59 protein-coding genes and 5 pseudogenes (1 of these 64 running past the window's edge) are annotated in these 57,333 nt (G+C 47.0%); 39 read left to right on the forward strand and 25 right to left on the reverse strand.

Features of this window, described 5'->3' with window-relative positions; all coding sequences use genetic code 11:
* The 21 genes from BN3003_RS13805 to BN3003_RS13900 form a co-directional block, all read left to right on the forward strand.
* Positions 1-495: YdhT family protein (locus tag BN3003_RS13805; RefSeq protein ID WP_199822595.1), on the forward strand; the 495-nt coding region annotated here is incomplete at its 5' end.
* Positions 496-506: 11 nt separating this feature from the next.
* A complete protein-coding gene (locus tag BN3003_RS18900) occupies positions 507-662 on the forward strand; it encodes a hypothetical protein (protein ID WP_159061458.1) in 156 nt (51 codons plus the stop codon).
* Positions 663-729: 67 nt separating this feature from the next.
* Positions 730-879: a hypothetical protein gene (locus BN3003_RS18905; protein ID WP_159061460.1), complete on the forward strand. Its 150-nt coding sequence runs from the start codon at positions 730-732 to the stop codon at positions 877-879.
* Between the two features lie 24 nt (positions 880-903).
* Complete coding sequence (locus tag BN3003_RS13810; RefSeq protein ID WP_058357235.1) at positions 904-1,440, forward strand: hypothetical protein; 537 nt, start codon at positions 904-906, stop codon at positions 1,438-1,440.
* Positions 1,427-2,062: a lambda exonuclease family protein gene (locus BN3003_RS13815; RefSeq protein WP_058357236.1), complete on the forward strand. Its 636-nt coding sequence runs from the start codon at positions 1,427-1,429 to the stop codon at positions 2,060-2,062. Before BN3003_RS13810 ends, BN3003_RS13815 begins: the two co-directional genes overlap by 14 nt.
* 30 nt (positions 2,063-2,092) lie before the next feature.
* Complete coding sequence (locus tag BN3003_RS13820; protein WP_058357237.1) at positions 2,093-2,527, forward strand: single-stranded DNA-binding protein; 435 nt, start codon at positions 2,093-2,095, stop codon at positions 2,525-2,527.
* 43 nt (positions 2,528-2,570) lie between these two features.
* Positions 2,571-2,852, forward strand: coding sequence for a hypothetical protein (locus BN3003_RS13825; protein WP_058357238.1), 282 nt, complete (start codon positions 2,571-2,573; stop codon positions 2,850-2,852).
* Between the two features lie 56 nt (positions 2,853-2,908).
* The gene (locus BN3003_RS13830; protein WP_058357239.1) at positions 2,909-3,187 is read left to right on the forward strand and encodes a hypothetical protein; all 279 of its coding nucleotides are present in this window, start codon (positions 2,909-2,911) and stop codon (positions 3,185-3,187) included.
* A gap of 2 nt (positions 3,188-3,189) precedes the next feature.
* A complete protein-coding gene (locus BN3003_RS13835; RefSeq protein ID WP_058357240.1) occupies positions 3,190-3,507 on the forward strand; it encodes a hypothetical protein in 318 nt (105 codons plus the stop codon).
* A gap of 2 nt (positions 3,508-3,509) precedes the next feature.
* Positions 3,510-4,046 (forward strand): hypothetical protein, encoded by a 537-nt coding sequence (locus BN3003_RS13840; RefSeq protein WP_058357241.1) that lies wholly within the window; start codon positions 3,510-3,512, stop codon positions 4,044-4,046.
* Positions 4,043-4,699 carry an HNH endonuclease signature motif containing protein gene (locus BN3003_RS13845; RefSeq protein WP_058357242.1) on the forward strand — a complete coding sequence of 219 codons (657 nt, stop codon included), beginning with the start codon at positions 4,043-4,045 and terminating at the stop codon, positions 4,697-4,699. Before BN3003_RS13840 ends, BN3003_RS13845 begins: the two co-directional genes overlap by 4 nt.
* Before the next feature lie 26 nt (positions 4,700-4,725).
* The gene (locus BN3003_RS13850; RefSeq protein ID WP_058357243.1) at positions 4,726-5,295 is read left to right on the forward strand and encodes a hypothetical protein; all 570 of its coding nucleotides are present in this window, start codon (positions 4,726-4,728) and stop codon (positions 5,293-5,295) included.
* A gap of 96 nt (positions 5,296-5,391) precedes the next feature.
* Positions 5,392-5,724: a hypothetical protein gene (locus BN3003_RS13855; protein ID WP_058357244.1), complete on the forward strand. Its 333-nt coding sequence runs from the start codon at positions 5,392-5,394 to the stop codon at positions 5,722-5,724.
* A 101-nt stretch (positions 5,725-5,825) separates the two neighbouring features.
* On the forward strand, positions 5,826-6,332 hold the full coding sequence (locus BN3003_RS13860) for a dihydrofolate reductase (RefSeq protein ID WP_058357245.1): 507 nt from the start codon (positions 5,826-5,828) through the stop codon (positions 6,330-6,332).
* Positions 6,329-6,709 carry a hypothetical protein gene (locus BN3003_RS13865; RefSeq protein ID WP_058357246.1) on the forward strand — a complete coding sequence of 127 codons (381 nt, stop codon included), beginning with the start codon at positions 6,329-6,331 and terminating at the stop codon, positions 6,707-6,709. Before BN3003_RS13860 ends, BN3003_RS13865 begins: the two co-directional genes overlap by 4 nt.
* Before the next feature lie 393 nt (positions 6,710-7,102).
* Positions 7,103-7,288: a hypothetical protein gene (locus BN3003_RS13875; RefSeq protein WP_058357248.1), complete on the forward strand. Its 186-nt coding sequence runs from the start codon at positions 7,103-7,105 to the stop codon at positions 7,286-7,288.
* A 127-nt stretch (positions 7,289-7,415) separates the two neighbouring features.
* Positions 7,416-8,096, forward strand: coding sequence for a DUF262 domain-containing protein (locus BN3003_RS13880; RefSeq protein WP_058357249.1), 681 nt, complete (start codon positions 7,416-7,418; stop codon positions 8,094-8,096).
* Between the two features lie 182 nt (positions 8,097-8,278).
* A complete protein-coding gene (locus BN3003_RS13885; RefSeq protein WP_058357250.1) occupies positions 8,279-8,629 on the forward strand; it encodes a hypothetical protein in 351 nt (116 codons plus the stop codon).
* Positions 8,626-9,033 carry a hypothetical protein gene (locus tag BN3003_RS13890; RefSeq protein WP_058357251.1) on the forward strand — a complete coding sequence of 136 codons (408 nt, stop codon included), beginning with the start codon at positions 8,626-8,628 and terminating at the stop codon, positions 9,031-9,033. The genes BN3003_RS13885 and BN3003_RS13890 overlap by 4 nt, the downstream gene beginning before the upstream one ends.
* Positions 9,034-9,070: 37 nt before the next feature.
* A complete protein-coding gene (locus BN3003_RS13895; RefSeq protein WP_058357252.1) occupies positions 9,071-9,364 on the forward strand; it encodes a hypothetical protein in 294 nt (97 codons plus the stop codon).
* A 44-nt stretch (positions 9,365-9,408) separates the two neighbouring features.
* Positions 9,409-9,693 carry a hypothetical protein gene (locus tag BN3003_RS13900; RefSeq protein ID WP_058357253.1) on the forward strand — a complete coding sequence of 95 codons (285 nt, stop codon included), beginning with the start codon at positions 9,409-9,411 and terminating at the stop codon, positions 9,691-9,693.
* On the opposite strand, the gene BN3003_RS13905 is transcribed toward BN3003_RS13900, so the two are convergent.
* The 5 genes and pseudogenes from BN3003_RS13905 to BN3003_RS13920 form a co-directional block, all read right to left on the reverse strand.
* Complete coding sequence (locus BN3003_RS13905) at positions 9,665-10,666, reverse strand: tyrosine-type recombinase/integrase (protein WP_058357254.1); 1,002 nt, start codon at positions 10,664-10,666, stop codon at positions 9,665-9,667. The genes BN3003_RS13900 and BN3003_RS13905 overlap by 29 nt on opposite strands.
* 353 nt (positions 10,667-11,019) lie before the next feature.
* Positions 11,020-11,538 carry an NlpC/P60 family protein gene (locus BN3003_RS13910; RefSeq protein ID WP_058357255.1) on the reverse strand — a complete coding sequence of 173 codons (519 nt, stop codon included), beginning with the start codon at positions 11,536-11,538 and terminating at the stop codon, positions 11,020-11,022.
* Complete coding sequence (locus BN3003_RS13915) at positions 11,535-11,882, reverse strand: phage holin family protein (protein WP_058357256.1); 348 nt, start codon at positions 11,880-11,882, stop codon at positions 11,535-11,537. Before BN3003_RS13915 ends, BN3003_RS13910 begins: the two co-directional genes overlap by 4 nt.
* 75 nt (positions 11,883-11,957) lie before the next feature.
* On the reverse strand, positions 11,958-12,692 hold the full coding sequence (locus BN3003_RS18910; protein WP_147645446.1) for a hypothetical protein: 735 nt from the start codon (positions 12,690-12,692) through the stop codon (positions 11,958-11,960).
* Positions 12,693-12,718: 26 nt separating this feature from the next.
* Positions 12,719-13,370 (reverse strand): annotated as a pseudogene (locus BN3003_RS13920) (IS1595 family transposase).
* 118 nt (positions 13,371-13,488) lie between these two features.
* Here BN3003_RS13920 and BN3003_RS13930 point away from each other — a divergent pair.
* Positions 13,489-14,627 (forward strand): IS3 family transposase gene (locus BN3003_RS13930; protein ID WP_407701090.1). Its coding sequence is split into 2 segments (ribosomal slippage): positions 13,489-13,726 and positions 13,726-14,627, totalling 1,140 coding nucleotides; the frame shifts between segments, so codons are not numbered across the junction.
* A gap of 50 nt (positions 14,628-14,677) precedes the next feature.
* Here BN3003_RS13930 and BN3003_RS13935 read toward each other — a convergent pair.
* A complete protein-coding gene (locus tag BN3003_RS13935) occupies positions 14,678-14,974 on the reverse strand; it encodes a hypothetical protein (protein WP_147645447.1) in 297 nt (98 codons plus the stop codon).
* 266 nt (positions 14,975-15,240) lie between these two features.
* On the opposite strand from BN3003_RS13935, the pseudogene BN3003_RS13945 reads away from it, so the two are divergent.
* A pseudogene (locus BN3003_RS13945) lies at positions 15,241-16,336 on the forward strand (IS3 family transposase).
* 388 nt (positions 16,337-16,724) lie between these two features.
* On the opposite strand, the gene BN3003_RS13955 reads toward BN3003_RS13945, so the two are convergent.
* On the reverse strand, positions 16,725-17,795 hold the full coding sequence (locus tag BN3003_RS13955; RefSeq protein ID WP_234333085.1) for an SEL1-like repeat protein: 1,071 nt from the start codon (positions 17,793-17,795) through the stop codon (positions 16,725-16,727).
* Positions 17,796-17,873: 78 nt separating this feature from the next.
* Positions 17,874-18,431 (reverse strand): annotated as a pseudogene (locus BN3003_RS19350) (tetratricopeptide repeat protein); the annotation flags it as partial.
* A 215-nt stretch (positions 18,432-18,646) separates the two neighbouring features.
* On the opposite strand from BN3003_RS19350, the gene BN3003_RS13960 reads away from it, so the two are divergent.
* Positions 18,647-19,261, forward strand: coding sequence for a helix-turn-helix domain-containing protein (locus tag BN3003_RS13960; protein WP_082625674.1), 615 nt, complete (start codon positions 18,647-18,649; stop codon positions 19,259-19,261).
* A 113-nt stretch (positions 19,262-19,374) separates the two neighbouring features.
* Here the strand turns inward: BN3003_RS13960 and BN3003_RS13965 are convergent, their stop codons facing one another.
* The 6 genes and pseudogenes from BN3003_RS13965 to BN3003_RS13990 all read right to left on the reverse strand — a co-directional run bounded on the left by BN3003_RS13965 (position 19,375) and on the right by BN3003_RS13990 (position 33,880).
* Positions 19,375-19,815, reverse strand: coding sequence for a type II toxin-antitoxin system VapC family toxin (locus tag BN3003_RS13965; protein WP_058357261.1), 441 nt, complete (start codon positions 19,813-19,815; stop codon positions 19,375-19,377).
* The gene (locus BN3003_RS13970; RefSeq protein WP_058357262.1) at positions 19,815-20,054 is read right to left on the reverse strand and encodes a type II toxin-antitoxin system Phd/YefM family antitoxin; all 240 of its coding nucleotides are present in this window, start codon (positions 20,052-20,054) and stop codon (positions 19,815-19,817) included. Before BN3003_RS13970 ends, BN3003_RS13965 begins: the two co-directional genes overlap by 1 nt.
* 82 nt (positions 20,055-20,136) lie before the next feature.
* Positions 20,137-20,502, reverse strand: a pseudogene (locus tag BN3003_RS18480) (type II toxin-antitoxin system VapC family toxin); the annotation flags it as partial.
* 511 nt (positions 20,503-21,013) lie between these two features.
* The gene (locus BN3003_RS13980; protein ID WP_058357263.1) at positions 21,014-21,301 is read right to left on the reverse strand and encodes a helix-turn-helix domain-containing protein; all 288 of its coding nucleotides are present in this window, start codon (positions 21,299-21,301) and stop codon (positions 21,014-21,016) included.
* Between the two features lie 214 nt (positions 21,302-21,515).
* Positions 21,516-23,192, reverse strand: a complete 1,677-nt coding sequence (locus BN3003_RS13985; protein WP_058357264.1) for a ShlB/FhaC/HecB family hemolysin secretion/activation protein — start codon at positions 23,190-23,192, stop codon at positions 21,516-21,518.
* Complete coding sequence (locus BN3003_RS13990; RefSeq protein WP_058357265.1) at positions 23,192-33,880, reverse strand: GLUG motif-containing protein; 10,689 nt, start codon at positions 33,878-33,880, stop codon at positions 23,192-23,194. Before BN3003_RS13990 ends, BN3003_RS13985 begins: the two co-directional genes overlap by 1 nt.
* A gap of 781 nt (positions 33,881-34,661) precedes the next feature.
* Between BN3003_RS13990 and BN3003_RS13995 the strand changes: the two genes are divergently transcribed.
* Positions 34,662-35,255, forward strand: coding sequence for a LysE family translocator (locus tag BN3003_RS13995; RefSeq protein WP_234333087.1), 594 nt, complete (start codon positions 34,662-34,664; stop codon positions 35,253-35,255).
* Positions 35,256-35,709: 454 nt separating this feature from the next.
* Here the strand turns inward: BN3003_RS13995 and BN3003_RS14000 are convergent, their stop codons facing one another.
* The 4 genes and pseudogenes from BN3003_RS14000 to BN3003_RS19145 all read right to left on the reverse strand — a co-directional run.
* Positions 35,710-37,077 (reverse strand): fimbrial protein, encoded by a 1,368-nt coding sequence (locus BN3003_RS14000; protein ID WP_199822596.1) that lies wholly within the window; start codon positions 37,075-37,077, stop codon positions 35,710-35,712.
* Positions 37,078-37,150: 73 nt separating this feature from the next.
* Positions 37,151-37,873: a fimbrial biogenesis chaperone gene (locus BN3003_RS14005; RefSeq protein ID WP_058357268.1), complete on the reverse strand. Its 723-nt coding sequence runs from the start codon at positions 37,871-37,873 to the stop codon at positions 37,151-37,153.
* A gap of 28 nt (positions 37,874-37,901) precedes the next feature.
* Positions 37,902-38,201: a FimD/PapC C-terminal domain-containing protein gene (locus tag BN3003_RS19225; RefSeq protein ID WP_267886157.1), complete on the reverse strand. Its 300-nt coding sequence runs from the start codon at positions 38,199-38,201 to the stop codon at positions 37,902-37,904.
* Positions 38,175-40,523, reverse strand: a pseudogene (locus BN3003_RS19145) (fimbria/pilus outer membrane usher protein); the annotation flags it as partial. The gene BN3003_RS19225 and the pseudogene BN3003_RS19145, both read right to left, overlap by 27 nt.
* On the opposite strand from BN3003_RS19145, the gene BN3003_RS14020 reads away from it, so the two are divergent.
* The 8 genes from BN3003_RS14020 to BN3003_RS14045 all read left to right on the forward strand — a co-directional run bounded on the left by BN3003_RS14020 (position 40,416) and on the right by BN3003_RS14045 (position 45,523).
* Positions 40,416-41,687 (forward strand): NAD(P)-binding domain-containing protein, encoded by a 1,272-nt coding sequence (locus BN3003_RS14020; RefSeq protein ID WP_199822597.1) that lies wholly within the window; start codon positions 40,416-40,418, stop codon positions 41,685-41,687. The pseudogene BN3003_RS19145 and the gene BN3003_RS14020 sit on opposite strands and share 108 nt — an antisense overlap.
* A complete protein-coding gene (locus tag BN3003_RS14025; protein WP_058357271.1) occupies positions 41,684-42,160 on the forward strand; it encodes a CMD domain-containing protein in 477 nt (158 codons plus the stop codon). The genes BN3003_RS14020 and BN3003_RS14025 overlap by 4 nt, the downstream gene beginning before the upstream one ends.
* A 2-nt stretch (positions 42,161-42,162) precedes the next feature.
* Positions 42,163-42,294, forward strand: a complete 132-nt coding sequence (locus tag BN3003_RS19230; RefSeq protein WP_267886145.1) for a hypothetical protein — start codon at positions 42,163-42,165, stop codon at positions 42,292-42,294.
* Between the two features lie 145 nt (positions 42,295-42,439).
* Positions 42,440-43,177 carry an amino acid ABC transporter ATP-binding protein gene (locus BN3003_RS14030; protein ID WP_058357272.1) on the forward strand — a complete coding sequence of 246 codons (738 nt, stop codon included), beginning with the start codon at positions 42,440-42,442 and terminating at the stop codon, positions 43,175-43,177.
* Positions 43,178-43,195: 18 nt separating this feature from the next.
* Positions 43,196-44,047: a transporter substrate-binding domain-containing protein gene (locus BN3003_RS14035; protein WP_058357273.1), complete on the forward strand. Its 852-nt coding sequence runs from the start codon at positions 43,196-43,198 to the stop codon at positions 44,045-44,047.
* 55 nt (positions 44,048-44,102) lie between these two features.
* The gene (locus BN3003_RS14040; protein WP_058357274.1) at positions 44,103-44,807 is read left to right on the forward strand and encodes an amino acid ABC transporter permease; all 705 of its coding nucleotides are present in this window, start codon (positions 44,103-44,105) and stop codon (positions 44,805-44,807) included.
* Between the two features lie 23 nt (positions 44,808-44,830).
* Positions 44,831-44,989 carry a hypothetical protein gene (locus tag BN3003_RS19005; RefSeq protein WP_199822598.1) on the forward strand — a complete coding sequence of 53 codons (159 nt, stop codon included), beginning with the start codon at positions 44,831-44,833 and terminating at the stop codon, positions 44,987-44,989.
* A 6-nt stretch (positions 44,990-44,995) separates the two neighbouring features.
* A complete protein-coding gene (locus BN3003_RS14045) occupies positions 44,996-45,523 on the forward strand; it encodes an ABC transporter permease subunit (protein ID WP_199822599.1) in 528 nt (175 codons plus the stop codon).
* 68 nt (positions 45,524-45,591) lie between these two features.
* Here BN3003_RS14045 and BN3003_RS14050 read toward each other — a convergent pair whose 3' ends face one another.
* Positions 45,592-46,791: a type IV pili methyl-accepting chemotaxis transducer N-terminal domain-containing protein gene (locus tag BN3003_RS14050; RefSeq protein ID WP_058357275.1), complete on the reverse strand. Its 1,200-nt coding sequence runs from the start codon at positions 46,789-46,791 to the stop codon at positions 45,592-45,594.
* Positions 46,792-47,342: 551 nt separating this feature from the next.
* Here BN3003_RS14050 and BN3003_RS14055 point away from each other — a divergent pair.
* Complete coding sequence (locus BN3003_RS14055) at positions 47,343-48,467, forward strand: ABC transporter substrate-binding protein (protein WP_058357276.1); 1,125 nt, start codon at positions 47,343-47,345, stop codon at positions 48,465-48,467.
* A 69-nt stretch (positions 48,468-48,536) separates the two neighbouring features.
* Here the strand turns inward: BN3003_RS14055 and BN3003_RS14060 are convergent, their stop codons facing one another.
* Together BN3003_RS14060 and BN3003_RS14065 are read right to left on the reverse strand one after the other, a co-directional pair.
* The gene (locus BN3003_RS14060) at positions 48,537-48,806 is read right to left on the reverse strand and encodes a hypothetical protein (RefSeq protein WP_058357277.1); all 270 of its coding nucleotides are present in this window, start codon (positions 48,804-48,806) and stop codon (positions 48,537-48,539) included.
* 703 nt (positions 48,807-49,509) lie between these two features.
* Entirely contained in the window at positions 49,510-49,854 is a 345-nt protein-coding gene (locus BN3003_RS14065; protein WP_058357278.1) for a hypothetical protein, read from the reverse strand.
* Between the two features lie 305 nt (positions 49,855-50,159).
* Between BN3003_RS14065 and BN3003_RS14070 the strand changes: the two genes are divergently transcribed.
* Both BN3003_RS14070 and BN3003_RS14075 read left to right on the forward strand, forming a co-directional pair.
* Positions 50,160-51,041, forward strand: coding sequence for a MetQ/NlpA family ABC transporter substrate-binding protein (locus BN3003_RS14070; protein ID WP_058357279.1), 882 nt, complete (start codon positions 50,160-50,162; stop codon positions 51,039-51,041).
* Positions 51,038-52,186: a methionine aminotransferase gene (locus BN3003_RS14075; RefSeq protein ID WP_058357280.1), complete on the forward strand. Its 1,149-nt coding sequence runs from the start codon at positions 51,038-51,040 to the stop codon at positions 52,184-52,186. Before BN3003_RS14070 ends, BN3003_RS14075 begins: the two co-directional genes overlap by 4 nt.
* Before the next feature lie 78 nt (positions 52,187-52,264).
* On the opposite strand, the gene BN3003_RS14080 is transcribed toward BN3003_RS14075, so the two are convergent.
* Entirely contained in the window at positions 52,265-53,011 is a 747-nt protein-coding gene (locus BN3003_RS14080; RefSeq protein WP_058357281.1) for an SDR family oxidoreductase, read from the reverse strand.
* Positions 53,012-53,051: 40 nt separating this feature from the next.
* On the opposite strand from BN3003_RS14080, the gene BN3003_RS14085 reads away from it, so the two are divergent.
* Entirely contained in the window at positions 53,052-53,504 is a 453-nt protein-coding gene (locus BN3003_RS14085; RefSeq protein ID WP_058358062.1) for a GNAT family N-acetyltransferase, read from the forward strand.
* 123 nt (positions 53,505-53,627) lie between these two features.
* Here the strand turns inward: BN3003_RS14085 and BN3003_RS14090 are convergent, their stop codons facing one another.
* Together BN3003_RS14090 and glpK are read right to left on the reverse strand one after the other, a co-directional pair.
* Complete coding sequence (locus tag BN3003_RS14090; protein WP_058357282.1) at positions 53,628-53,957, reverse strand: VOC family protein; 330 nt, start codon at positions 53,955-53,957, stop codon at positions 53,628-53,630.
* Between the two features lie 11 nt (positions 53,958-53,968).
* Positions 53,969-55,444: a glycerol kinase GlpK gene (glpK, locus tag BN3003_RS14095; RefSeq protein WP_058357283.1), complete on the reverse strand. Its 1,476-nt coding sequence runs from the start codon at positions 55,442-55,444 to the stop codon at positions 53,969-53,971.
* 109 nt (positions 55,445-55,553) lie between these two features.
* Here glpK and BN3003_RS14100 point away from each other — a divergent pair, with 109 nt between their 5' ends.
* Positions 55,554-56,666, forward strand: a complete 1,113-nt coding sequence (locus tag BN3003_RS14100) for a glycerophosphodiester phosphodiesterase (RefSeq protein WP_082625678.1) — start codon at positions 55,554-55,556, stop codon at positions 56,664-56,666.
* Between the two features lie 37 nt (positions 56,667-56,703).
* Here BN3003_RS14100 and BN3003_RS14105 read toward each other — a convergent pair whose 3' ends face one another.
* Positions 56,704-56,949, reverse strand: a complete 246-nt coding sequence (locus tag BN3003_RS14105; protein WP_058357285.1) for a hypothetical protein — start codon at positions 56,947-56,949, stop codon at positions 56,704-56,706.
* Between the two features lie 216 nt (positions 56,950-57,165).
* Here BN3003_RS14105 and BN3003_RS14110 point away from each other — a divergent pair, with 216 nt between their 5' ends.
* Positions 57,166-57,333, forward strand: partial view of a YjiH family protein gene (locus BN3003_RS14110; protein ID WP_058357286.1) — the 5' end (the start) only. It continues 1,182 nt past the right edge of the window; 168 of the gene's 1,350 nt are visible here — the first part of the coding sequence; its start codon is at positions 57,166-57,168; its stop codon lies off the right edge, out of view.

Below are 57,333 nucleotides of genomic sequence, written 5' to 3' on the forward strand. Positions count from 1 at the left end.
GGCTTCCAGTCAGCAGCAACAAACACTGGCTTCCAGTCAGCAGCAACAAACACAGGCTCCTACTCAGCAGCAACAAACACTGGCGACTACTCAGCAGCAACCAACACGGGCGACCGCTCAGCAGCAACAAACACTGGCTTCCAGTCAGCAGCAACCAACACGGGCTACCAGTCAGCAGCAACCAACACGGGCGACCGCTCAGCAGCAACCAACACGGGCTACCAGTCAGCAGCAACAAACACTGGCGACTACTCAGCAGCAACAAACACTGGCTTCCAGTCAGCAGCAGAAGTTACAGGAAGCCACTCCGTTGCAGCCGCTTTCGGATATGAATCAAAATCCAAAGCTGGAGAAAGTGGCGCAATTGTATGCGTGTATCGCAATGATGATAACGAGCTGATACACATCCGCGCCTCTAAAGTTGGCGATAACGGCATTGAGGCTGGCAAATGGTACACGCTCGATGAAAGTGGCGAGTTTGTGGAGGCTGAATAAGGATAATCGCCATGAATTACATCGAAGAATTAGAACGCATCGTCGCAGCGTTAAAAGAAGAAGCGGCGAAATCAAGTAGCGAGCGTGAAAGTTTTGAATTTGCAGCAAGAATGGTTAATGCAGCAAAGACAACGCTCAAATCAATTGAATTTAGACAAGCCGCCTAGCGGCATTTTTTATGCCCCGCTTGAACCACCTCTAAGAAGTAAAAACGGGGCAAAGGAGTTTAAACCTATGGCGTACCACGATTGGAATGTTACCACGCAGCACGGCTATGGCGATGCTTATGATGATTCATGGGATGAAAAACCTACTCCCGAATATTTGCGAAGCAAGCGCGAATATGAAGATGAGGCGCGTCAATGGGCGTGTGATTATGAATAAATTTACAGATAAGGATTAAGTACCATGACTGATGAAAACAAAACGCATTTTCGCAAAGCATTCAAAAGCTGCTACTTGGCGGCTGTGGATATAACCGAAGAATTAGAAGTGACAATTCATCGTGTCGTGCAAGAGCGAGATGCATCAAAAAAGACCAGCGACCAATTGCTTGTTGCTTATTTTAAAGAGCCTGAAATACGCAAAGGCGAAAAGCTCAAGCCAATGGTGATTAATGCAACCAATGCAAAAATGATTAATTCACTTGCAGGAAGCCCATTTATTGAGGATTGGGTTGGGGTTTCAGTGCTGATTTATGTTGATGAAAATGTGCGATTTGGATGTGAAACAGTTGAAGGCTTGCGATTACGTAAGCCATCAGCCAAACCAAAAGGAAAGCCATTTTTAACTCCTGAAAACGAAAAGATGTGGGCAAATGCAATTGCAGCATACAAGCGTGATGGCAATTTAGACAAAGTGCTAGAGCGTGTACAAATCAGTGATGAGCATGTGGCACTGATTCAATCACAGGCAGCGCAAGGTGATGAAAATGCTGTGGCATGATGTAGAGCAAAACGGCGCTGAATGGGCTGAATTACGCACAGGACGGCTTACTGGCTCAAACTTAGCTACCATTATGGCGCATTACGGTAAAGGCTTTGGCGACCCTGCTATGCGCCTTGCTAAGAACATTGCGTACGAACGTTTAACAGGTCAATCCATGTCAGACCATTACGGTGATTCATTCAGCAATTCCGACACGGAGCGAGGTCACATGCAAGAGCCAACTGCAAGACGGCTGTATGAGGACGAAACATTCTGCGATGTGACCAATGGTGGATTTTACTGCAATGACTGGCTCGGCTTTTCGCCAGATGGCCTTGTTGGGTTCGATGGTCAAATTGAAGTAAAGAGCGTTAAGCCACCAACGCATCATGACAACTTGAAACGCGGCTCATACGACCCTGCATATAAATGGCAGATTATCGGCAATATATGGGCTTCGCGCCGTGAATGGCTCGACTTCATATCCTATTGCAGCGCAGCGCCTGAGGCATTCCAGCTCATTGTATATCGCATTGAAGCAGCTCAATTGCAAGATGAGTTTGCGATGATTGATGAGCGAACAACAAAATTCATTGAGCTAGTACAGTCAATAATGAGTCACTACAGAACAGCCGCCTAACAAGCGGCTTTATTTATTAAAGGACACGAAATGTCAGTAAACAAAGTGATATTAGTCGGGCGATTGGGGCGCGACCCTGAAGTGCGCTATTTACCCAATGGCGAAGCGGTTGCAAACTTTGGTGTCGCCACCGGCGAGCAATGGAAAGACCGAAACGGAGAACGCCAAGAGCGCACCGAATGGCACAACATCACCATGTACCGCCGTTTGGCCGAAATTGCTGGCCAATATTTGAAAAAAGGCAGCGAAGTCTACATTGAAGGCAAGATTCAAAGCCGAAAGTACACAGGCAAAGATGGCGTGGAACGCACAGCCTACGACATTATCGCCAGTGAAATGAAAATGATAGGCGGAAAAGGTGATTCAAGCAGTGCCGTACAAGACGAGCCAAAACCGCAGCCAGTGCAGCGAGAACAGGCCAGTGCACCTATTGTCGATGACCTTTCGGATGACGTGCAGTTTTAACTAACCCACCCTGCCAAGCGCAGGGTATTTTGGAGTGATGAAGATGAAAGTAATTGTAGTGGCACTTTCACGACGACTGAGGGTTGAGCAAATAGCTGTACAAAGCGAAACTCTTGCTAATGCGCTGAGTGAAATAAAGGAGGAAGTTGCAAACTATATTTTTGATGATTGCGAAGTAACGGATTTCGATGCGTTCTACGATAAAGTATGGTCTGAACTTACTCCACTTGAAAATGCGCTTGATTTTCGGTCTTTTCTCTCATCTTACAATATTGGATTTGATTATAAAATTATTGAAATAAATCAGACAATTGACTGGGATTGATTAAGTCATTTAACCCACACCCACCCTCCCGCGGTGGGTTTTATTTTGGAGCAAACATGATTACAGGATTCAACAAGAAAGAGCTGCGACAGTTTGAGCACTACCGCAAGCAATGGGTTAAAGAAACATGCTGTGAGTGCGATGCAGTTACGTTTTTACACGAGATAGATAGCATTCCAAGCTTTGTCTATTTGCGTCCAAACCAAGCGCTAATCAAGAAAAATTACAAATTGATGTACAAACGAGCAAAGAAATCAATGACAAAACTACCTACATCTTGGCGTGATTCATACGTTGATTTAATTAATAACTTGGAAAAATCGCAAATGGAGTAAATATGGAAAAGGTAAATGCAAACGAGCTGCGTACAGTCCTAGATTGCGACCGAGTGCTTGAGTATTGTGATTCAGAGCGCCGAAGCATCAATGAGCGTATGGAACAATTAGAAGCTGTCAAATGCCGTGGCAGAGCTGAGAAAGCCGCGAACAAGGAAGCGTTAAAAAAGGCATATGGTGCGCGATATGGTGTTGATGCGTATCGAGTAGAGGTTATTCAGCGCAAGTGTGAACTACAGAGATTGCCGCAAAATAGTAAAGCAAAGACTGCGCCTATGTTGCCGCATCATTACTCAGCATTAGCGATGTGTGGAGAGTGAAGATGGAATTAAAGAATAAAGTATTAAGCATAATCAATGGCGGCTCAGTCACTCGCATGGATGTTGTGATGCGCTCAGGCAGTAATAGCGCAAAGGTTGGAGATATTATTGATTCAATGCTAAAGAACGGAGATTTGGAAGAGGATATTGAAAATGGCCGCTCAATTTTAAAGATTGCAGCACATGTCAATTTAGCTCCAATTGTTATTGAGCATAAACCCAATGAGGTTAGTGAAATCAAGCCACAAAACGAGATAAAGCAGCAAAAAGCAAAGGTAATGAGTATGGACAAGCCAGTCAAATCAGAAAATAAACTAGCACCGCAAGGCTCAGTAAGTCAGCTTAATCAAATCTTAATGCAGCAGCTTGAGCGTTTGGTAAAGGCTGATGAATCAAGTATCGGACAAGAAATAGAACGTAGCCGCGCAGTTAGTCAGGTTGCCAGCGAAGTGACAAAAAACCATGCCGTTGCAGTTGATATGATTAAAATCAAAGTCGAACAAGGCTACATGATTGAGCCATCAGGCTTGCTGTCATGAAGTTTACTGACGAACAGATAGCATGGCTTAAACAGCACAAAGAAACACCGCCAATGCTTCTTACGCCTCTTTTCAATCAAGTATTCAATGATAGCCGCAGCAAATCATCGATTGTGTCTTTTCGTAAGCGGCATGGATTGGTGATGGACTGCGGTCATCGAGGCGAGTTTAAAAAAGGACAAGTGCCGTGGAATAAAGGTAAGTCATACCGATTGATCCCTGCCAGTGAGTTTAAAAAAGGGTCAGTACCAAAGAATCACAGGCCGCTTGGCAGTGAGCAGGTGGACAAAGATGGATACATTATGCTCAAGGTTGCTGAGCCGAATAAATGGATGAGAAAGCACCGCCACATTTACCAAAGCGCACATGGCGAAGTGCCCAAAGGCCATGTGATTGTGTTTGTTGACGGCAATAAGCGCAATTTTGAATTAAGCAATTTGATGATGATTAGTTGCGCTGAAAATGCCACTTTCAACATTCGCGGCTATTCAAAGCTGCCAAGTGAGCTGCAAATCACAGCAAGACTTAAAACAAAGCTCGATTATGAGCTAAGTAAGATTACAGGCGTTATTGAGGGCTATTTTGACCACGCTTGCAAGCACAATGCAGGGAAACCAAGTAGAAACAAAATCACAAACAAACAGGCCGCTTAATGCGGTCTTAATTTTTGGAGCATTGAATGACATTTGAAGAATTAGACAAGAAAGCGCTTCTTTGGAATGAGATTGCAAATTGGCATCGTGATATTAAAGAGCGCATAGCAACTCAGATTATGCTGTGCAATGAGGAGATGGTTAATGAGTTTACATTAAACTACTTTAGTGTTTCAGGTACATACTATGCTAACGGACATAAACTAACTACTGATTGGGAAATTAAATTTCTTGATGATTATGCTGATAGCCGCTTTGTTTTTATTGAGTATCAAGAATTATGCAAGCCTTTATCATTTGTTGTTAATTTATTTCGCAGTATTCATGAAGATGCATTAAATTCTTTTGATAAGGCTGTTTTAATAGAAGCCTACCGCCGCGTGATTGAGAGTAATTTTAGCAAGTTTGTTGAATTGTCAGAAAAGCACGATTTAATGTGGGCGCAAGGTGAGGCTCACAAGATGAGCACGCTACTTGGTAGTGAGCAATTAATCACAGTAGAACTCACACAAGGCTATTGGGTATTCCGCGACCAAAACGGCAAGATACGCAAGCCAAGCACATTTAAACCCGTAGATTTAAGCGATTTGGTGTAATGCAACACAGACGTAGATTAAACAACTGGCGCATGATTAAGCGCCAACATGAACAAGCCACTGATAACAAGGTGGCTTTAATTTTTGGGGCATCGCATGAATAACAAGCCAATTCAGTGGGTATTACCACAGCAGCTTACTGGCGACCATATAGCGTCTTTGGAAGTTTTGATGGGCATGGTTGAGGAATCAGCAGAATGTGGCCTGTATGAGCAGTATTTGAGGCTGTACGGCGAAGAATTACCAACCATGAAAGCAAATAGCGGCATTGAGGTGCTGGTCAACAACGCAATCATCAAAGCCATTGCAGAAAAGTACATGAGCGGATTTGTGAAGTTTGTCTATCACAGCGTATATCTGCCAATGCCTGATAGCGCGTTTAAGTTTAAGCGACAACGGTTAATTGTTGATGATTGGTCAGCCACTTAGGTGGCTTTAATTTTGGGTGAATGAGATGAGTGCTAACTTAGATTTTATCGCGTATTTATGTTTTTCGGCATTTGCGTTATGGCTTATTTGGAGGTGAGGCAATGAAAATCACACTAATCGCAACAATGGATGGCAAAGATGGCATAGGCAAAAACGGAACACTGCCTTGGCACATTCCAGCAGATTTAAAGCACTTCAAAGATTACACAGATGGAAAGGTGTGCGTGATGGGGCGCAAGACTTGGGATTCACTGCCAGTTAAACCGCTGCCGAATCGGGAAAACATTGTCGTTTCAGGCGATATTGATTTCATTGAGCAATTGAACGAGATTGATATAGACCACTGCCCTGACACTGTTGTGAAGTCAATTGATTCTGCAATTGGAGAGGGATTCAATCTAAATGCTGATGAACTGGTCATCATCGGCGGCGCAAGCATTTATGAGCAATTCCTGCCTCATGCCACGCATGTGGTTTTGACTCACATTGACCGTGAATATGACTGCGACACTTTCTTCCCTGAGTTTGATAAGAATGAGTGGACACTGACAAGCGGCAAGCAGCTTAAAACCGATGTATTGGTGCGATATTGGGAGCGCAAGCAATGAAAACAGTATGGGTAAATCGTCATAACGCTGATGGGACGCTTAAGCCGATAAGTGAGTGGGTGCAAGCCTGTGTGCGCAGTGAAACAACGCATGTCATGTTTGAAGATGGCAGGATATTTCAAGGTACTCGCAGTGATACATTCACATCAAATGGGCGAAGTGGCGTACATGAGCACATCGGCGACCAGCGTGGCGATGGCTGGTTTTATGTTGCTGATGGTGATTTACCACCGATTGAGGATAACACTGTCTTATGCCATGACGGATATGGCTTATTGCTTATGATGCCTGCTGATTTACACAGAAAAAACGCTTGGAATCATCGCAACAAAGCAAAGTGCTGGATGCCAGTTACTGACCCAAGGCACTTAGATTAACAACGACAATGGAGCCTTGCACTCACAACCCTGTTTATGACTCGCGTCCTCAGTTAATTGCAGTGCTTGGCTCCTGTGTGCATTTTACTTATTTGGTATATTTAATAAATACTTATAAACGTAATAAACTTTTAACTATTATTTAACAACAGCCTCTGCCCTGCACTGGCGGTTTTTTATTGGAGAATGTGATGTGTGAGTATTGTGATAACGGCTTGCTACCAACTTCAATTATTTTATCTGGCGAGGATGCAGAATACACAGGGATTTATAACTCAGTTTACATTGAGTATGGTGTCTTATTCTCTAGTATTTATGCATTTGGCGATGATATTGATAACTCTGTAAAAATAAACTTCTGCCCCATGTGCGGCCGAAAACTGGAGGTGCAGAATGATACCGAGTGAGGTTAAAGAAACATTGCTGTGCGCATTACAGACAGAGCTAAATTTAATTGAAGAATCAAAGAAAGTGTTTGAATTGGATGAGTTTGATTTACAAACTCTAGCCGATGTCAAAAGGGCGCGTGAATGGCTGGAACAGCAGGAGGTTGAGCCATGCCAAACACAGCCCGAATAGCTCAGATACAAGCCGACAAGCTCAAGCTGCAAGAGCTTCTCGAGTCTGGCAATGTCGACCCACAGCAGTGCAAGGGCATGATTAAGATGCTGGATTACAAGATACGGAAATTGAAAGAGGTGAAGTGATGAGTGACGGCCAAAAATGTGCTGAATGCGGAAAACCTTATTGGAACATAAAAAATGGCTTATGTCGCGACTGTGGCGAGATACGTAGCGAGCGCATACATGCAGCTTATAAAGCCAAAACGCACGAACTGTCTAAATTCATACCATATCACAATGAATGCGACTATGTTGTTGATGTTGATTTGAGACGTTTAAAGTGCCAGTTTAACCAATACTCCGAAGATTATGGCGGCTTTGAATATAATCCTGATTTTCAGCGCGGATACGTTTGGAGCCAAGAGCAAAAGATAGGTTACATGGAATCTTTTGTGTCTAACATCCTATCGCCACAACAACGAACCATCACTCTTAATTGCCCAGACTTCACTCGAATCAATAAAGCAGTAGACAGTGATCTGAACGGATTTGTTGTTGTTGATGGCTTGCAACGGACATCTGCAATTAATGATTTTATTGATGACAAATTTAAGATATTTGGCAAGTTCGGATTTGAGGATTTGGAAAACTCCAAGTTTTCACTGGGTAGAAAGACAGTAAAGGTTCAGGTTTTTTCGTGGCAGTACAAGCGCGAGATACTTGAATACTATTTGATGTTTAATGCTGGAGGAACGATTCACAGTGAGCAGGAGTTGAAGCGCGTTCAGGACTTGCTAAATAAATGCAAGAAGGAGGCGAAATGACACACATCCCCACTGGCCGCCACTGCGCCACATGCAAACACAAAGCCCGCGATTGTAGCGGGTTAAATTTTGCGCAGATGAAAGTGATTAAGCGGTATGACACGCACCAAGGTGTGAAGTGTACCGAATACGAACAAACAGCCACCCGCCAAGGTGGCTAAATTTTTACCCGAGGAGGCGTGATGATTAACCCAAAATTCGGCGACCACGTTATTTGTTCAGGGTGGCTTGTGAAAAACAGCTTGGAGTATTTTGAAAAGCCAGATGATTTACTAAAGAAGCTTGATGAAACTGCTGACTGCGTTTATGTGCAAGAGACCTATAGCCTTATTGACGCGCCATGCGGCGGCATCGTCATAGGCAAAGTCACTATTAATAAAGAGTTGCATCTCTTTTACGAAGAGGATGACCAGCACCGTGCGCCCTATGTTTATGGGCGGCGTGATAAGCCAATTAAGGTCGCAAAGGTTGCCTATGGCATCAACAAAGTATTTCTAGTGCCGATTGATTTGATTGAGGAAATTGTGAAATGAACAAGTTTAAGTTTGGCGACAAGGTGTGGCACGAAAAGTACGGATTGTGCGTGATAACTAGGTCTGAGCCATTGCGACTCTATAGCATTGCGCACAACCACCCTGCAATAGCACAAATTCCGTGGCTTATTAGTGAGAGTGAGCTTGCCCCCGCCAGCGATTGGGTGAAGTGCAGTGAGCGGATGCCTGATTGTGACGACTTACGAGAACGGCCACATAAAGCGCTGTTTTGGATTTACTGCCAACTTGATGGTAGAAATTTTGTTACCAGAGCATACCGCAGATTCCAGCTTGGCAAATGGTCGTGGGTCAATCAACTATCCTTTAAGCATCAAATGATATTCCAGGATGCTGCAATAACGCATTACATGCCGATTATTGAACCCACCCCGCCGCAAGACTAACACAGCGCCTTAGGGCGCTTTTTATTGGAGTAAGAGCATGAGTACGAGAGCAGTAGCAATTCAATGCTGGCAAATTATTAATGATGAGACTATTGCATATGAAACAATAGCTTTCAAAAATGGATACAAAGGCTGCGAGCGAACATTGCGGATAATGAACATCCTGGGTCAAATCTTATTAACAGAAAAGCAGCAATCAGATGACTTGTGGCTCGATGTACTTGCCGAAGATGGTGAAATATTGCATGAGTACCCGCTTACAAAAAGTGGGCTTGAATATTTACATGAGACTTACAAAATCAAACGATTGAAGTTTGCTAGAGAAGAATAAAGAACACACAGCCCCGATGGGGCTTTTTATTGGAGTGAAGAAAGATGATGACACGATATTACACACCCGACCAATGCGCCAGCCAAATCAAATGCGGTTACAAAGGCGGCGCAATTACACGGCAAACATTCTTGCGCAACTACGCAACCAAAGCCGACTTTAAAGCCGCAGTGCGCCGTCACCAAACATCAAGAAAAGACATCCGTTTTAATGCGGATGACTTCGATAAATGGCTAGGCACTGAAGTGGGTTCAAGCAGTCAAATGAATGAATCACTCACCAAAATGCGTCAAGATTCAATCAGTCTAGCAAGTCAGCAACGGAGCTGATGTCAGGATTGTAGTAAGTATTCAGTAAGATTCTGACATCCTTGTGACCTGAAATCTTAGCCAATGTCATAACATCAACCTTTTTGGCCATGCGCGTTAAGGCTTCGCGCCGTAGGTCATGAAAGTGCAAGTCTTTAATTTCTTGACTTGTCAGCGCCCGTCTAAACAGCGCATCACGCGTACCATCATCAACATCAAAAACCCGCTCAGGGTGGATGTTTCTCAGCTTCTCAAGCAATTCCACTGCTCGCTTGGATAAAGGCACTGTGCGGCTGCTGCCGTTCTTTGTAATGTCCAAGTGAGCGGTGCGCCTCACTAAATCAACATCTTTCCATTCAAGACCAAGTATTTCACCGCTACGCATTGCAGTTTCAATAGCAAACAGAACCGCTACGCCAATGCGCTGGCTCGTCATTTCAACCGTATCATCTTCATTGTAATGAAGTGCGTACAGAATTTTTTCGATTTCGTCTTGAGTTGGTCTGCGGCTGCGTGGGCGTTCCTGTTTTGGCCGTGTAATTTTTAATACGGGATTTTCCCGCATTAAGCTCCAATCCTTGGTTGCCACATTGCAAATACTCGAAATGGTTTCAAGCTCACGGCGCACGCTCGCACCTGATACTTCTTTTAACCGTTCATCGCGCCAGTTTGCAAAGTCAACAGGCCGAAGTTCATCAATGACCAGCTTTGCAAGCGAGGACTGTTTCAAGCGATTAAGCCTATAAATCTCTTTCTTAGCGCCGCGCTTGGTCGGTGCAACCTCTTGTATGTATTTTTCAATCAAATCTGCGAAGATGACATTACGACCAGCATTACCCTGTACGCCATCGTTTATGAGTGATTCCATCTTGGTTGCCCATGCTTTGGCATCAGCATGACGTTCAAAGGTCTTTGTGCGCACTACATCTTTAAGCCGAACTCGCGCCCTGTACTTTGTACCTTTTTTTGTTTCGACAGAATCTATCGTTGCCATGCTTCCGCACCATGTACCAATTTAGTACCAAGCATCATAACCGAACAAGCCGCAACATACATCAAAATACACTAATACAAACCAACAAAGCCTTGATATATCAAGCAACATAACCCAACGTACATTTATGTACTTCAATATGGTTTAATATCAAGTCGCCCTCCATCCGCACCAAACCAGCCATAAAATTCAATGACTTACATCTATTTGGGTCAATTTTGGGTCTTTGGCTTGGGTTATCCACAGAAATTAGTGCGATAACTACTAGAAGTAATAAAGAAAATAGCGCAAACTTTTGTAAAGGTTTTGCGCTATTTTCTCATTTAAAGCCTGCAATATCAATCTATCGGAAATCAAGCCTCGTTTGTGCTCACATTGCCATTGCTACTCAATATTGGCAAATCATAACGCTTCGGGTCCGGTATTGATGGCACGCCATTTCCAAACGATGGCCATACATACGCAACCACCCGATCAGTAGAAAACGGCGCAATCGATACTTTATTGCTCTGATTGCCGCCCAATACCATCAAATTGCCCCGAGCATCTTTACCTACAACAAATCCCACATGGCCACCACCAGAACGGTTAAAAATCACCAAGCAGCCATATGCTGGCTTACTCAATTTCGTGCCAGCATTTGCCCAGTCCTTTGCGCGATACCAATGTTTTACAACAAAGCGGCCTGTAAACTGCAGACAGTAGCCCACAAACGTGCCACACCAAGGCGTTTCATCCTCTGCCCACCATGCCCCTAGTTTTTTTAGCCAGCCCAGAATGGTTGTGTTGTGCCCCTTGGTACCAACGATTTCTGATAAACCTATGTGTTTACGTGCTTCGGCAATCCATGCCAGTTCAGTTTGCTTACTCATTGCATGCCCCCAGTTTTGGTTTTAATAGCAGCTTCCCAAATGGAAGCAAAAATGTTGATTGCGTTACCGCCCAAATAGCCTGATAACGAGATGGCGATACATGCGCCAGCGGTTAACTCATAACTATTTGTGAAGTGCCACACACCGAAAAACGCCAACACTCCGGCGAAAGCCGCAATAAACAAATCACAAAAAATCTTCAACAAAAAATACTGTAATGGCATACGCACCCCCTCTCGGCGATAGCGCATAATTGCATCAGCCAAGCCGCCAAATACAGACAGCGCAATGACCATTGCCCATGTTGCTATTAACTGCTTGTATTCTTGTAAGCCATCAAACATAAAGCCCCCTTAAAAAAACAAATCCCCACGATTTCTCATGAGGACAGTTTCTTTTAAAACAAAGGAGTTACTAAGTTATTTATTCATAATACCAGTCACCCAAATATTGCCACTTGGAACTTTAACCAATGAGTCGACCGGCAAATAACAAAGCCCGATGTACACTGAGAATTCGTCTGTATTTTGTATTTCTGCATACTTAGAATCTGTTGATGATAAAGGTGTTATTGCAAAGAAGAAGCTAAATTCAGATGTTAAAGCTTTAACAATCGAGCCGTTATTATCACGCATGACAATATCTGTGTATGTGGCGCCAATTGCATCAATTGAAAAACGCCCGCTTGATTTATATGGCGTGATTCTCGGAGCTACATACTTACTTGACGTAGGAATTTCTGGATGAGTGATTCGCAACACGCCAGTTGTTGTGTTGAAACTGAAACTGTATTGAGCAGAAAGCGCAGATTGAGATGCAATAAGTTTGCTGTTTGTTGCATCATAGGTAATTAATGGGCAATCACTTCCTGCCGAGCCTTTGCTTTCATAGCATCGCATCTGCGTAAGCGTTCCTTGAGTATTATTTGTTGAAGTTATATGCATAGGCTTCGCAAATACACCTGCAGTGGTGGGCACTTGTGCAGTAACAATTGAGCGAGCATTTGCGTCAGATTTAACGGGATGATTAAAGCGCATCAAACCCGTTGCTGGATTACTGTTTGCTGCATCATATGTTACTAATCCCTCGAATAACTTTGAAACTGATGTAATTGTGCCATCACCTTTAAACGTAAAAGTTAATGGTGCAAACATATTAATAATGGGGCTGTCCTAGATAACTAGGTTAAATTTACTCTTACTAATTGTTTTAAAATGAAAATTTGCACTTTAATTTCACTGTGGTTAAAGCGCCATTCGCATTCCTTCAAATACAGCTCAAAATGCTCTTTTGGGATGCCATTGAACTTACGTAAATGCCGTTTTGCTTGGTTCCAAAAATTTTCAATTCCGTTAATGTGGTTATGCTTTTCTGCAAAATGTGTGCTGTGATTGATGCGAAAATGGCTGAATTCACTCACATCCAATACATCGTAGCTTCTGTAACTGTCTGTATAAACGATGCTGTCTGGTTTAACCTGCTCACGGATTATGGGCAATAAAGTGGTGGTTTGAGTATTAGGTACAGCGACGGTATAAACTTGGCCATTGCGCTTTAAAAGCCCGAATACAGCTACTTTCCCAGCAGCACCGCGTCCACGCTTACCTTTTCGATGCCCACCAAAATAACTTTCATCTACTTCAATTTCACCATCAAACATTTCCAAATGAGGGCTGTTTTGAAAAATGAGTAGCCGTAAACGGTGGAAATAATACGCAGCCGTACTTTATATTTACGCCAACCAATTCTGCTGCCGTTCGGGCAGTAACTCCCGCAACAAACAGCTCAATCAATTTATATTGTTTGTACTGACTAAGACGGCTTTTTCTCATAGGACTATTCTAACCTGAAGTTGAATATTCCTAGTTATCTAGGACAGCCCCTGTAGTGGTCTAATACAACAGGACACATTTCTGAGAGAATATTAATTCCCTTTGAAAGGTCAAAATCATGGCAAAAAAGAGCCCACGCCGTCATTCAGATGAATTCAAACAAGAAACGGTTGATTTGGTGTTGAAACAAGGTTATTCAGTGGCTGATGCTGCTAGAGCAGTCGGTATCACTCCAGCTTTGCTCTATAAATGGAAAGCCAAACTGACTGAACAGCCAATATTGAATGATGATGAGAAGGCCGAATTATTGCGATTGCGCAAAGAAATAAAACAGCTTCGAATGGAGCAAGAAATATTAAAAAAGGCCAGCGCTTACTTTGCGAAGCACGTGAAGTAAGATACAATTTTATTCAACAAAATCAACGCCATTACCCAATTAAGACTCTGTGCAAAGTAATGAAAGTAAGTGTTTCAGCCTACTATGCCTTGGAACCTAAACGGACAAATCTGGTTGAAGTTGGTTTACAAATCCAAATCAGAGCTCTGTTTAACCAACACAAACAACGTATAGGTTCTCGCACAATTAAAGCGTTATTACAACAAATTGGATTCCAAGTCGGAAGGTACAAAGTTCGCAGTGTGATGAGAAAGTTGGGTTTGGTATGTCAGCAGCGTCAAGCATTTAAGGTGACAACCAAACGCAATGAGAGGCACCAAGTTCAATTCAACTTATTGAATCAAAACTTCCAACCGTTGTTTGCCAATGAAGTTTGGGCCGGCGACATTACTTACATCAAAACCAGCCAAGGTTGGCGCTACCTGGCTGTGGTGATGGACTTGTTCTCTCGCCGCATTGTGGGTTGGAGTATGGCTGAACGCATGAAAGCTGACTTGGTGATTCAAGCGTTACAACAGGCACATGTCTTACGCCAACCGCAGTATGGCTGTGTATTTCACAGCGACCGAGGTTCACAGTACACCAGTCGAGCCTTCGCTAAGAAAGCCAGTCAATTAAAGATGCGTTTGAGTATGTCTGATATGGGATGTTGCTACGATAATGCGGTAGTAGAGCGATTCTTTGGCAGTTTGAAATATGAAGGTTTAGGCCATACCACGAGCATGAATGAAAGTGTAGTCAAACAAGAAATCACGCAATTTATTCATTATTACAATTTTAAACGGCCACATACAGCCAACAATGGAATGAGCCCATTGGAGTATGAAAATTCTCAGATAAAAGTGTCCTGCGCGGCTTGACCACTACACCCAAAATCATTTATTTAATTACTGCACATTTACAGATATTGTCATTTATCACCATGTACTACTTTTGCACCACGTTTCACTTTATGATGTTTTACATGGTGTTTTGCAGTTTTATTTGAATGGTTCGCTGCATGTTTTTTTGAAATTTTATGTTTTTTCGCATGTACCTTTTTGCCATTTACTTTATGGTGTTTCACCATTTGGTGTTTGGCAGTAGAAACAGTTTGAACTGGGGTCATATTTTTTGCTGGAGGTGCTGTAGGTGTTGTTGCTGCCAAACTTAAAGCTGTCAATGAACCTAAAGTAGTTGCGAGCAAGGTAGCAATAATTTTTTTCATGGTACATCTCCCAAGTGAGGTTGTTCTGTTTGTGTGAGGTCATATTGCACTTCGACACTTAGGGGAAACTTAGAAAGAAATAAAGTTAAGTAATCCATGAAAAACGAAGATTTACCTGAAATTTAAGGTTAAATTAATTCTAATAAAACTCTAAAAATCACCAGTACTTGAAATTGGAATTAAAATAAAGCCATGGGGTAATCCCCCTTTAAGTAAGTGCAGCATTAAGTAGAATTTTCTCGTAACCTATACGCAGGAGATTTTGCATGAAACAGTCACGATTTACCGATACCAAATCATTGCTATCTTAAAGCAGGCAGAAGCTGGAACACCTATACCAGAAGTATGTAGAGAACATGGCATCAGTTCTGCCACTTTCTACAAATGGTGTTCCAAATACGCGGGTATGGATGCATCTCTGATGGCAAGAATGCGTGAGTTAGAAGCCGAGAATGCCCGTTTGAAGAAGATGTATGCTGAAGAGCGGCTCAAAGCGGAAATCATTCAGGAGGCCATGGCAAAAAAGTGGTGAAGCCATCTTTGCGCAAGAAGATGGCGTATGAGGCGGTCCAACATAAGGCTGTCAGCATACGTTTTGCCTGTGCCACATTCCAAATCAGCGAAACTTGCTACCGTTACCAACACCAATTATCAGATGGCAATGCCTTAATCATTCATTGGTTATTGTTGCTAACACAAGAACACCGCGATTGGGGATTCGGTTTGTGCTTTGCCTACATCCGTAACGTTCAAGGTTTGCGCTTCAATCACAAACGGGTGTATCGGATTTACTGTGAATTGGCTTTAAACCTGAGAATCAAGCCCAAACGCCGTATTAAGCGGCCTGTACCGGATGTATTGAAACAGCCCACTCACATCAATGACATTTGGTCTTTGGATTTCATGCATGATCAAATGAGCGATGGTCAAAGCTATCGTTTGTTGAACATTATTGATGATTACAGACGTGAAGGTTTGGCAATGGAGGTAGGCTTATCACTGCCAGCCAGTCGGGTGATACGCACGCTGAATCAGCTGTTGGAATACCGCACCAGACCCAAAGCCATACGTTGTGATAATGGCCCAGAATTTACCAGTCATGAATTTCAATCTTGGGCCATACAAAAAGGCATTCGAATTGAATACATCCAACCAGGCAAGCCACAGCAAAACGCTTCTATTGAGCGCTATAACCGCACCGTCAGGTATGGATTGTTAAATCAGTATTTGTTTAAGAGTTTGGAAGACATTCAGGATTGTGCCACCCGTTGGTTATGGTTTTACAATCATAAAAGACCTCATCAGGCCAATGGCTGTAGGCCACCGCTGATGGATTTTGATTCTACTGAAACCTGCCATTAAATATGGGAGGATTACTATGGGAACTTATACAAATCAGCAGTGGCACAACGGACGAAACACACCGACACCTTCAAGTATGACTTTTATCATTGCTGCAAACTCAGCTTATGCGGATATGTTCTGATCAAACCAATTTAGGGCATAAGCCACCCTGTCTTCTATGGAGCATCCTTGCGCGTAAGTGTTGTAACCTGTGCCATAATTGTAGCTGTCAAAATTGACCTTTAAATCCTTGTATAAGGCCATGTTATGCCAATAGCCGAGTGGGTAAACCCTGATGAACAAGGTATTCAAATGGCCATAGAATTGCAGTGTGACCGTAGCCTTGGCTCGGCCACAGCGACCATGTTGTGCCGCTTTTTTGAAGATTCTTTGCATGGAAGACCCTTTAAACATTGTACGATGGAATGCGCAATTGTCTTAGTTGCTCGATTGCTTCTGCGTGGCCATTCATTTCAGCACGGAATAGCCATCCGGCCCCTGAGGTCAAATCCTGCTCAACACCATATCCCTTGATGTACTTGCTGCCTAATTTGTATTGGGCCTCAGCGTGGCCATTGTCAGCTGCTTTTTGCAGCCAATCCATAGCCAGTATTTGATCGGCTACCACACCACGGCCTTGCTCATACATTTCAGCCAACTTTAATTGGGCATCAGCATGATCCTGATAAGCGGCTTTTTTGAAATTTTCAAAAGCCAGTGCATAGTCTTTGTGTATGCGCATTTCGGAACTGTATATCAAGCCAAGACGGTATTGAGCAGGGGCCTGACCCAAGGCGGCATTGTGCTCAAGCCAGCGGTAAAAAATATCCGCATATTGAGAATTTGGGGTGATGTCGCACAGCACAAACTCGAAGCCCAAATTGTATTGGGCCAATACATGACCTTGCTCAGCCGCTTTTAGGTGCAAATCAACGGCCTTGTATTTGTCTTCAGCGACCCCGTGGCCATCAAAATACAAGTTACCCAAGGCATACAGAGCTTCCGGGTGCAGCTTACTGGCAGCCATGTGATACCACTCAGCAGCATTTTCAACGTCGGCTCCAGTGGCATCATTGAAGTAAAACATTTTGGCCAAAAAATACTGGCTTTCTGTATGGCCTTGATCCGCAGCCATGTGCAGCCATTCACGGGCCGCCAGTTCATCAAGAGGCGTGCCTATGCCCTGTAAATACATTTGCGCGACCTGATGCTGCGCATCAGCGTCACCAATCTTGGCAGCGCTTAGGAACCAATGAAATGACTGTGCATAATCAGGGTTTGGCTTCAGGTTAAAGTAGTGATGGCCAAGATTGATCTGCGCTTTCAAATGATCAAGCTCCGCAATCTTGGTGTACAACTCGATGGCCAAATCTAAGTCTTTGGGCAAAACAATGCCCAATTCATGCATGGTGGCAATGTTGAATATGGCTTCTTTATCGTTAATCTTTGAAGCCATATCCAACCAATTCAAGGCCATGAACACCTTGTCTTTGCTGAAATTGCTTGAAAGATACAGCTGGCACAATTTCACCATCGCCTTAGTGCTGCCCTCAGCTGCGGCCAATGACAACCATTTTTCCGCTTCTTTTTCGTTGCGAAACAGAAAATTGTTTTCAAGGTGTAGCTCACCCAAACGTACTTGCGCATCGCTGTGATTCAGCTCAGCTGCTTGGCAATACCAATGTATTGCTAGTAACACGTCTTTGGAGACGTAAATACCGTTTTCATACATCAAACCCAAATTGTATTGTGCTGAAGCTTGCTTGTTCAATGAAGCCAGCTTCAACCAATAGAAAGCCTGTTTGTGATCGTTGGCCACGTATTGATTGAACAAAAAGATGTGGCCCAACAAAGACTGTGCAGGAGGGTGATTGCGTTTGGCCAATTTGACCAAGGTGCTGATGGCATCTAAGTGGCTGCCATCAGGTTTGTGCGTATTAAACTGTTTTTCTGCCTTTAAAAATTCTCTGTTCATAGCTTGGCCATGATTGCGTTTGCACTCGTCAGCGTTATAAACCACTTCCAAGGACTTCATTGAATACTTTAATGAAAAATTTTCATAGTGTGGACTCAGTTTGAATCCATGCAAATTGACATTTTTGGCTTGGTACATAATGAATTACTTTAATAGTTACTAAAGTCTATATTTTAAATAGAGTATCTAATGTTAAATTGATATATATCAAAAACAATTGAATATAATATCTAATAATTAGATTTTTATTAATACTCTATTGTTAGTTTTATGTTAGGTAGCAATACAAAAATGTGTGACTGCTATCAAATAATTAGCATGACACAACAATAATACAATTGACATAGCCCATTATGAACACACCGAATAAAGACAATAGTAATAACTTAGATGTTAATGAATCCAATGGATTTAGCTTGCGTTTGAGTCAATTGGTGGCGGAATTGCAAATATCTCAGAATGAATTTGCCCGCCTGATTGGATCAACGTCAGCCAATGTCAGCAACATGTTGCGCGGAAAAACAAAACCAGGTTTGGAGTTCTTGCAGAACATTGCCAACACTTTTGGTATCAGTCTTGATTGGCTGATGATGGGTAAAGGCAATATGTATGGTCATTTTTATATTGATGCAGGATGGCTGGAATCGGTGTATCTGCGCATCAGCTTGGCCCATGCAGCTGCACGCGGAGATGATGAAGCCATTACATTAATCAGCGACCTATCAAACAAGAATCACAATGTCTGCCGGATTGATACCGACAAATTGATGTCGGCGATGGAAAAAGAAATGTCAAAATGCGAGCTTTTGACACGGGTATACAACCAATATTTGGATATTGAAGATGAAGATGTGCGCAATAATTGCGCAATGGAGGCAGCCATCAACTTTTATCAGGTTAAAAGCAAAGATCCATTGCGTAACTTGATGCACACCCATATCAAATTACGGCCACCTAAACAAAGCTAAAATAACAAAAATTCTAGTGGCTAAAATTTTGATGTTCTGATGTTTTGATGGGTGGCGGCCTGTGCTTGATGCTCTATTCAAGAACTATTACTAATTGAGCACTACTGATTTTACTATTCTGATTTCGCGGGAAATTGACATAAAAATGGATTAATCAATGTAACTCCTGTTTTTTCAAAATCTTTCGTATTGCGAGTTACTATGGTTAATCCATTCACCAATGCAGTTGCTGCAATTAAAGCATCACGCTCGAAGCGTGGATTTGGAATATGTAATCTCGCACAGGCTAGAGCAACTTTTGTATCAATCGATAATATTCGGCCTGCAAAGGTAGGAATTACTTGAGTCTCAAACCAATTTCTTAAAATTGCACCTTGAATGGAATCTTTTCTTTCCTTTTGCAAAATCCCCATTTCCAACTCCATGATGCTAATTGCCGAAATATAGAGACTGTCAACATCTAAGTACTCAGCCCATTGTTTAAAATTCTCATCAGCCTTATTGGTTCTGACTTTACGTAATTCTGAAATTACATTCGTATCAAGAAGAAGCATCAGTCAAAATCCACTTGCTTTGGTGAAATACTGAGTTTTTCAGGCTCAAAATCAATATCATCATTTAAACTTAATAAATCAATTATTTTGGGCTGAAAACCTTTCAATTTCATATACTCATCATAGTTAATTAAGACGTGAGATGGCTTTCCTCGCTCAGTGATGATAACAGGACTAGCTAAACTTTCTCGTTTAGCTCGACCAACATCTTGATTGAATTCTCTACTACTCATTTTCATGTCAAATACTCCAACAAATGAATATTTGTAGATATGTAACTACATTTCAATGGTGTTAATCAATACAGAAACATATCACCATTCAAACAGCTAGAATTGTATGCCCATACTTGATTATTTTCTCATCCGTACTCAGTAAGGTAATTCCTTCAACCCTTGATTGTGCAATCAAAATTCGATCAAAAGGATTTTTGTGAATATCAGGTAGATATTGAGTTTCTGCTGCATGCTTGCCTGAAATGATTAACTCACTGTATCCGTTATCTAATAGTGAGCGTCTTAATAAGGATGAATCAATTTGAAAATTTGGACGCCCTAAGACCGACTTAATAGCAATTTCCCAAATACTGGCAGCGCTAAACAATAATTCATTATTCAAATCTTCTATTACACGTCTTGCTTTTTGACTAAGTTTTGCATCATCTGTAACAGCCCATAGTAAGATATGGGTATCTAATAACTATTTCATTCGTCAGCACCATTAAACAGTGATGCAATCTCATCCTCACCCAGCGTATCAAAATCATCAGGGACATTTAGTTGCATAAAACCAATTCTTTTGGGGGGTTTGAATTTGTTTTTGATAAGGGATAACTTGCATCAAAGGTTTTCCAGATTTGGCGATTACAAATGGTTCATTTTCATTAACCAGCTTCGATAAATTAGTTTTCACCTCATGAATATTAATAGTCCGCATAATTCAATTCTCCTATTAAATAAACTTAGTCTATCAAACTTAGTTTACTTAAAAAAAGCATTATCATACAACTCATCCAGGCAAAAGATGGCCCACATCACACTATGTGGGCCATCTTCTTTACTGCACCAACCTAAGACCACTTACTCACATTCAGGATGAAACGTGAGTATGTTTTTACCGCCCGCATAGTGGGTAAGAACACCAACGTCGATTCCATATATTGTTAAGCGTAATGCATCAACCTTTTCCAATGCTTTCATTAATCATCACCCGAATTAAACCAAAAGCTGACATTATCATCACTGTCTGATAGATTTGATTGTGGGTCTTCGCGGCTTGTTCTTTGACTCAATGGCTGCAATACCAACTCCAATTCCAAACCTTCAAGAATCCTAAGAAAAGAAGACAATCGTATATCATTACCAGCCTCTGCTCTTTGATATTGCTGTTGTTTCATTCCAATGCGCATGTACATATCACCTTGTTCTAAATCCAAAGCTTTACGCCGATCAGAAAGAAATTCTGAAATTTCAGTGAGTGTTTTCATTATTTAGCAACCATAAAATAAAACAATACATTAGTTGTTTACTAATCAGATAACAACTAAGTGTATTGTTTTATTCAGTAGCTATTCACCACTTCTGGCTTAACCTTCAATCAACGCAGTTCTATCTATTCCACAATAAGCAATATTGTAACAACGTAAAAACTAAAAATGGCCCACATCACACTATGCGGGCCATCTTCTTTACTGCACCTACCTAAAACCGTTTACTCACATTCAACCACGCCTGTACATCATTGCGGTCATCCACGGTGCTGGGTTGGTGGCCAAACGGGAAACCAATGCGGGCTTGCGCCTGCCATAGTCTGCTGTTTTGCCAATCCAAGCCTAAACCAACACTGTTAATGCGGGCTTTGTTGCTGCCGCTAAAGCCTTTCCATTTGTCGGCCACAAATTGTGCTTGGGCGGTGTCCACATACACTTTGCCCAACAATTGGTTTTTATTGGAATTGAGTAAATTTTGACGCAATTCGGTAATAGCATAATAGCCACTGCTGCCACCCAAGACGCTGGATTTGTAGCCACTGACGGTATATGGCCCACCTGCACTGAAGCCATCAGCTTCTAAATTGTCAGGGCTGTATTGACCTTGTAAGCTCGCATACAACTGCGTACCGTGTTTGCCCAAGTTCTGCAAACGGGCGATGTTGGCACTGAACAGTTTAAACGTGCCTTGATTGCGGTTGGTCAATTCGTCCAATGCTCGGGCTTTATCATTGGTGAAGTCGACACGTCCCACTGCAGCAGCGATGCCAAACTGATTCAAACCGCCCCCACCCACATCATCAAAGCGAAAGGCATCGAGACGGATGCGGCCTGTATCGACATTGCGATGGCGGTAAGTCTTGGCCAAACCCACATCGTCTTTGATGCGTTTGTGGTCATAGGAAGTGGTGGCCACCACTTCGGTTTGATTGTTCAACACCAAGGGATGGCTTAACCATACGGTGGCTTGATCGGCACTGCCTTCTGCATCCAATACTTTCAACGCCTTACCCAGTTCATATTCCAAACGTGAGTAGCTGACACCAGCTTTGGTACCGGCACCATTCAAGGTCAACTCATACGCCAATTTACCGTAGTTGAAGCGTTTACCAGCACTGGTGCCTTCAAAGCTCAGTTGGTCCCCTAAACCCAATAGATTATTGGCCATCACTCCGGCATTGAGACGCACTTCGCCAGTGTACTCATTGCCATAATTGTCTAAACCCACATAACCGCTGAGGGTTTTGGTGGGGATGACATCGATGTTCACATTGCTGCTGCCGGTGGTACTGCCAGCGCTGATGCTGCTGCGGGTGGTGACGCCATTCAAACGGTTGAGCAATTTGATCTGCCGTTCCAAATCTTGGCGTTTGATTACTTTGCCGTTTTGCAATGGCGCAACAGTGGCCTGTAACAAACTGTCTTTGGTGCGGGTTTGGTTATTGAGGATGATTTGGTCGTATTTGGCTTCCAGAATCCGTATCACCACCACACCGGTGTTGAGGTTTTGTGGAGGCAAATAGGCGCGGTGGTAAGGATAGCCTTGCTGTTGGTAATAATGGCTGACCTTATCGGCCAATTGTTGTAATTGGCCAATATTGAGGGTTTTGCCCTCGGCATCGGCCACCACAACATGTACAGCTTCGCTACTGAGGCTGCCACTGCCTTCGATGTGTATGCGCTCTACCCGCACCGTCTGTTGTCCCTCCAGCGCTTGGGCGATGGGGCTGCTGTCTTCCCAAGTTGCGGCCTGTTGCGGCTGTGTCGGCAAACGCTGTTCTTGTTGCTGTTGTAACAATTGGCTGGCATTGGGCACCATATCTGCCAGTGCTGGCAATGCCCACAATGCCAATACGGCCATACTGAGTTGGTTTAACTTGGCCTTCATTAGCGCAATCCCCCTGAAAGTGTTTGGATGCCATTGGTGTTGACACCATTGCCGATGATTTCGATGTGGACGGGATTGCCGTTCAATGGATTTTTGAGTTTGTCTTCATCATCGAAGTCTATGGCACGTCGGTAAGGATTGCCTGTTGGTGCTTGCATTTGTGGTCTGGCGGTTGGGGCCACAGTTGGTGGCACTGTCGGCACTGCCGCAATGTTCACCGTGGTGGTGGTCGGCGCACCATCCCACTCGTAATTGCTGGCATCGGCACCGGCCAAATCGATATCGGTTATGGACACCTGTTGTGTACCCACTTGGTTGTTGGCCAAACTGCCTTGGGCAGCACTGATGAATACCTGATCGCCTGCCACCACATTGCTTAAGTGTGCACCAGACACATCAATGCCGACATCGGTACTGGCATTGATTTGACGGTCTATGCCTTTCAAACCGGTGACTTTGCCTATAGAAGCCTTATCTATGTCAACGGTGGTTTGGCCACTGCTGTTGTCCAATTCATAATTACCAGCATCGGCACCACTCAAACTCAAACCACTGATGCTGACCAACTTGCTGGAACCGGCATTTTTATTCGCCATCGTGCCGGTGCCTGTTTGCGCCACCGTCACATCATCCGAGCCAAAAATGGTGCCAACAATGTGGGCCTTGCTGTAATCCAATGCCACATCGAGCAAACCGTTGTAATCGCGATTGAGCGCAGCAATGTCGGCAATTGAGCTTAATTTGGCTTTATCAATCTGCCCACTGGCATTTTGACTGACCACCACATAGTTATTGCCGCCATTGCCATCGTCGACCACATAACCAGTGTCCACCAGCAAATCACGGCTACCAGCATTACGACTGTCGAAGGATTGCGACAGACCAGTGACACTGTCACCAGCGACCAAACCAGAATACGTTACTGCACCTTTGGAATTCGTCGTGCCATCGTAAGTACGGCTGTCGGATGCGGCCTGTAACACAAGATTAGCCTTGTTAATCGTGCCGCTGGCTTTGTTTTCAATAACATTGTAATTACCGCCACCATTGCCATCGTTGACCACATAACCTGCATTTACCGATAAGTCACGGCTGCCAGCGTTGCGGCTATCGAAGGATTGCGACAGACCCGTGACACTGTCACCGGCGACCAAACCAGCATACGTCACTGCGCCTTTGGAGTTTGTTGTGCCATCATAAGTACGGCTGTCAGTAGCGGCCTGTAACACAAGATTAGCCTTGTTAATCGTGCCACTGGCTTTATTCTCCACCACATTGTAGTTGCCACCGCCATTGCCATCGTTAACCACATAGCCAGCGTCCACCAACAAATCACGACTGCCGGCATTGCGGCTGTCGAAGGATTGCGACAGACCGGTCACGCTGTCACCGGCTACTAAGCCAGCCACAGTTACAGCGACGTTGGAATTCGTCGTGCCATCATAAGTGCGGGTGTCAGTAGCGGCCTGTAAGGTTAAATTGGCTTTGTTAATGGTGCCACTGGCTTTGTTTACTACCACATTGTAATTGCCACCGGCATTGCCATCGTTAACCACATAACCTGCGTTCACCAACAAATCGCGGCTGCCGGCGTTGCGGCTGTCGAAGGATTGGCTGAGATTGGTCAGGGCATCATTGCCCATCAAACCAGTCACAATGACTTGTTTGGCAGAATTCGTGGTGCCATCGTAAGTACGGTTGTCTGTAGCGGCCTGTAAGGTCAGATTGGCTTTATTAATCGTGCCACTGGCTTTGTTCTCCACCACATTGTAGTTGCCACCGCCATTGCCATCGTTAACCACATAACCTGCATTTACCGATAGGTCACGGCTGCCAGCATTGCGGCTGTCGAAGGATTGCGATAGACCAGATACGCTGTCACCAGCTACCAAACCAGAATACGTCACTGCGCCTTTGGAATTCGTGGTGCCATCGTAAGTGCGGCTGTCTGTAGCGGCCTGTAAGGTTAAATTGGCCTTGTTAATCGTACCGCTGGCTTTGTTTTCAATAACATTGTAGTTGCCGCCGCCATTACCATCGTTAACCACATAGCCAGCGTCCACCAACAAATCACGGCTACCGGCATTGCGGTTGTCGAAGGATTGCGACAGACCGGTCACACTGTCACCGGCGACCAAACCAGCATACGTTACTGCACCTTTGGAATTCGTGGTGCCATCGTAAGTACGGTTGTCTGTAGCGGCCTGTAAGGTTAAATTGGCTTTATTAATCGTGCCACTGGCTTTGTTCTCCACTACATTGTAATTACCGCCGCCATTGCCATCGTTAACCACATAGCCAACATCCACCGACAAATCACGGCTACCGGCATTGCGGTTGTCGAAAGATTGGCTGAGATTGGTCAGGGCATCATTGCCCATTAAACCAGTCACAATGACTTGTTGGGCAGAATTCGTCGTGCCATCGTAAGTACGAGTATCTGTAGCGGCCTGTAAGGTCAGATTGGCTTTACCAATGGTCAAATCACCTTTTTGGTAGGTAATGTCGTAATTGCCTGAGCTTAAGCCACCCGCATCAATCACATATGTGCCGGCATTCTTCGCACCTTGTGAAGTACCGCTGTATGTCACCGCTCCACCCAACACACTGGCGGTTTCGCCACCGACAAAGCCTGAGTAGCTGACGCCATTGCCACCGGCATAGGCTGTGGCATCGTAAACTTTGTTGGCATTATTGGCAGTCACCGTTAAGGCGGCTTTATTGATAGTGAGGCGGGAATCACGGTCGCCGACCAAATCGTAGCCTTGTTGGTGTGAGTAATAAACCAAGTCATAGACATTGACATTGGTGCCTGTACCCGTGCCTTGTTGCAAAACATTCGCGTCCACACCTGTGGTCGCACCGAAGCTGTGTTGTTGTGCATCGTAGGTAATGGTGTTGTCTGCACCGGCATTGATGGTTTTTTGCGTTAAGAAGTTGCGCAATAAAGGCGCGGTTTGGCCGGAATAAATGCGCCATACCTTGCCTGTGCCACCGACATCGTCTATGTCCCAACCGGCGTTGATAAAGGTATTCACATCCATGATTTGCGCTGTGCTCACGCCATTGGCACCGGCGCCGCCAGCACTGCTGTTTTGAGCGCTGGATTGCGTGTCCCAGAAACTGCTGGCAACCTGTGTTGTGGCATCGGTGCTGCCGATTAAGCCACCGACATTACTCGTACCTGTCACCAAACCGCGGGCATAGGTTTGGGCAATACTGCTGCTGCCCACACTGTTACCCACCAAACCACCGACTTGGTTGCGGCCTGTCACCGCGCCCACCGCATAAGCATTGCTGATGCTGCTGTTTTCATTCAAACCCACCAAACCACCAACCGCATCACCATTGCTGCTCACCGTTCCGCTGGCATAGGCAATGTTGACACTCCCCTTTTGATGGTAACCGATTAAACCACCGACTTTGTCGCCCGTACCGGTAACCCCTCCTGTTGCATACACATTGCTGATGAAACCTCCGATGCCTTTAGCTGGATCAGTAGTGCCATTACTGCCTATCAACCCACCCACATGGTTAGCTCCAACCACTTTACCCGTGGCAAAACTGTCATCAATGCGATACATTTCACCGTAATAACCGATAAAGCTGCCCACCAAACCACCTACATGATCGCGACCTGTTACCGCACCAGTAGCCTGAACATTTTTCAATATGCTGTACTGGTTGTAGCCGATCAAACCACCAATATGATCCAGCCCAGTGACATTTCCAGTAGCGTAACTGTTGCTGATGTACCCTCCCTGAGCAAACGTCACTTCTTCATCCCCATTGAGCCCAATCAAACCACCCACATTGTTAGGGCCGGTAACATTACCAGTAGCATGGCTATTGCGTACGGGTGCTTGGCTATTTTGTCCAATCAGCCCGCCGGCAAAAGTATTGGCATTACCGGCTGTCGCCACCATACTGACATTGCCTGTAGCATGGCTGTTCGCAATGGCACTCAAATAAGAGGACGCAATCCCCACCAAACCACCCGCCGAGGCGCTATTTACAGTCGCTTCAACCGTCACATCACCGCTAGCATGGCTATTGTGAATAAAGTTTGGGGCTCCTAACATACCGGCATTAGGTGCATAGCCCGCACCCAGTAAGCCACCGGCAAACACTTTCTCAGCCAGTCCAGACGTCACCACATGAACAGCGCCCTTAGCATAACTGTCATAGACATCTCCATAGCTGGCACCTGCTAAACCTCCGGCCAAAACCCTGCCTAAATTGCTGCGAGCACTGACTGCACCCGTTGCATGGCTATTGCTGATGCTCCCCATTTTGGCTTGTCCATGCAAGCCAACCAAGCCTCCTGCCAAGGCATAAACCATAGTAGGATTGCCATTCCCAACAACATCGATGGATACATCTCCTGTCGCATGGCTATTGCTGATAAAGCTGCCTGCAGCATCATTACGTCCTAGCAAGCCACCGGCACTGACATCAATATTCTTCATTCCTGCCGCTGCAGGCGTCACTGTAAGCGCGACTTTGACATTGCCATGAGCATAACTATTGTCAATACTGCCGTAGGCGTTATAACCCACCAAACCGCCAGCATGTACAGATGCATCGGTATTCTTTGCCTCAACATCACCTTGCGCATAGGAATTTTTAACAGTCACCAATGCTGTCGCAGGGCTACCAGCATTCCGACCAATTAATCCACCCACTTCATTAGCGCCACTCACATCAGCAGTGGTGTGCGCATTGCTGACTTGACTGTTCTCATTCCAACCCACCAGACCACCGACTTGATTGCGGCCTGTAACCTTACCTGCGGCATAGACATTGCTCAGATTACCTATTTTGTTGTAACCAATCAGACCACCGACTTGGTCGTCTGTGCCGCTGACATCACCCGTAGCATAAGCGTTACTGACATTGCCACCATTGCTTTGAGCATCACCATTGGCACCGATTAAGCCGCCGACATGGTTGTTGCCACTGACATCACCGCTGGCAAAACTGTTGGTAACTTGCCCATTTCGATTCAAACCAATCAAACCACCGGCAAACGTCTTGGCAGCTTGTGCCACCACAATACCTGTGGCATGGCTGTCATCTATCTGCCCCGATTCATGCCATCCCACCAAACCACCTACATAGGCTTGGCTGGTATTGATATTGGCATGGGCACTGACATTACCTGTCGCGTGCACGCCACTCAAGGCCTGCGAATTATACGCCACGGCCCCACCGGCATAGGCATTGGACAAATTGGACTCAGCCCTCACATCGCCATCGGCTTGTGCTTGCTCAATGACTGAGCGGTTAAAACCCACCAAGCCTGCTGCATAAGCTTCACCAGTATTGGCACGGGCAGTGACACTGCCACGGACATGGGCATTATGGATGCGGCCATTTTCATGGTAAGCCACCAAGCCAGCTGCCTCAGTCCAGCCGAGATTGGAACTGGCGCTCACATCGCCGCTGCTTGTGGCATTAAGAATGTTGCCATTGGTGTTGTAAGCCACCAAGCCAGCTGCATAAGAGTACTGCTGTTCAGAATGCGCCGTCACCGTGCCCGTGGCCTGAGTGTCGGTCATATCGCCCTGAGTGTTGTAAGCCACCAAGCCACCCGCGTAGGCCACACCCCCTTCAGCATTGGCAGTGACATTACCCGAAGCATGGCTGTTGCTGATGTTGCCACTGCTTTTGCCCACCAAGCCACCAGCATAAGCATAAGCAGCGCTGGCATTGGCCGTCACCGCACCTGTGGCATGGCTGTTACTGATGGTGCTGTTGTCGTTAAAACCCACCAAACCGCCAGCATAAGCATTAGCAGAGCTGGAATTGGCCGTCACCGTACCTGTGGCATGGCTGTTGCTGATGTTGCCCCAGTTTAGCCCTACCAAACCACCCGCAATGGCTTCTCCATTGGCACTTTTGGCTTCCACTCGTCCTTGGGCATACACACCTTCAATCAGGCCAAGTGTGGCGACATTGCTGCTGTAATTGTTGCCCACCAAGCCGCCGACCCGATTCATGCCGCTAACAACAGAAGTGCTTTCCGTATGGGCCATGCTGATGTTGCCATCTTGGTTGTAACCGATTAAGCCACCGACTTGATTGCGGCCTGTAACCGCTCCTACGGCGTAGGCATTGCTGATGCCAGCGTTTTGATTGCGGCCTATGAGGCCGCCGATGTTGTCGCCTGTTCTACCGCCTTGGACTTCGCCTAAGGCATAGCTGTTGCTGACAGTGTGGCCGCCGTTGCTGTAATTGGCGCCAATTAAGCCACCAACCTCGCCCGTGCCTGTGCCTGTGCCTGTGACCACAGAAGTGTTCGCTGTACTGGCATTGCTGATGTTGGCATTTTCATTCAGGCCGAGGAGGCCACCGACTTGATTGCGGCCTGTAACGGCTCCTGCGGCGTAGACATTGCTGATGCTGGCGTTTTGATTGTGGCCGATGAAGCCGCCGATATTGTCACCCGAGCTGCCGCCTTTGACTTCGCCTAAGGCGTAGCTGTTGCTGACCGTGTGACCACCGCCGCTGTAATTGTAACCGATTAAGCCACCGACTTGATTGCGGCCTGTAACGGCTCCAGTAGCATAGACATTGCTGATGCTGGCGTTTTGATTGCGACCGATGAGGCCGCCGATGTTGTCACCCGAGCTGCCGCCTTTCACTTCGCCTAAGGCGTAGCTGTTGCTGACCGTGTGACCACCGCTGCTGTAATTATTACCGATTAAGCCGCCCACAGCACCTGTGCCTGTGACCACCGATGTGTTTGCTGTGCTCGCATTGCTGATATTGGCGTTTTCATTCAGGCCGATTAAGCCACCGACATTACTCTTGCCTGTCACCGTTCCACTGGCCGAAACTTGGCTAACGCTGCCACCTTGGTTGTAAGCAATCAAACCACCCATAGTGGATGTACCAAAAGCCGCACTGACCGACCCAGATGCAGAAGCATTGCTGATTGTGCCACTGTTGCGTCCCACTAAACCGCCAAAATAATCCTTACCCAGTAAAGCACCAGACCCCGCACTGGTATTGCTGCTGGCGCTAGAAGCCGTAATGCTGCCTTGGTTGTCGCCAACCAAGCCGCCCCCTATAGCCATCGCGTTTGAGTCAAATATAGCCAGTCTGACTTCATAATCCCCACTGGCGCGGCTGCTTGCAATTTGTCCACGGTTGACCCCAACCAAGCCGCCGACCAACGCTGTCTTAGAAGCCGTCGCATTCGTCCGCGTGATGCCTGTCGCCACACTGTTGGCGATGCTGCCCAAATTCTCACCGACCAAACCACCGAGTCTGATTTCATTGCTGGCCTCACTGGTGGTCACCAAGCCTTCAGCGCGGCTATTGGCAATCATGCTGTGATTAATGCCGACCAAGCCACCCGCAATGGCGTTGGCAGTATTTGCACCGGTAACACCCCACAATGCGCCACGAGCGGTGGCTTGCTTAATCAAACCCGTGCTGCTGCCATTGCCCATGTTTTCACCCACCAAGCCACCGGCAATGCTGTGCGCACGCACTTCCGTATCAGCCTTGGTTTCGGCATTGCTGATGTTGCCATTTTCATTCAACCCGACCAAACCACCGACTTGATAGCGGCCTGTAACATTGCCTGCGGCGTAGACATTGCTCAGATTGCCTGTCTTGTTGTAACCAATCAGGCCACCGACTTGGTCGCCTTTACCTGTGACATTACCAGTGGCATATGCGTTGCTGATGCTCCCTCCGATATAGCCAGCTCCCCCATTGCTGCCAATCAGACCACCCACATGGTTGTTGCCACTCACATCGCCTGTAGCATGACTGCCATTGACTTGAGCTTGCCCATTCAGTCCTATCAAGCCTCCCGCAGACGTATCATTTGCTTGTGCGGTGACCTTTCCTGAGGCATGGCTGTTGCTGATACTCCCATAATAACTAAAGCCCACCAAGCCACCTGCATAAGCAATATCATTAGTAGCATTGGACGTCACCGCACCTGTAGCATGGCTATTATTGATGCTGCCTTGGTCATTAGTTCCCACTAAACCACCAGCAATAGCAAGAAGATTGCTAGAGTTTGCCGTCACCGCACCTGTAGCATAGCTGTTGCTGATGCTACCTCTATTCACGCCTACCAATCCACCGGCAAGAGCAGAGTGAGAAGTGCCGATAGCGCTCACAACTCCAGAGGCATGGCTGTTACTGATACTGCCCTTGTTCTCTCCTACCAAGCCGCCTGCATTAGCAAAATAAGAAAAAGAATCAGCACTTACATCCCCAGAGGCATGGCTGTTGCTGATACTGCCATAATAATTAAAGCCCACAAAGCCGCCTACACGAACTTCACCAGAGGCAGCTTTGGCCGTCACCGCACCTGTAGCATAGCTATTACTGATATTGGCTTCATTTCGCCCTACCAAGCCGCCTGCATTGGCATTGAATGCAGCAGAATTGGCCGTTACTGTTCCAGTGGCATGGCTGTTGCTGATGTTACCGCTGCTGTGCCCTACTAAACCGCCGACATAAATACTATCTCGAATACTGCCATTGTAGGTATGGTTAATCACCATATCGCCAGTGGCTTGGCTGTCGCTGATGTTGCCGCTGCTGTATCCTACTAAGCCACCTAAATAGACACTTTTATTGGTCGCCATGTTTACAACAGCCTGTAGCTGTCCAGACGCATCTGAAATCGTCCCAGTGTTATACCCAACCACCCCGCCCACATAAGCCTCAACATTATTAACAGAAAGCATAGATTGCCAACTGACATTAGCATGGGCGGCGCTGATACTCCCCTTGTAATTACTACCGACCACACCTCCTGATCTGATAAATCCATTATTACCTAATAAATACAAATTGCCACTGGTGTTGACATTGCTGATGCTGCCACCATCATTAACGCCGGCCACAATACCGATATCATTTCTTGCGCCTATACTGGCATCGTACACATTCACATTGCGAATGCTGCCGTTTTTCACATAGCGGAACAAACCCACCTCATTGTACAGAGGCAGATTGATATACAACTTGTTAATGTCATGGCCCAAACCATCAAAGCGGCCTGTAAACACCGAACCACTTAAGGTATTGCCTAAAGGATCAAACCCACTTCCGCCAAAAGCAGCTTGCCATGTTGTTGTGCTGCTGGCATCAATGTCAGTACCCAATACATAGTTGCCATCCAGTTTGCCATTGATGCCTTGCAAATCCGTGGCTGTGAGCGAATTCTGCGCGCCCAAAGCGGTAATCACAGTGTAACTCACCGTGTTGCCGTTGCTGCCTTGTTTGGTGCTGAAGTTTTGACCGGCCTGTAAATTGACTTTGGCACCATTATTCAGATAATAATCTGAGGTATTGCCTGCCTCGACATTGGCCAGCCCGTATTCCAAGTTCAGGCCGGCATTGGCACCGGAGGCGGTAATGGATTTGTTGATGTTGATGTTGTTTTGTGCCGACAAGGTCAAGTCGTTGTCACTGCTCCAAGTAATGGTGTCATTAACATGGATGTCACCTGCGCCTGTTGTGGTGCCAGTGATGCTTTCAATTTTGAAATTGGTGGTGGCCAAATTGGTGGCCACAGTCGCACCCGTTATGTCGCCACCACTGGCAGCGATGGTGAAATCGGTCGGGTCTATCAACCACAAACCGGTTTTGCCGCCTTGCTCGGCACTGGTATTGACCCGTGTCGCATCACCAATTTTCACCGCGGCGGCACTGGTTTCAATAAAGCCGCCATCTTGCCCATTCATGCCTTGTACCGATAAGCGGCCTGTAACGTTGGTAATGCCTGTGCCCATATCTGCCAATAAGATGATTTCACCTTTGGCGTTTTGAGTCAGGCGGTTGGCTTCAATGATGCCACTGTGGTTCACCACGGCACGGCTCAGCGCATCTTTGCCTTTGGCAGTCAAATACACCGCGCCATTGTCGGCAATAATCGCGCCTTGGTTGTCGACCAAACCTTGCACCACGCCTTGGTCTACTTGGTATTGGGTGAGCGAGCCGTCTTGTAAAGCCAGTGTGACCTGATTGGCGGCAGTCAAGTGGGTGATGCCATTGGGGGTTTTAATCGTACCGGTATTGACAATATTCGGGGCAATCAAAGCCACAGTGCCGCCGTTGGCGATGATGCTGCCGTGATTCTCCACTCTGCCTGTGCCATTGGCATCGCCTGAGAGTTTAAAGCGGCCTGTAAGCGCATCTTGCTCAGACAGTTTCAAGGTAGATGCGACCAAACCGCCGACATTCACTTGTGCAGTTTTGGAGAAAATCACCCCATTGGGATTGAGCAAGAATACCTGCCCATTGGCATTGAGCCTGCCCATGATTTGGCTGGCATTGTTGTCCAACACTTGGTTGACGGCGATGGCAGATGAATTCGGTTGATTGAAGTTAACCGTGGCATCTTTGCCGATGTTAAAGCTGTTCCACTGGGTATTAAGATGTTGGCTGTGTTGGTTCACATTGAGCACATTGCCTTGCTGCTGAATCTGCCCTTGCCCTTGGGTGATGTTGCCGCCTTGCGGCAAGGCATTCGGGTCTATCGCCGCCAACACTACAATTGGCAACAAGGCCAGATTGAACACGGCAAAACGCTGTAATAAACCACTTAAACCCACACTGCTGCCACCACCGCCATGTGCACTGGCCAATTCCGACACCACTTGCACACAGGCCAAGCTGGCATTCCAAACGGTTTTGTAAATCTTATTCATGGACATTTCCCCTAAGTGCCAATGATCAATTCGGTGCGCCATTGGTTTGATTGCAGACAAACCAAACCCAAAATCCCACTCTTAAGATTGTAAGAATGGGCAAAGACAACGAATCACTTCTACGGCATTATTCTTGTGATGCAGCAAGCAATGAGAGTTTGAAAGTATTTAAATTTGCATTTTGACCCAGAGAAATCATTACTACTTTCCCAACAATAAAACTGCAAATATTTCAGTAAACTCTCTATAAATCAGATGTTTCATCAATCTATTAGAACACTATTTATCCATATTTCATATACCAAAAATTGAGTATATAAAATACAAATCACTCTAAAATAGTGCATTGGGTGGAGGCGAGATGTGAATTCAATGTTGATGTTTATTCGTTAAATTAAGTTAGCAGAAAGAAAGTAGCGTACTGAAGAAAATGACTGTTTTTGTTGGTAAACATCTATCTGTCATTTTGAGGTCTTACCTGATGAATGCATCGGTATCACTCTTACCTGCGACCATTTTTAAAGAACAACACAGTCTCTTGATAAGTTTGGTACACAGTTAAAACCAATGTCGACAACCTATGGATGCAGTATCTGGGTTCAAGCTGCTCCAGTCGCATCACCACATACAGAAACACACCCACTTTGATGGCTGTATTTTTCATTCTTTGCGCTAAATCAGACCTCAAACAAACTGGCGTTGCCAATCGAGTCAAAACTCTGTACACATGCTTAAGCTGTTTATTTCACTGGAGCTTAGCATGGTCAGTCTGCAATTTCTTATGACGTCCCTCATCGTGGTTTTAATCCCTGGTACGGGGGTGATTTACACGGTTTCTACCGGTTTAAGCCAAGGCAAAAAAGCCAGTTTGTATGTGGCTTTAGGCTGTACTTTGGGTATCGTGCCACATTTAATGGCCACCATTTTGGGCTTGGCAGCCATTTTGCACACCAGTGCGATGGCATTCCAACTGCTCAAATGGGCGGGCGTGATTTATTTGTTTTACGTGGCTTGGGGTACTTGGCGTGACAAATCTGCGTTTCAATGGGATGAAACCCCCAATAAAGTCCATGCATTGAGCCTCATCAGTAAAGCCATTTTGATGAATGTGTTGAACCCGAAATTGACCTTATTCTTTTTGGCATTTTTACCGCAGTTCATTCCTGCCAACAGCAGCAATGCTTTGGCTCACATGCTGTTATTGAGCGCCATTTTTATGTTGATGACTTTGGCGGTGTTTGTGCTGTATGGTTTACTCGCCCACACGTTTCGCCACTATGTGCTTGATTCGACGCGGGTACAAGCGGTTTTGCGCTATGGCTTTAGCGCCGCCTTCTTCGGTTTGGCCAGCAAGTTAGCGCTCACCGAGAAATAATCTTCTAAGATAACTAAGCGGCCTGTAAAGTTACAGGCCGCTTAGTTATACTTTGCCAAGTGCTGCTGTGCTTATTCCAGTTGTACATCATGTTTGACGTCACGTCTGCTTAATTTGACGGTTCAATTTAAAGCGGTAACACAATATAGCGGCCTGTAAATCCCCATAAGATTAAATTAATTGATGGAAATCCAATTAGCTTAGAAGAATTGCATTTGAAAGGTGGTGATTTGAGCACCATAAGAAAAGGCATAAAAGCCGCTTGTATCAACTCAAGTGGCTTCAATTTGGCGGCATGACAAATCCCATCCTCGGCAATGGGTTTTCATGCTTGATCATTTCACACGCTTCAATAGGTTTATGGCCCATCTAAAAAAGGATTTTGGATAGATTTGCATGAGCTCCATGGATTTCACCAGTCCTTTAATACAACAAATAAAGGACTGGTGAAATGTTATTGCACTTGAATAATGGCTTGAACCTTGGCATTGAATTTGCCCGGCGTCACGGTTTTACCAGGCAAAGCTTCAAGTGATGCATTGAATGGGCGGGAGTATTGGGTGAGACCATTGTTCTCATTAAGCTTCACCGCCTCATCCAAGACAGGATACCAACCACCTGAGGCGCCTGTACCCGGACTGGTTAAGGTGGATAAGAAATTCAACGCCGTCCCATCCATTTTGTACATTCTGACTCCCACACCAGAGGTCACTTGGGTTTGACCATAGTTGTCAGACAACAAATGGGTAATGCCGACACCACCCGTCCCCAATCCTGCAGCCTTGGCAGCAGCAATATTGCCACTGTCGGGTAAAAAACCAATGGCGGTTTGATTGGTCGCTGTGCCACTGACCAAACCCGATGATAAACCTGAGTTAGCAGGACTGCCTGTTTGGCAACTGAAATCCACTTGCACCGGTACGGTCACTTTTGCACCACTCTGTAAGCGCTGCATGGCGACCGTTGGAAAAATCACATTGGGGGTGGCATTGTTAACTTTGCATGTTGCTGACCTTCTAACCGTTAAGCGGTTGTACAGACTAATGCCGCCGGGCCAATCTAAATAAAATCCATTGTAGTAATAGGCCGAATCACGGCCCTCTTCCAAATTGGGAGAAAATGTGGAGCTTTTAAATGCAATATAGGCGGCAGGCTGAGAATGGTTATAATTCCCAATGTAGTTTGGATTGTTAGGGTTGCCAAGATTATTGGATGTATAGCTAATCTTGAACAATTCTATGCCCGCATCTGAAAAATTCTTGGCTTTGACCAATAAATAACCTTTGCTGTCGGTATCAACATTGGTCAACGGACGGCTTTTCCAGTAACGTGAATAATACTCACCTGTTGTCAAATTTTTGACTCGAATGCCTAAACCAAATATGTAGGTTGTATACACCTCACTTAAGCCCAATGCCGGATTGGCTTGATACATTCCCCCATATGCTGAGTCACCATTGGTCGCATAAAATTCACGGATTTGATTCTTTTCATCAGCCGTACACCGATACAATACCTGTTCAGGGTCATAATTTTTGGTGTCTGCGTGAGATTTCATGGTCAGAAAACTGACTGTTCCTGAGGCAATCAAACTGCCCAAAGGTTGAAAATCATTGTTATTCATATTAATGATGCTGGGTATATTTCCGGCAGAACCTCCCGCATCGGTCGAACCATACCAATACCCTACTGTGCCTTTCCCTGGCTCTATATAGTAACCAGAATTGGGGTTGGTATCCGCAGTGGCTGCATGGATACGGTAGCAAGCCGCGGTGGCTGTGGTAGCGGAAGACAGCAATAGCACCATCAAACTGAATTTCAATAATACATGTTGCTTAGACTGCCACTGTGGCTTGCTCAAACACATGCGCATTCTATTCTTACTGATACTTGATTCATTCATCTTCTGGCATCACTTTCGATTGAATTTGTATTTGGGTGTTGAACACCTGCACATTGCCATCATCGTCAATCAAACTGAATTGCAATGGCGTTTTGTTTACAGGCCGCTTATACAAGGGCACGCTGACACTGCTGGAAGGGGCAATGGTCAGTGTGGTTTGCAATTGCGGCTCTTTCGCCACCATGATTTCTCCAAACGAGGCATAAAACGGGGAAGGATTGTCTATGCGCAAACGTTGCTCGGCTTCATCACAGTGAAAACGCAATTGCCGTGACAGTTTCGCCGTGTCTAGTTGCCATTTATCAGGTCGGTAAAACAGCTTCATTTGCAATCTGACATTGACTTTCAACACATCGCCAGCTTGCGCTTGGGGGTTACTTGGCACCAGCTCATACAAATTGAGCCAATACAAAGACTCGGCCTGTTGATTGTGTTCTTGGCTGAATTTATTGATCAAGCGTATTGGCTTGATTTGTTGTGGCTCCAAATGCAGTAATGGAGGCAATGTCATCAGTGGCGCTGCTACCGCTTGTTGTGGCACATTGCTGACAACTCCATCATCAACCCAATTTTGGATGATGATGGGATAGTCACCGGTATTTTTTAAAAACACCGTGGCCTCACGTTCAGAGTGGTGCACCACATAGCGCGATTGCTGTATGGAAAACTCGGCCGCCGCTGGAGCTGAGTACAGTGCTGCGGTGCAGCCCAACATCAGGCTGGCACAGGCTGAAAATATTGGCCTAGGCTTCCTCATTGCGACACACTCCCCTCAAGCGGATTAATTGGTCTTGTTCTGACACATCGCTGATGTCGTAGACTATCTTGCAAGCGGCATTGGCAATGCGCAACACACCTTGTACCTTACTCACACGCACATACAATTGGTTGCCTTGCCCTACCATGCCCACCACCTCATTGTTTTCATCCAAAACTTCCGCACCCAAAGGCAAAGACACTTCTGGCGCGAGGCTGATGAGCACTGGATAGCCGCGTTTGGTCTCAAATTTGACTTTCACAGCCGCGCCGGAATACGGAGCCACTTGGGTATTGCTTTGCTGCAATTCGACGTGGTTGTTCTCAATGTATTTGCTGTCCAAGCCCACTTGATTGTATTGGTAAGGCACCAAGGACGGCATCACGGCATAGCCAAAGCGGTCTACTTTAGAACCCGTACCATTCATGACTTTGGCGCCTTTCGCACCTTTCGCTTCGATCAAAGCATAGGTTTCACTGAGCCTTGGTGCCAAAGTCACACCACCGGAATGGACAATGACCGAGCCTTGCACATTGGCACCATATTGTTTGTAATCCTTGCCTTTATTGACGTTGGCCGAAACCGTTGCCAAGGCAGCCTGTTTGGTCACACTCGCACCCATGCTGGTCAAATCGTCTTGGTTATTGTAATTGGCATTTAAGGCATAACTTAAGGTGCCGCTTTCTCCAACCACACCCGACAAGGTGGTGTTATAGGTATTCACATCATCATTGCTGTGCGTTGAATTCAACTGCAAGGTTGGGCTGTTGCGACCACGGCCCAAAGGCACAGACAAGGTAAACATCAACGATTTTTGCGTGTCTTGTTGGTTCAGATTGCTGTTGCCCAAGCTGTCCAAGCCTAAGAAATCACCGGTTTTTTGTTGGCTGTATGAAACGCCGTAACTGATGCCTTTGTAGGAATTTGAATAACCGGCCTGTAACTGCTTGTCGTCTTTCTTATTGCCATAATACTGATTCAAAGAACCAGACACATACACTTGCCCATACTTGCCCAAATTTTGGTTGATTTGCAAGATGGATTGGTTTTTTTGCTTATAGGTGGTGGAATCCTAGCTGTCACCGTTTAATAAGGCTTCACGGCTGCCCAGCACGTCGGTTAATTCCCTAAAGCCTTCGGTAGTGTAACGGTAGTTGGCCAAGGTCAACACGGTATTGGTGGGCTCAAAAGTCTTGCTGTAGTTCACACCCCAGCGCGAACCGGTATGGTCTTTTTTATCTATTGTGGTATTGGAAAAGGACGCCAGCACACTGAACGCACCCACTGGTGAGGAGAACGCCGTTCCCACCGTCGCAGCTTGGTAATCATCGGCAATGCGCAGGCCACCGTGCGCGGTCAATTTATTGGTCAAACCGCGTCGATACGATGCGTCAATAAATTGATTGTCCACTTTTTTAAAGTCGCGGGTTTCACCCAGCGCAATGTGGTATTCAGAGTGTCCAGGGCGTACCGACTCGGGTACGGCCGAAAACGGTACACGAAACGTGCTTACCGAACCATCGGACTCGATGATTTGCACATCCAAGTCCCCAGAATATCCGGTCGAGTACAAGTCTTTGATTTCAAAGCGACCTGGAGCCACTGTAGTTTGGTAAATTTCACGCTTGTCTTGGAATATCTTCACCACTGCCGTGGTTTTGGCAATGCCACGCACCACCGGCGCATAGCCTTTTTCAGAGCTGGCCAACATTTTGTTGTCGGATTCCAGCTGTATCCCTTTAAACGCGAGACTGCCCAACGATGTTGCTGGTGTGTACAACTCTCCTATGGTCAACTCAGATTTCAATTTGAACAGCGGTCGTTTGGCATAAACCCGGTTGGTGGTGAATTTTGACTTGGATTCGTGTTGGTAGGTTTGGCGTGAATAATTGGATTGCTGACGCAATTGCCACAAGCCCAAGTTGACCGCACTGTCAAAATACACATAAGTGCTGCTGCTGTCGCTGAAATCAGTATCGTTTTTGTAATAGTTGATGCTGTAATTGTTAGACAGCATGGTATCGCCACTGCTTAAATTGTCTTCAGTGACACTACCGCGTGCCATGCGCTTCAACTGAACTTGCGGAATCAACAAATTCAAGCGCAGGGCTTGGCTTTCCAACTGAGAACTGGAGCCGGTGACGTAATGCTCTATGAACACGCATTCATTAGCAAAATGCAGTTCTGATTCAGCAAACGTGCTGATGATGCCCATTTTATTGAGCAAGCTCACATCAAAACACGCCTTAATTTGTCCCCGTTCATTGCGTTTGAATTGGATGTTTTCACGGCTCATGAAAGTGGTGTTGACATAGACATCCACCAATAAGCTCGTTTCATCCAACACTTGTTCTTGGTTGATGCTGTTTAAGTCAACCTGCTCATTGCCCCCGAGCAAAGTGCTACTGTCAAAGTAGAACTGCTTGGAATTGCTTGCGATGTCTTCGGCATAAGCAAAACCGGGGAAAGCACATAATATAACCACTGCTTTCAACAGGCAGTGGTTATAGACAATGTCATCGCCTACGATGCCGCGCCACAAGGCCAAGAAGGACCGTGGGTGACGTTCGCGCGCATGGAGACCTTGCGTTCGCCCAAAACCTTGCACGGCCCGGCTTTGGGCTTGCCGCTATTAACATTCCGAGCTTGGTATACCGCCCAATGGGGCGATGAAGCTTGGGCGCAATTGGACAAGATTCCCAAAGACCAATGGATGGATTATTTGGTGTGGTTCCGCCAAGTGCTGAATTTGCCGATACAAAACGGCGTGCGCATGACTCGCATTTCTGCAGCGGGTGAATTGATTGCCATCGATGTCGAAGGTGCGGTCAACACCACCGTCTACACGCGCAAATTGGTGTTGGCTACAGGCCGCTCAGGTTTGGGCGGCACCAGTGTGCCAGACTTCTTACAACACGTAGACCGCCAATACTGGGCACACTCCGCCGATGACATTGATTTTGCGGCCTTAAAAGGCAAAAACGTCGCCGTCATCGGTGCCGGCGCTTCGGCCATGGACAATGCTGCCACCGCCTTGGAAGCCGGTGCAGCATCGTTAGACATGCTCATCCGCCGTCCCGAGATGCCACGCATCAATAAAATGACCGGCATAGGCAGCCAAGGTGTGGTGCAAGGCATGCACCTTTTGCCTGACGAATGGAAATGGAAAATCTTTGACTATGTCGCCGCGGCACAAACGCCACCGCCTCATGCGTCTACCTTGCGCGTATCGCACCATGAAAATGCCCATTTTTACTTGAATTGCGGCATCAAAGCGGTAACAGAACAAGCCGGACAATTGCTCATCTCCACCTCCCAAAGGCAAAAAGCCTACGATTACCTCATCGCTGCCACTGGCTTTAAAAACGATTTCAGTGGCCGCGCCGAATTTGCCAACATCGCTCCCCACATCCGCAGCTGGGCCGATGCGCGCTACCAAACCGCTATGGGCAGTGCGCGTACCCACATGTTGGAAGCGCCTGACTTGGGCCCTGCGTTTGAATTTCAAGAGCGTGTGGCCGGTGCTTGCCCAATGTTGCAACACATTCATTGCTTTAACGACGCCGCCATGCTCAGTCACGGCAAGGTATCTGGCGACATTCCTGCGGTCAGCGCCGGTGCTGAGCGCTTGGTGCGCGGCATCACCGCGGCCTTATTTCAAGAAGACATCCAACAACACTATGCCAGCTTGGAAGCCTTTGCCCATCCAGAACTCTTGGGCGACGAGTGGACTGACTCATCGCCGCTGATTAAACACGAGGTATTGCTGTGAAAGACACCATAGACGTATGCGCAGGCATTACAGAAGCCAGCGCCTTATACCAAACCCGCCGTTTTCGACCCGAATTTGTCGACGGCGCGGTGCAATGCGAAGCATCGGTATTGCGGCCTGTAAACGATTTGGGCTTAAGTGCCGAGCTGCGTTTGGCCATTGCCTTGCGCATCGCCAAACACAATGGCGTGGCCAGCTTAATCGCCGAATACAAACAGCGTTTTGCCGAAGTGGCAGCAACACCAGCCTTACAAGCCTTGGCACATGGCCAAGAAATGGGGGCGGAATGGGAAGCATTGGCGCGCCACATCGACATGGTGACGCAAGAGCCCAGCCTCGCCAATGCCGAGCACATCGCCTTATTGCGTCAAGCAGGCTACAGCGACAGCCAAATCGTGGCCTTGTCGGAATTGATTGCATTTGTGAATTTTCAAACCCGCGTCGTCAGCGGTTTGCAATTGTTGGGGGCTTAATCATGTTGGCTAAAGTGAGTTTAAAAAGTTTGGATTGGCATCCTTACATCACGCCAGTCGATGTCGCCACGGCGACACCCGAACAATTGGCGGCGATGCAGGTCACGCCATCGAATAAGAAGATTTCCGATTGAGTGTCAGTAAATAATTGAACAAGCTCCGATGGCGTACTTCACCTACTCGGTTTCTAAAGATGCAATGACGCATACACAAAACACCCACCCAATTGCCAAGGTGGGTGTTTTAAATTGCCACGCTTAATCGTAGGAAATGATTTCCATGCTTGAAATAAACGACTTACACCTCGCCTATGGCGACACCCAAATCCTCAAAGGGGTGAACCTGCAAGTGAACCGCGGCGATGTGGTTTCCATCATCGGCCCCAGCGGCACCGGTAAAACCACCTTATTGCGCTGTATCAATTACTTGGCCAAACCCACTTCCGGCACGATTCAATTTGACCAAGTGACTATGGACTACCGCAAGCCCGACAAAGCCGCCATCCGCAACATCCGTTTGCACACCGCCATGGTGTTCCAGCAATTCAATGTGTTTAAAAACATGACGGTATTGCAAAACGTGATGGACCCCTTGTTGGTGGTACAAGGCAAATCCAAAGACGAAGCCCGCGCCATCGCCGAACAAGAATTGGACAAGGTAGGCCTGTCTGCCAAACTCAATCACTACCCATCGCAATTGTCAGGCGGCCAATTGCAGCGCACCGGCATCGCCCGCGCCTTGGCAGTGAAACCCGAAGTCATCTTGTTTGATGAACCGACCTCATCACTGGACCCAGAATTGGTGAACGAAGTGTTGAAAGTGATTAAAGACGTCACTTCTTCTGGCATTACCGCCTTATTGGTCACGCATGAAATGCAGTTTGCCAAAAGCATCTCCAACCGCGTGGTGTTTATGGACCAAGGCGTGGTGGCCGCCGAAGGCACACCTGCTGAGATTTTTGACACCCCCCAATTGCCACGTTTGGCTCAGTTTCTCAATTCAGAACGTTTCGCATAATAGCATTCAGGAAAAACCATGAAATTCGCACACACATCCGCATCCCGTTACACCTTACCGACTTTATTGGCCGTTGCCCTAGGTCTAAGCACCGCTGCTTGCAGCAAATCAGAGGATAAAGCGGCCAGTAAAACCGAAAATGGCGTGCGCGTGATCAAAATCGCCACTGCTGCCGAATCCAAACCCCTGTCTTGGGGCGCCATCGGTGTCGAGCCACAAGGTTACGAGCCTGAAGTGTTGAAAGCCATCAATGCCAAACTGCCACAATACAAATTTGTGATGGAAGGCGCGGCCGACATCGCCCAAGAAACTGGCATCGCCACCGGCAAATACGACATGGCCACTGGCGGCTATTTCAAAGCACCGGAACGCGAAAAACAATTCTTAATTCCGTCCAATCCCATGGGCGCGAGCTTGATGAAAATCTACAGCCGCAGCGACAGCAACATCAACGAAGTGAAAGACTTGGTCGGTAAAAAAGTCGTACCAGTCAGCGCCGGTGGCGGTGTGTACAAATTCATCACCAAATGGCAAGAACAAAACCCTGATTACAAAATCAACATCACCGCTTCCAGCGCCGGCATTCCTTACCCAGACCGCTTAAAAGAAGTGCAAAACGGCAAATACGACGCCTTGGTATTGCCATCGAATTTGGGCGAACAAACGGTGATAGAAAACCAAAAACTGGCCATCAAATCCAGCGAACCGGTTTCCATAGACAATACTTACATCCTCATCCACAAATCGGCAGAAAACCAAGTCTTGAGCGACGACATCAATAAGGTATTGAAAGAATTAAAAGACGACGGCACCTTGTCGAAAATTTCGCAAAAATGGTTTGGTGAAGACGTGATGAAATACGTGAAATAAGCATTTTCGCTGCATCACTGTCATCACCCAAGTAATAACACAGGAGTATCTGAAAGTGGATCTGAGTATTGTGATTCCCGAGTTGCTGTCGGCTTTGCCGTTAACGCTCGCCATCATGTTTGTGGCCATGGCCATAGGTTTGGTGTTGGCCATGGTGGCCACGGCTTTACGGGTTTACAGGCTGCCTGTTATCAGCCAGCTCGCAGACTTTTATGTCTCTCATGCGCGCAGTGTGCCTGTGATATTGCAGTTGTTTGTGGCGTTTTATGGTTTGCCTGTGATTGCCAGCTTGTTTGGCATCGACGACTTTATGTCGGCCACGGTCGCGTCTATGGTGGGCATGAGTTTGTATCACGGCGGTTATTTGTCCGAAGTGATACGCCCTGCTTACTTGGCCATAGACCGCGGTCAACATGAGGCTGCTGATATTTTGGGCTACAGTTTCTGGCAAAAAATCACCCGCATCATCGGCCCACAGGCAGTGCACATCGCCTTACTCGGTTATGGCAACTCCATCATCTACCTCATCCACAATGTGGCTTTGGTGATGTACATCGGTGCGGCCGATGTGATGGCCACTGCCCACTTAATCATGGAACGCGATTACAACCAATACCAATTCAGCACTTACTTGATTTTGGCGGTATTGTACTCAGCCTTATGCCTGATTGCCTGGCTCATCGTGCGTTTCTTTGAAAAGCGCCAAGCCAAGTACACCCAAGCCGGTGCGGCCAAAATGAAACTCTCAAGCGGCCTGTAAGCTTGCAAATGAGGACAGAATAAATGTTTGATTTAGAAGTATTGCTACCGGATTTTTTAAGCATCTTAGAAGCCGTACCCTTGACCTTGGCCATGGCCATCACCGTATTCATACTCTCCACCTTGTTCGGCGGCCTGTATGCTTACATTGAACACAAGCGCATTCCGGTTTTGCGCGAGTAGTTGGTGGTGTACAAAATTGCCGTCAAAGGCATCCCCATGGTCATCGTCATCTTTTTGGCCTATTACGGCTTGCCGATGTTGATACAGGCGTTCGCAACGGTATTTGGCATCCAAACCAATCCGCACACCGTGCCCAATTGGGTCATCATCATCGTGGCTTTGACCAGTTGTGTGTCGGCGTTCCAAGCCGAAATCATCAAAGGCAGTTTGAATGCGTTTGACAAAGGCCAAGCCGAGGCAGCGCAGTCTTTGGGTTACAGCCAATGGCAATTGTTCCGCCGCGTGTTGTTTCCACAAATGATTGTTTCTGCCATTCCCGATTTGGTCAATTCCTTTATGGTCATCATGAAAGCGATGTCGTTGGCATTTGCCATTGAAGTGGTTGATATTTTCGCCAAATCCCAATTGACGGCGGCGCTTAACTTCTATTATTTGGAAGCCTTCTTGGTGGCGGTGGTGTTTTACATGCTCATCGCGTTTGCGGTCACTAAAATGGCCGACAGCATCGAATCGCGTCTGCGTTTAAGAAGTTAACACAGGTCATCTCTGCTCACAAAAAAGAATCGGCACGCCGCCGATTCTTTTTTTATGCTCTGCCTAGCTTATTCAGTCATATTCCGCAATTTCAAAGCCAAATGCTGACCACACAGTTTCAGTGCCAATTCCAAACTGGCGGTATCGGTGGCAGTATTGGTGTAAGCCGTGAGCCAGCCATACACCCGCTCCGCATCGTCCTCTATCAATACAATGATTTCATCATGGCTATCGGTTTCCACCAAATGGTAATCGGCTTGTGGTGATGCAGGATGTGCATTAGCAGCGGCCTGTAAATCCTGATAACGCTGCAAATAAGTGTCATTTTGTTGCAGCGCAGTAGCGACATGTTTGTGTATGGCCCAACGCATGCCCGTACCGGCGGCATCGATGATGCGCAAACTGCCCGCTTGCAGTTGAAAACCATCCACCACACTGTCTAAAACCTTGCTTAAATCGGCTTGATTGACATTGGCCGTATTGATGGCCTGCGCAGTGGTTTGCAAACCCGATAAATACAATTGCAATTGTGTTGACAATTGGCTTTGCAATTCCAATTGGTTCTGCAAATCACCAAAGTCGGCCTGTAAACCACTGGCAAGGTGATTGAAGTCATCGCTTAAAGGATAGAGCTCGGCTTGCAGCGGCTTCTCCACTCGCACCTCAAACTGCTGTTGGCGCAACAATGCCAAGCCGCGTTGCAAATCACCCAAAGGCTTGAGCACAAACAAATACAGCAACAACACTGCCAATACTGCCGAAACCAATAACATGAACACCAATAAGGTCTGCGCTCTGCGCATGTTTTGAATACTGCGGGTGTTTTCATGCTCTATGCTTTTGACCAAATCATTGATGTTGGCCACAAATTTCTCCGCCTCATGCAGCAGCTTAAGTGAAGGTTGACCGGTTTTGCCGGTGGTCAGTAATTTGGTGCGAAACACCACAAAACCGGCCTGTACCTTGTTTAATTGTTGTAAATACTCATTCTCAATCTCCGAGCCCAGACTTCCTTGTTGCAACTGCGTCAAATCTTGCATCTTGTTTTCAAACACTTGGATTTGCTCGGTCATGGAAGCGGTCTGCCCCGACTGCACCAAGGCCACCATCAAATACGTTTGTTTGCGCAGCGACCCGGCCTCATTGATGGCGACACCGCGGTCTTCCAAACGCCAAGTAATGCTGAGGGTAATTCCCACAAACAACAGGGCAAACATCAGCCAAATGACCGTAAATACAATCAACTTACGCAATAAATGACTCGCCATCACACTCTCTTCTATCCATTCGCTCACATCACAGGTTTTTAATTCACACCAGTCAATACCAATCTATGCACTCAGCACTCATATCAAGGCCTACCATAGCGTTAATATTCACAATGAATATAATAATTCATTTATGCCACAGAGTCATAAGAGTTTCCACTCAATTTAAAGCATCACTGCTGATTTCGGCACTGCGGGTGTGATGGAGCAAACGCCTTGTCGCTGGATGATTTTGTTAGCAAGCGTGCTGATTTCTTTCTTTGAGTGCAAGCCATTTCGCTAAAGCCTCCGGCCAACTCAAGATTTTCATATCCAGCCATTGATTCACATCATCACAGTCAAATTGATTGGCCCATCTTTATCAGCACAACAATACGATGTGAATCATTGTTGTTTAAATTCAAACACTAAAATTCAAATCATGTGGTCATTAAAATTATTAGCAAAAGTAAAAATATTAGTTGATTTTTTACTTTTATCTAATTATTCTGAAACAGAGTTCTATCCAAACCAACAAAAAAATACCAATAAAAGATCGACAAAGGAAACCCATGAAACAAATCTCTTTATCTTTGCTGTTGGCAACAGTGGTGGGCGTGGCGGCCTGTAGCAATGGCGGTGACAGTGGTAGCAATGCCAATTCAAGTGGCAGTACGCCGCAAACAGCAGCCAGTGGCAACAGTGCTGGCGGCAGTGGCAAACGTGACTTTACCATCGCCGCTACTGGTGGCACTTACCAAGATGCGATACGCACTTTGTACTTCAAGCCTTTTTCGGAAAAAACCAACAAACCAATATTGGATGAAGTATTTGATGGCGGCTATGGCGTGATTCAAGCCAAAGTTCAAGGCGGCAATGCCAACTGGGACGTGGTGCAAATGGAAGCGCAAGACTTGGCGCGCGCCTGTGCCGATGGCCTGTTGGAAAAATTGGATTGGGACAAATTGGGTGGTAAAGACAAGTTCATTGAGGGCGCTGCCGCCACCGATTGCGGCGTTGGCTCCATCGTCTGGGCCACCGCCATCACTTACGATGGCAACAAACTCAAAGAAGGCCCCACTTCTTGGCAAGATTTTTGGGATTTGAAAAAATTCCCAGGCAAACGTGCCATGCGCAAACAGCCTGAATACGCATTGGAATCGGCTTTACTGGCCGATGGTGTCAGCCCTGACCAAATCTACACCGTTTTGGCCACACCAGAAGGCGTAGACCGCGCGTTTAAGAAATTGGATGAAATCAAAGCGAATTTATTGTGGTGGGAATCGGGTGCACAGCCTTTGCAATACATTGCTTCGGGCGAAGTAGTAATGGCAACGGCATTTAATGGCCGTGTCACCGGCATGAACCGCACCGAAGGCACCAATTTCAAAATCGTGTGGCCAGGCAGCTTGTATGGCATAGACAGCTGGACCATCTTAAAAGGCTCGCCATACAAAGACGTCGGCATGGATTTCATTGCTTACGCGACTTCCGCCGATGTGCAGTCTAAATTGCCTGAAGTTCAAGCCTATGGCATTACCAATAAAGACGCGATTGCCAAAGTACCGGAAAAATTTGCCGCCGATTTGCCTTCATCGCCTGCCAATATCAAAGATGCGATTGCCTGGGATGCCAATTTCTGGGTAGACCATTCAGAAGAATTGACCGAACGCTTTAACGCGTGGTTGGCCAAATAATCAGCAAACGGTGGACACAAAAAAAGACGCTTTAAAGCGTCTTTTTTCATTGTGCTGTCACAACAGCCATTATTTGCGGTCGCCGCGTACGAAGTAACCGACGCCAGTACCTTGTTTGTATTCACCTTCTACTTTGAACAATGGGTTAATTTCTTTAGGGTTCACACGATTGGTGCTGACCACTTCCACTGCATGGATGTCTTGTTTGGCAATTTGTGCATTGCTTTGGGCAAATGGGTTCAATTGTGGGCCATTGTGATTCACACCCACAGCTGCCATCGCCATAGAAGAAATCATCGCCAAAGTTGCCAATGTTGAGGCCATAATCATTTTTTTCATTGCATTGCCTTTTTAATTCATTTTAGTGTGTATGAATTATAAGACTCTAAAAAAATGACGGCAACGCGATAGGAATTAACATAGCATTAACCACAAAGAAATAATAACATTGTTAAAAACTGTAATTATTGAACTATCATAGGTGATTAATCGCTTTCTAGACAAAATATCCCAATAAATGGTTTACAGTTATTAAGGTTTATTTACATCTTTCCAGCCCCAATCTGCCCTTAATTTCATTAATTTGTCATTTGATAATGTTTGTACAGACTCACCAACACGCTTTTCAAGCCAACTCATGCGGCCTGTAAACCCTCAATATGACATTTAAAGCGATTTAGGTGTGGCGGCTGGAGCTGATCCCAGCATGCTCTTGCTTGATATTTCCACAGGCGACTGTTAACAGCCCCTCAAGCTGGTAGATGGCGAAATCCTGAGCCATCCAGGAACGGTGTATCAGCCTACACATTCGCCACACCTAAACCGATTTCGATACTGCTTGCCAACAAACCCAGTCAGCGCCGAGCATGGTAGCGCCTCTGCTCACTCGGGTCAATGTGCGCCATCGGCTACAAACCCAAACACACCACTGTTATTGTGTCTTCCTGTCTCCACACACCTCTCGATACAAGCAGCACCAGCATGTAAACAAGCGGCCTGTAACTTTACAGGCCGCTTTGGGCAAAAATGCAGTTTACTGGGTTTAATTCACACAACGTTGCACACTGCCGTTGCTGTTGTGATAACAGTATTTGTTGCGCGCACCATTCCAGCGGTAAGCGCCTTTGCCATCACCAGAATAGACATTGGTTTCAATGTCGGTGTAATTGGCACCGGCCATTGCTTGTTTGGCTTTAATTGCAGCATCGTGTTCCAAAGCATCACGCTGTTCGCGCTGATATGCCTTGGCCACCGCCCGATAAGTGGCACATTTGTCGGGATCATTGCGCTGTTGACACTGGCGCTGCGCAAAATTGACATCGTCTTGTGTGGTTGCCCAGGTCGATGTGGCCATCAGCAACACCAACAGACTCAACATCATTTTCATTCTGAACCTCCTCTTTCATCACTCATAACTGCGACCTTACAAACCATTATATTATCAGGCAATTTTCACAGCACACCATTGCGCAGACGCAAACCAGCGTTAGATGCGAATAAAGCCTACTTTGTACCACACAACTGTGGCGATGGCGACACATCGAATTAAGATAAATGACTTAAGCAGGCAACGTCACACTTTAGAACCAAATTAAATATCAAAATGTAATTTATATAGTAAAAAGTATTATTAAAACTTCCCACCGTGGCTGCTTATACTGACGTCATTGTTAACCACACCCACACACCACCATGTTCAAACGCGCCCTGACCCACGCTGCCCTCGCTCTGACGGCTGTTTTAGCTTTAAATGCTTGCCAACCACAAGCAGCGGTTTCAAGCACTGCTCCCAGCACCGACCTCAAAAACATCACCCTAGGTTTTGGCGTGGGTACTTACATAGACCAAGTTCGCTATGGTGTGGTGCCTGAGTTGGAGAAAAAAGGCTATCACGTCACGCTACGCCAGTTTACCCAAGGCGTGCAAATCAATCCGGCCTTGGATGAAGGCGCAATCCAGGCATCGGTATTTCAAACCCCGGCCTATATGGAGTCTTACAATCATAAGCAAAAATCCGACATCATTGCCATCGCCGTCAATCCCAGCCCACCGCAAACCCTGCGCTCTAAGAAACATGCCAGCATCAATGAAATCCGCAACGGCATGAGCATCGCCATTGCCAACGACCCCATCAATGCCGAACGCGGCGCACGCATTTTGGAAAAACTCGGCTGGATACGCATCAAAGACGGTGTGAATCCGCTGGATTTCAGCGTCAACGACATCAGCGCCGGCAAATACCAGCTCAACATCAAACAAGCCGACTCGGCGCAAGGCATGCGCTTACTGGATGATGTGGATTACGCCGTCATCAATGGCAATTTTGTCGCCAGTTCGGGTGAAAAAATCGCCGATGGCTTGGTCATAGAAGACACACCACCTCGCCATCGTGTTAATCTCACCATCAAAGCGCAAAACCAACACAGCGCGTGGGCGCAAGACTTGGTGGCCGCGTTTGAATCCAAGGCTTATGCCGACTACATACGCTCGCAAAGCCAATACGCCGACTTTATTGAGCCTGCCGTTTGGCAAAAATACCCTGTAGCCCCTACATCAGAAAAGAAACACCGATGACTTACACATTTCAATCCAAATTGCCCAACAGCACCGCCTCTATTTTCTCGGTGATGACGGCGCTGGCCGTCAAACACCAAGCGATTAACCTGTCGCAGGGTTTTCCCGATTATGCGGTAGACCCGCAGTTAACCGATTTAATCAGCAAATACCTGCAACAAGGCTTTAACCAATACGCTCCTATGGCCGGCATGCCGGCGCTGCGCGAACAAATCAGCGCCAAATTCAAGCGCGTGCACGATTTAGACATCCATGCCGACAGCGAAATCACCGTCACCGCCGGCGCCACCCAAGCTTTGTTCACCGTGATGTCGGCCGTCATCCATGCCGGAGACGAAGTTATTGTGTTTGAGCCGGCTTACGACAGCTATGCCGTGACCATAGAATTGTTGGGCGGCAAAGTCGTGCCCATCCGCTTGACTGCGCCTGATTACCGCATTGATTGGCAAGAGGTAGCGAGCAAAGTCAATGCGCGCACGCGCTTAATCATCGTCAACAATCCCAACAATCCCACCGGAAAAGTATTGTCGGCCGACGATGTCGCGCAATTGGCGCAAGTGATCCAAAATTCCAATGCCTTGCTGCTCAGCGATGAGGTATATGAACACTTGGTTTACGACGGCATCGCGCCTCAAACGGTGTTAAGCCATCCTTTATTGCGCGAACGCGCATTTGTGGTCGCCTCTTTTGGCAAGCTTTTACACGCCACCGGTTGGAAAATCGGTTATTGCGTGGCCGCGCCGCAATTGATGGCCGAATTTCGCAAAGTGCACCAATACAATGTCTTCAGCGTGCACACGCCAACGCAATTGGCGATAGCCGAGTATCTTGAAGACGCAGAGCACTATTTAAACCTGCCGACTTTCTTTCAGCAAAAACGCGATTATTTGGTAGAAGCGCTGCAACACTCGCGCTTTGAAGTGGCGCAATCGCAAGGCACGTATTTTTTGAATTTGAATTACCGCGCCATCAGCGACAAGCCCGAGCAAGAATTTGCCGTCGAATTAATCGAAAAACACGGCATTGCCACCATTCCGATTGCCGCCTTCTACCACGATGGCCACAACCAACAGTATTTGCGCCTGTGTTTTGCCAAAAAGCAAGAAACCTTAGAACAAGCGGTGCAAGTATTGCAGCAAATCTAAGCCACGTTGTCTTGAGTTAAAGCGGCCTGTAAACGCTGTGATGCGGTTTACAGGCCGCTTTATTTGTTTAAGTAAGCACTATCTGCCACCTGCCGCCTCAATAAAACTGCCGGTGACATACGACGATTTGTCTGACAACAGCCATGCGATGGCCTCGGCCACTTCTGCAGCCGTGCCACCACGCTGCATCGGCAAGCTGGTTTTGATGCGCTCGACGCGATTGGGCTCGCCGCCGTCGGCATGCATGTCGGTATAGATAAAACCGGGGCGCACCGTGTTCACGCGTATGCCTTCGGCTGCCAACTCAACTGCCAAACCGCGCGTCATCGTGTCCAACGCCCCTTTTGAAGCCGCATAATCAACATACTCATGTGCCGCGCCCAAACGCGCCGCCACCGACGACACGTTCACACCCCCCCCGCCAGCACCGCCGTGTTTGAACGCCATGCGCTGCGCCGCCTCACGCGCGCACACAAACGCGCCCACCACATTGGTATTGAACACCTGTTGGATGCGCGCCGCCGTCAATTCTTGCAGACCCGCTTGGGTTTTCAAGATGCCGGCATTGTTGACCAAACCGGTGACCCGCCCCAATTGCGCATCGATTTGTGCAAACAGCGCCACCACTTGTGCCTCATCGGCAATGTCGGCCTGTAAGGCAATGGCGGTGCCACCCATAGCCTCAATCTCTGCCAGCACTTGCGCCGCTTCGGCTTGACGCGATTTGTAGACGATGGCGACTTTGTGACCTTCCTTGGCCAACAGCAATGCGGTGGCACGGCCGATGCCGCGTGAGCCGCCAGTAATCACGGTAATGGGTGGCATGTGTTATCCTCGCAGTATTTCAAAAAAAGACCATCTTGCCATGAGTATACACACCGTCCAAGCCCAGCATTACCCAGAACTCATCACAGTGTGGGAAGCATCGGTGCGCGCCAGCCACGATTTTTTAAGCGAAACCCACATCGCGCATTTGCGTGACTTGATATTGAACCACTATTTTGCCCAAGTCACTTTGCGAGCATGGCAAGACGAAGCAGGTCGCTGTCTGGGTTTTGTCGGCGTGGCCGCCGGCAACATCGAAATGCTGTTTGTGCACCCGCATGCACAAGGCTTGGGCATAGGCAAAGCCTTGGTCAGCCACGCACTCACACACTTGGGCGCCGACAAAGTCGATGTCAACGAACAAAACCCGCAAGCCACCGCGTTTTACCAACATATGGGCTTTGTCATCTGTGGCCGCTCCGACACCGATGGCCAAGGCTGGCCATTTCCCTTATTGCATATGCAATGGTTACAACCGGCTGATAGGAAATAAAGCATTTAGAACCCATGCAATAAACACACAAGCGGCCTGTAAAGCCTTTTTATCGGTTTACAGGCCGCTTTAACTCGCATCTCAAACTAACCAAACAGTGACATGGCAGTAATGCAATGGTCGCTAACGCTCGCTCCACACCGCCATCGCCGTGCCGCTGGGCTCGACAAATTCAAAGCGCCGCCCACCCGGAAAGGCAAATATGTCTTTGGTGATGCGGCCGCCAGCCTGCGTCACTTGTAGCAATGCCGCTTCCAAATCATCGCTTTTTAACACAAGCAGCGGCGCAGCCTGCGCGGCGCGCGCCATGCCCGCTCCGATGCCAGCTTGTTGCAATTCTTGATAATCGGGGCCGTAATCGACACTTTGCCAGCCAAACGCTTGTTCAAAAAAGCGCTGACTGGCGGCGAACTCTGGACAACTGAATTCGATGTAATCCATTTTAAGCAACATATTCACTCCTTTTACAATGGCAACATCGCCTGCATCACCCGTTGCCAACGCTGTAAATGACTGTCGCGTTCGGATGCAGACATCTTGGGCACAAACTCCCGTTCCAACTGCCACAAATGGGCGCTGTCTTGGGCCTGAATAAAGCCTAGGTGCATCGCTGCCAACTTGGCCACACCCAAAGCGGTGGTTTCGGTGACTTTCGGCCGCAAGACCGGTACGCCCAGCACATCGGCCTGAAACTGCATCAGCAAATCGTTGTTGGCCGCACCGCCATCCACGCGCAATTCGGTCAGCGCTTGCGGTGCGTCTTGCTGCATGGCGCTGAGCACATCCGCCACTTGCAAGGCAATGGCTTCCAAAGCCGCGCGCGCGATGTGCGCCTTGCTGCTGCCACGGCTCAAGCCGTGCAAAGACGCGCGCATGTCGGCGCGCCAATACGGTGCCCCCATGCCGGTAAACGCTGGTATCAGCGTCACGCCGCCATTGTCGGGCACGGAGGCAGCCAAGGCTTCAATGTCGCCACTGTGTTGGATTAAACCCAAATTGTCACGCAACCACTGCACGATGGCGCCGGCCATGAACACACTGCCTTCCAATGCATATTGCAGCGGCTGGCCGTGTTGCTGCCATGCCACCGTAGACAGCAATTGCTGTTGCGACTGCACCGCCGTGTCACCGGTATTGAGCAACATAAAACAGCCAGTGCCATAAGTATTTTTGGCCATACCGGCTTGCTCACACGCATGTCCAAACAGTGCCGCTTGTTGGTCGCCCAAAATTGCACAAATCGGCACTTCTGCTGCCAACAAGCCCGCCGCCGTGTGCGCCAATGCGCCGCTGGACGGTACGATTTCGGGCAACATGCCCATAGGGATGTCCCAAGCTGTGCACAAATCCTGTGACCAAGTACCGCTGTGTATGTCCATCAACATCGTGCGCGAGGCATTGGACACATCAATGATGTGGCGTTGGCCGCGCGTCAATTGCCATGTCAGCCACGTGTCCACCGTGCCAAACAGCAATTCACCCGCCTTTGCCCACTCACGCGCGTGCGGCACATGCTCCAGCAACCACACCAATTTGCTGGCGCTGAAATACGGGTCTAAACGCAGACCAGTGTGCTGTTGCACAGTATCAGCCATCGCCGCTTGCGCCTCGCACCACGCTTGGGTACGGCGGTCTTGCCACACCAAAGCCGGTGCGATGGGTTTGCCGGTTTTCTTGTGCCACACCACCGTGGTTTCGCGCTGATTGGCAATGCCGATGGCGGCGATGTCGCTGGCGAGCAAACCGGTGCGGCTGAGCACTTCTTGGATGGTGGCCATTTGCCCTGCCCACATTTCTTCCGCATCTTGTTCCACCCAGCCCGCTTGCGGCGTGTGTATCGGCAATGGCCGTTGCGCGCTGGCAACAAGATTCAATTCGCTATCAAAGATGATGCTGCGGCTGGAAGTGGTGCCTTGGTCTAAGGCCAGCAAATATCCCATCAGTTATCCTTTTACAGGCCGCATCTGTCTGCGCCCGTGTTCATCGTGTTGTCATCACTTGCTTTTAGCATGGCACTTGCATCTTTATCAACCCCGTTTTAAGGTAGCCATGAAAAACCTTACCCTCAGCACTGGCACAGGAGTCTTGATGATGCACATCGGTTCCGAATCTTCAGCCCAAACTTGGCCCACCCTCGATGGCAAACCGCCCATCATCATTGCTCATCGCGGCGCCTCGGCCTATTTGCCCGACCACACCTTGGAAGCCTACCGCCACGCGGTGGAGTTGGGTGCCGATTACATCGAGCCCGATGTGGTGTCGACCAAAGACGGCGTGTTGATTGTGCGCCATGAGCCCAATCTTAAAGACACCACCGACATCGCCAGCCGTCCCGAATTTGCCGCTTACCAGCGCACACAAACCATAGATGGGAAAAGCGAAACCGGCTGGTTTGCCAACGATTTGACTTATGCACAAATCCAAACTTTGCGTGCAAAACAGCCCATGCCACAGCGCGACCAGCAATACAACGGCCTATTCAACATCGCCAGCCTAGAAGAAGTATTGCAATTGCGCGCCGCCTTGTCGCAAGAATTTGGCCGCGACATCGGCGTTTATCCCGAAACCAAACACCCTGCATGGCATGCAGAGCAAGGCTTGGGCTTTGAGCAAAAACTGGTGGACTTATTGGCCCAATACCAACTCAATCGCCAAGATGCCCCCGTGTTCATTCAATCATTTGAATTGGGCAACTTAAGCCAACTCAAACGCCTCACGCCGATACGCTTGGTGTATTTATTGGATGGCGATGCGGTCGCCGCCAATGGCGATGTCACAACCACCGTGCCCTATGATTTTCAACTCAGTGGCGACACCCGTACTTATGCCGACATGCTCAGCGATGCCAATCTGCGCGAAATCAAGCAAGTTGCCACTGCCATAGGCCCGTGGAAAGTGTATCTGCAGTCTTACCAAACCGATGCCAACGGTATCAAAACGCAGTTACCCACCAACGATGTGGTCGCACGCGCACACCAAATCGGTTTGCAAGTGGTACCCTTCACCTTTCGCAGCGAAGAGAAATACCTGACCGCCACCGAACAAGGCGACCCTGATGCCGAATACCAACGCTATTTCAAACTTGGTGTCGATGGCCTGTTCAGTGACTTTACCGACCATGCGGTGGCGGCACGGGCGCAGTTTGCGCAGTCTTTAGAATAATGTTTGCCACCCATTCCATCCTGTCTGTTCGCAAACATTAAAGCAGCGGCCTGTAAGTACCATAGCGCTTACAGGCCGCTGCTGTCAGTGTCACACCGCCATCTTTATCAATTGGAACAACATTGCCATATAGGCTAGCATCCGCCATCTGCATGGACGCTTCATCTGTCTGCGCCCCATACACAGCCACATCAAGCAAGCAAGAATGCATGTCCACCGCTTCATGCTCTGCCCATGTCTTTAAAAGCCTGATGTGGTTTTTAGATGCGGCCTGTAAGGCCATGACAGCTCAATCATCATTGCAATTCCTGCTCAGCTCTTGAGTGGCATTCACATTGGAACCCCTACTCAGTTTTAACTTCGTATACCAAGCAGCTTCAGCAAAGAAGCAGAGGCGAAACATCAATTTAACTCTAAATTATCACTTAAAAAAACTACCCAAGCTAAAATTTGTTTGATATTGTATAGACAACATAATACAAACTACAAAGGAAACATCATGAAGACCCAGCTCACCCCCTCGGGCAAGCTGCTGCCCGCACAAGGTGCACCACAAGAATGGTTGACCATAGGCAAAATCCTCTTTTTCAGCGGCATCGGCATCTTTTTGTTTTTTGTGCCTGTGACCATAAATGGCAAAAACACCATCTTGCTCGACCATGCCACG

The organism is Vitreoscilla massiliensis, from assembly GCF_001457815.1.
Lineage (GTDB): Bacteria > Pseudomonadota > Gammaproteobacteria > Burkholderiales > Neisseriaceae > Vitreoscilla > Vitreoscilla massiliensis.

What these genes read in the sequence shown, in the direction of transcription:
- BN3003_RS13910 (WP_058357255.1), bottom strand. Translation starts at nt 11,538, where the DNA reads ATGAGTAAGCAAACTGAACTGGCATGGATTGCCGAAGCACGTAAACAC.
- BN3003_RS14080 (WP_058357281.1), bottom strand. Translation starts at nt 53,011, where the DNA reads ATGCCACCCATTACCGTGATTACTGGCGGCTCACGCGGCATCGGCCGT.
- BN3003_RS14075 (WP_058357280.1), top strand. Translation starts at nt 51,038, where the DNA reads ATGACTTACACATTTCAATCCAAATTGCCCAACAGCACCGCCTCTATT.
- BN3003_RS13935 (WP_147645447.1), bottom strand. Translation starts at nt 14,974, where the DNA reads ATGAAAAAAATTATTGCTACCTTGCTCGCAACTACTTTAGGTTCATTG.
- BN3003_RS19230 (WP_267886145.1), top strand. Translation starts at nt 42,163, where the DNA reads ATGTTGGCTAAAGTGAGTTTAAAAAGTTTGGATTGGCATCCTTACATC.
- BN3003_RS13990 (WP_058357265.1), bottom strand. Translation starts at nt 33,880, where the DNA reads ATGAATAAGATTTACAAAACCGTTTGGAATGCCAGCTTGGCCTGTGTG.
- BN3003_RS13830 (WP_058357239.1), top strand. Translation starts at nt 2,909, where the DNA reads ATGATTACAGGATTCAACAAGAAAGAGCTGCGACAGTTTGAGCACTAC.
- BN3003_RS13985 (WP_058357264.1), bottom strand. Translation starts at nt 23,192, where the DNA reads ATGAAGGCCAAGTTAAACCAACTCAGTATGGCCGTATTGGCATTGTGG.
- BN3003_RS14055 (WP_058357276.1), top strand. Translation starts at nt 47,343, where the DNA reads ATGAAACAAATCTCTTTATCTTTGCTGTTGGCAACAGTGGTGGGCGTG.
- BN3003_RS13980 (WP_058357263.1), bottom strand. Translation starts at nt 21,301, where the DNA reads ATGAAAACACTCACTGAAATTTCAGAATTTCTTTCTGATCGGCGTAAA.
- glpK (WP_058357283.1), bottom strand. Translation starts at nt 55,444, where the DNA reads ATGGGATATTTGCTGGCCTTAGACCAAGGCACCACTTCCAGCCGCAGC.
- BN3003_RS14085 (WP_058358062.1), top strand. Translation starts at nt 53,052, where the DNA reads ATGAGTATACACACCGTCCAAGCCCAGCATTACCCAGAACTCATCACA.
- BN3003_RS13845 (WP_058357242.1), top strand. Translation starts at nt 4,043, where the DNA reads ATGAAGTTTACTGACGAACAGATAGCATGGCTTAAACAGCACAAAGAA.
- BN3003_RS14060 (WP_058357277.1), bottom strand. Translation starts at nt 48,806, where the DNA reads ATGAAAAAAATGATTATGGCCTCAACATTGGCAACTTTGGCGATGATT.
- BN3003_RS13890 (WP_058357251.1), top strand. Translation starts at nt 8,626, where the DNA reads ATGAACAAGTTTAAGTTTGGCGACAAGGTGTGGCACGAAAAGTACGGA.
- BN3003_RS13960 (WP_082625674.1), top strand. Translation starts at nt 18,647, where the DNA reads ATGAACACACCGAATAAAGACAATAGTAATAACTTAGATGTTAATGAA.
- BN3003_RS13875 (WP_058357248.1), top strand. Translation starts at nt 7,103, where the DNA reads ATGATACCGAGTGAGGTTAAAGAAACATTGCTGTGCGCATTACAGACA.
- BN3003_RS13820 (WP_058357237.1), top strand. Translation starts at nt 2,093, where the DNA reads ATGTCAGTAAACAAAGTGATATTAGTCGGGCGATTGGGGCGCGACCCT.
- BN3003_RS13965 (WP_058357261.1), bottom strand. Translation starts at nt 19,815, where the DNA reads ATGCTTCTTCTTGATACGAATGTAATTTCAGAATTACGTAAAGTCAGA.
- BN3003_RS13905 (WP_058357254.1), bottom strand. Translation starts at nt 10,666, where the DNA reads ATGGCAACGATAGATTCTGTCGAAACAAAAAAAGGTACAAAGTACAGG.
- BN3003_RS14005 (WP_058357268.1), bottom strand. Translation starts at nt 37,873, where the DNA reads ATGTTGGGCTGCACCGCAGCACTGTACTCAGCTCCAGCGGCGGCCGAG.
- BN3003_RS14050 (WP_058357275.1), bottom strand. Translation starts at nt 46,791, where the DNA reads ATGGCGAGTCATTTATTGCGTAAGTTGATTGTATTTACGGTCATTTGG.
- BN3003_RS14105 (WP_058357285.1), bottom strand. Translation starts at nt 56,949, where the DNA reads ATGGCCTTACAGGCCGCATCTAAAAACCACATCAGGCTTTTAAAGACA.
- BN3003_RS13915 (WP_058357256.1), bottom strand. Translation starts at nt 11,882, where the DNA reads ATGTTTGATGGCTTACAAGAATACAAGCAGTTAATAGCAACATGGGCA.
- BN3003_RS13825 (WP_058357238.1), top strand. Translation starts at nt 2,571, where the DNA reads ATGAAAGTAATTGTAGTGGCACTTTCACGACGACTGAGGGTTGAGCAA.
- BN3003_RS13880 (WP_058357249.1), top strand. Translation starts at nt 7,416, where the DNA reads ATGAGTGACGGCCAAAAATGTGCTGAATGCGGAAAACCTTATTGGAAC.
- BN3003_RS18900 (WP_159061458.1), top strand. Translation starts at nt 507, where the DNA reads ATGAATTACATCGAAGAATTAGAACGCATCGTCGCAGCGTTAAAAGAA.
- BN3003_RS18910 (WP_147645446.1), bottom strand. Translation starts at nt 12,692, where the DNA reads ATGTTTGCACCATTAACTTTTACGTTTAAAGGTGATGGCACAATTACA.
- BN3003_RS13855 (WP_058357244.1), top strand. Translation starts at nt 5,392, where the DNA reads ATGAATAACAAGCCAATTCAGTGGGTATTACCACAGCAGCTTACTGGC.
- BN3003_RS13900 (WP_058357253.1), top strand. Translation starts at nt 9,409, where the DNA reads ATGATGACACGATATTACACACCCGACCAATGCGCCAGCCAAATCAAA.
- BN3003_RS13970 (WP_058357262.1), bottom strand. Translation starts at nt 20,054, where the DNA reads ATGAAAATGAGTAGTAGAGAATTCAATCAAGATGTTGGTCGAGCTAAA.
- BN3003_RS13995 (WP_234333087.1), top strand. Translation starts at nt 34,662, where the DNA reads ATGACGTCCCTCATCGTGGTTTTAATCCCTGGTACGGGGGTGATTTAC.
- BN3003_RS13955 (WP_234333085.1), bottom strand. Translation starts at nt 17,795, where the DNA reads ATGGCCTTGAATTGGTTGGATATGGCTTCAAAGATTAACGATAAAGAA.
- BN3003_RS14035 (WP_058357273.1), top strand. Translation starts at nt 43,196, where the DNA reads ATGAAATTCGCACACACATCCGCATCCCGTTACACCTTACCGACTTTA.
- BN3003_RS18905 (WP_159061460.1), top strand. Translation starts at nt 730, where the DNA reads ATGGCGTACCACGATTGGAATGTTACCACGCAGCACGGCTATGGCGAT.
- BN3003_RS14090 (WP_058357282.1), bottom strand. Translation starts at nt 53,957, where the DNA reads ATGTTGCTTAAAATGGATTACATCGAATTCAGTTGTCCAGAGTTCGCC.
- BN3003_RS13840 (WP_058357241.1), top strand. Translation starts at nt 3,510, where the DNA reads ATGGAATTAAAGAATAAAGTATTAAGCATAATCAATGGCGGCTCAGTC.
- BN3003_RS14065 (WP_058357278.1), bottom strand. Translation starts at nt 49,854, where the DNA reads ATGAAAATGATGTTGAGTCTGTTGGTGTTGCTGATGGCCACATCGACC.
- BN3003_RS13885 (WP_058357250.1), top strand. Translation starts at nt 8,279, where the DNA reads ATGATTAACCCAAAATTCGGCGACCACGTTATTTGTTCAGGGTGGCTT.
- BN3003_RS13895 (WP_058357252.1), top strand. Translation starts at nt 9,071, where the DNA reads ATGAGTACGAGAGCAGTAGCAATTCAATGCTGGCAAATTATTAATGAT.
- BN3003_RS14100 (WP_082625678.1), top strand. Translation starts at nt 55,554, where the DNA reads ATGAAAAACCTTACCCTCAGCACTGGCACAGGAGTCTTGATGATGCAC.
- BN3003_RS13860 (WP_058357245.1), top strand. Translation starts at nt 5,826, where the DNA reads ATGAAAATCACACTAATCGCAACAATGGATGGCAAAGATGGCATAGGC.
- BN3003_RS13865 (WP_058357246.1), top strand. Translation starts at nt 6,329, where the DNA reads ATGAAAACAGTATGGGTAAATCGTCATAACGCTGATGGGACGCTTAAG.
- BN3003_RS19005 (WP_199822598.1), top strand. Translation starts at nt 44,831, where the DNA reads ATGTTTGATTTAGAAGTATTGCTACCGGATTTTTTAAGCATCTTAGAA.
- BN3003_RS13835 (WP_058357240.1), top strand. Translation starts at nt 3,190, where the DNA reads ATGGAAAAGGTAAATGCAAACGAGCTGCGTACAGTCCTAGATTGCGAC.
- BN3003_RS13850 (WP_058357243.1), top strand. Translation starts at nt 4,726, where the DNA reads ATGACATTTGAAGAATTAGACAAGAAAGCGCTTCTTTGGAATGAGATT.
- BN3003_RS13815 (WP_058357236.1), top strand. Translation starts at nt 1,427, where the DNA reads ATGCTGTGGCATGATGTAGAGCAAAACGGCGCTGAATGGGCTGAATTA.
- BN3003_RS14030 (WP_058357272.1), top strand. Translation starts at nt 42,440, where the DNA reads ATGCTTGAAATAAACGACTTACACCTCGCCTATGGCGACACCCAAATC.
- BN3003_RS14070 (WP_058357279.1), top strand. Translation starts at nt 50,160, where the DNA reads ATGTTCAAACGCGCCCTGACCCACGCTGCCCTCGCTCTGACGGCTGTT.
- BN3003_RS13810 (WP_058357235.1), top strand. Translation starts at nt 904, where the DNA reads ATGACTGATGAAAACAAAACGCATTTTCGCAAAGCATTCAAAAGCTGC.